Below are 57,671 nucleotides of genomic sequence, written 5' to 3' on the forward strand. Positions count from 1 at the left end.
TCGAAGCTCAGAATCTCGTTCGTGCCATCGGCGTGGGCGACGCGCACCGCCGCCCGGCCCGCGCCATCGGCGTGGCGCAGGATCGCCTCGTTCGCGATGTTGAAATGTTCGCGCGTTCCCGCGAACAGGTCCCACAACCGCGCGGATGTGGCGTGCTGCTGCGCGTCGGCAAAGCTGGTGAAGTCGCTCAACAAGGCCATGGCCATTCCTCTTCCGGGCGAGTCCCGCCCTGTCGTCTGCCCCCTTCTACGCAAGAACAGGCTTGCTGTTTCAAATATTGAATGCCATTCACTATATCGAATGAAAGATCGCTCTCTCGATACCGCTGTGAAGGACAGCAAGGCCCCGGCCATCGCCCGGGCAGCCGCAATCCTTCGCCTGCTCGGACGCAGCGATGTGCCGATGGGCCTGCAGCCGATCGCACGCGAACTCGGCCTCGTCCCCAGCACCTGCCTCTACGTGTTGCGCGCGCTGGTGGAGGAGGAACTGGTCAGCCTTGATCCGGCGACGAAGCGTTATTCGTTGGGGTCTGGTGTCCTCTCGCTCGCGCGCCACTGGCTGCACCGCGATCCCTTCGCCAGCCTCGCCCAGCCGATCCTCTTCGACCTTGCCACACGCTTCGCGGTGACCTGCATCGGGGTCGAGATTTCCGGGCTTGAGCGCATCACCGCCGTGGCCGTGGCCGAGGGCCCCGGCAACTTCCGCCTCTCGACCGAAGTCGGCAGCCGCTTTCCTGCACTGCTGAGCGCCACGGGCCGCTGCATCGCGGCCTTCGGCGACCACGCTCTGGAACGTCTGCGCCCCCGCTTCGAGAAGCTGCGCTGGGACAATCCGCCTGACTTTGCGCTGTGGAGCGAGCAAGTGCTAGAGACCCGCGCACAAGGCTACGCCGCTGATGTGGGGCACTACATCGCCGGGGTCACGGTGATGGCCGCGCCCGTCTATCGTGCGGCTGAAGGCCCCTCGCACGCTCTGGTCGCACTGGCGCTGTCGCGCACCCTCGATGAGGAAGCGCAGCGTCAGCTCGGCAAGGCTCTCGTCGAGGGTGCGCAGACAGTGACGCGGCAGTTGGGAAGTATGTGAAGACGATATCCAAGGGCCATCGCCCTCGGGCTTCCCAAACCGTCCACCTCACCTTGCGCACGCCACCCTGGCCGAGACAGGTGAGGTCACCCGGTCTGGGGTCAAGGGGCGATGGCCCCTTGAATCACCTTCTTCCTTCTGAAGTCAGCCTGAGCACACTTCCCTCCGCATCGCCCGACACGTAAACCGTGTTCGCATCGCGCGCGGCCAGACCGCAGAAGGGCACCATCGGACCGGACATGTCGCCCACGCCGCCCAGGAGCTTGGGGACCACACCCGGAGGTGCCTTGACCGGAAGGCCGCTCGCACGCGTTTCGCGCCGGCCCGTGGCAAGGTCGCACGCGACCACTTCCTTGCGTTCCACATCAACCACGAACAGCGTCTCGTCGACGACCCCGATGCCTTGGGGCTCACCTAGTCCATCGAGCACGGTTTCCTTGCGGCCACCCTCACAGCGCACCACCCGGCCACCGGCGCTTTCGCTGATCAGGACATCGCCCCCTGCGGTGAGGGCAACGCCCATGGGCCGCGCCAGGTCGCGCGCCAGTTCCTCGAGGCCTCCTGGCCCCGCAAGCAGCACGCGCCCTGCCCCGCCATCGGCGAAGACGACTGTTTCGCTATCGCGCATGGCTAGGCCGTAAAGGATCTCATGCCCCGTGCTGAGCGGGGTACTCGTGCCCTCGGCCATGTTCCAGCGCATGACCGCGCCCATCGAGTTGGTCGTGACCCAGATGCCCTCTCCGGCGGCCGCCACGCCGCGCACGAAGCCGGGGAAGCCGGGCGAAAACAGGCAACCGGCAAGTTGCAGCTCTCCGCCCGGTGCAAGGGTATAGGTAAAACCGCCATCGGCTACGAACAGGCTGCCGTCCGCGGCAAGGGCCAGCCCCATCGGCCATTGCAGCCCGCGCTCCACCAGTGGGCGGACGGAGCCATCGGCGCGGATTTCGGTCACCTCGCCAGGGATCGAGGAGACGAACAGCCGCTCGCCCACGAACGTGCAGTTGTCGAGCCCGGGCAGGAGTTGGGCCAGCACCTCGCGTACGCCCGTCTGCGGGTCGATGCGCAGCACTTGCCCGCTTGCCACCTGGGTCGAGATGATCCGGCCCTTGCTGTCAAACTTCACCGAGTCCGGGACGCCCAGGTCGCCCACCACGACTTCGGGCGCGCCGCCGGCCGGATCGACCCGCCAGATTTCGTTGGTCGCCATGATCGGCATGTAGAGAAGGCCATCGGGCCCAATGGAAAAGGCGTTGGGCATGGGCACATCGGCCAGGATCTGGCGATGTGATCCGCCGACAGGATCGAGTTCGAACACGCGCCCGCCCATGCGGCATTCGCCTGCAAAGAGACGGTCCTGATGAACCGTGATCGGGTTGGCCACCGGCATGTCGCCGTGGATCACGCGGTAGCTGCCGTCCGGCGCCAGCATCGAGACGCGTCCCAGCGTGATCTCGGTGGCATAAAGATTACCCGCGCTGTCAAAGGCAATATCGTCGGGCGCGGTGATCGGCCCGTCAATCGCGCTGACAGGGCTGGCCTCTCCGGTATCGGGATCGAGCGCGGTCACCGCGCTGCCTGCGACCTGAGCGACATAAATCCGCCCGTCTGCGCCGGTGCGCAGACCATTGGCGCCGAACAGGCGGCTGGACCGCGTGATCCGCTCCAGAGTCCAGTCCGGTGCGGCGCGCGCGCCGTCCGGCCCTGCATAACGACTGACGAGGGCCATCAGCCGTGCCCCAGGATCGACTTGGTCTCCAGATACTCGGCAAAGCCATGCGCGCCCCATTCGCGGCCATTTCCGCTGCGCTTGTAGCCGCCGAAGGGCGCGGCGAAGTCGAACCCGCCGTTGAGATAAATGGCGCCGGCTCGAATGCGCCGCGCAATGGCCCGGCAGGCCACGATGTCCTCGCCATCGACATAGGCGGCCAGGCCAAAATCGGTGTCGTTGGCAATAGCGATGGCGTCCTCGATCCCTTCATAGGGGATCATCACCAGGACCGGCCCGAAGATCTCCTCGCGCGCAATGACTGTTGAATTGTCGCTGACGAACACGGTCGGCTTCACGTAGAAGCCCGCGTTCAGTCCTTCGGGACGACCCGGCCCTCCGGCAATGAGCTCGGCTCCTTCCGCGATGCCTTGCGCAATATAGTTCTGAACGGTGTCGAACTGCTCCTGCGAGACCACCGGCCCCATCGCGACATTGCCCACAGGATCACCCACCGCGACCGCCTCGGCGGTCTTGGCGGCAAGCGCCTTCGCTTCCTCGAAACGGGCGGCGGGAACAAGGAGGCGCGAGCCCGCGCTGCAGGTCTGCCCGGAGTTCATCATCATCGAGGAGACCGCGCTCGCCACGCGCTCCATCGTCGAGGCATCGTCGAGCACGATGTACGGGCTCTTGCCGCCCAGTTCGAGGCACACGCGCTTGACCGTCTCGGCCGCATCCTTCTGGATCTGGACGCCCACGCTCTCGGACCCTGTAAAGCTGATCATGTCGACGTCGGGATGGGTCGAAAGCGCGGTGCCGATGACCGAGCCCTTGCCCTGCACCATGTTGAAGACACCCGCCGGGACGCCCGCCGCATCAAGGATCTCGGCCAGGATCTGTGCAGAGTAAGCGGCGAGCTGCGGGGGCTTCAGAACCACGGTGCAGCCTGTCGCAAGGGCGGGAAAGACCTTCACCGTGACCTGGTTGATCGGCCAGTTCCACGGCGTGATGAGGCCACACACGCCGATGGGCTCCTTCACCACCAGCGTATCGCCCAGCTTCTCCTCGAACTCGTAACCTTCCAGCGCAGCAATCGCGGCATCAAGATGCCCAAGGCCCAGAAACGTGTGGAATCCGCCGGCAAGGCTGGCGGGGGCACCCATCTCCTCGGTGATCGCGGCGGCGAGATCGCCCTGCCGCACTTCGAACTCGGCCTTTATCCGGCGCAGCAGTGCGAGGCGCTCCTCGCGCGTCGCAAGCGACCAGGTGGCAAAGGCGCGCCGTGCGGCGGCCATGGCCTTGTCGACATCGCCCACCGTGCCCAGCGCAATCCGGCCCGAGATCTCCTCACTCGCCGGATTGACGAGATCCTGCGTCTCGGTGCCTTCAGGTTCGACCCAGGCCCCATCAATATAGAACATGCGGTAGTCGCGCATCTGCCTCTCCCCGGCCTTGCCTTCTCGCGATCCTTACTGCGACCCTTCGGCGTACCAGGTTCGGAACTTCTCGTACTTGGGCATCTCTTCGGAGTTCGCCTTGGGGTCGATGCGGACGTGGATCACCGCGCACTTGCCGCTGGCGTAGGCGCGTTCGATGGCAGGCTGCAGATCGGCGATGTCCTCCACGAACTCGCCATGGCAACCGAACCCTTGCGCCATCTTGTCGAGCCGGACCTCGGTGCTCCAGTGCGTGCCGATCTCGCTCGTGCCCTGCCCGAAGGTGCGCTTGTAGACACCGACCTCGAGACCCCACTGGAAATCGACCCCGACGACGCAAACGAGCGGCAGCTTGCAGCGTACTGCCGTTTCCAATTCGGCGACATGGAACAAGAACGAGCTGTCCGAGGTCAGCAACATGCCCGGGCGGCTCTTGCCGGTCGCCGCGCGGTCAGCCAGCATCGCGCCGGTCGCATAAGGGAGCCCGGTGCCGATATGACCGTAGTTCTGGTTCCAGATCACGTCGTGGGGTTTGCACTGCGAATAGGTCCACTGGTAGATCACCGTGGCGCCGCCATCGCGGATCAGGATGCCGTCCTTGGGGAAGGCCTTGGTCGCTTCCACCACCATGCGCGAGGTGTGAATGCCGACCTCGCCGCCGCCAGATTTGCTTTCGGTTTCCCTGGCCAGCGCGTCGAGCTCGGCCTTGCCGTCCTTCATGAACGCCGCAAGCCCCGGGGCGGGATCACGCGGAGCGGCCTCAAGTTCGCGCACAAGCTGGGGCACGACACCGCGCAGGTCGCCCACAAGCGGCACGTCGATCGGACGGTTGACGCCGATCGCGGTCGGATCCTGCTCAACGTAGATCCATTTGCGCGTGGCGTTGTTCTTGGCCCACCAGCGCGTGGTGCCATAGTGCAGCGGTTCGCCGATTTCGGTGCCGAGCGCCAGGACGAGATCGCTCGCCTCGACCGCTTCGAGCGAGGCATCGGAGAAGACGTACTGGAAGGTGCGGTCTTCGAGCCCCTCGATATAGGACGTGCCGCCCGAGGTCTGGACGACCGGGCAGTTCATCAGCATCGCAAGGTCCTTCACCGCCGCGCCCATGCGGGTGGTGTGGACGGCATGGCCCAGGAGCAGGATCGGGTTCTTCGCCTCGCCGATGAGGCGCGCCGCCTCGCGCACCTTGTCGATGTCCGCGCCCTGGTTGACGAGCCGGTAGCTGGCGGGCGGCGCGACCTCGGGCAGGTCGAGCTCTTCCAGGATGACGTGGGCCGGATACTCGATGTAGGATGGGCCCGGGCGGCCCGAGAGCGCCTGGCGGATCGCCTCGCGCACGATCTCGTCGGTCTGGTCGGCGTACTCGATCGAGCCCGAATACTTCACCGAATCCTCGATCATCGGCTCCTGCCGGACGAACTGGATGCGCCCGCGCCGCACGCGCCGCTCGGTCACGCGCGCGCGCTGACCGCCCAGGAAGATGACGGGCGAGTTCTCCACCCGCGCGCACTGGACCGCAGGCATCATGTTCGCCATGCCCGGCCCCAGCGTGCCGATGCACAGGCCGGGCTTGCCGGTCATGCGGCTCGCCGCCTCGGCCATGAACCCGGCGGCGGCCTCATGGTGCGGGGCCACGACCGTCCAGCCGCGCTTCTCCGCTTCGAGGAAGAGATGCACGAAATTGGGGTCGGGGATGCCAAAGAGCGTGTTGACGCCCTCGGCCTCGAACAGGTCCAGAATGCGCTTGTAGACCGGCGTTCCCATTGTCGATTCCCTCTTTCCCGAATGTCTTTGCTCTTGCCCGAGTGGGCGAGAGCCCTTGCCTCGACAAGCAGCGGCGGGGCAAAACCGCAGCGACGATGATGCCCTCCGCGCGGGCGAATTGCGGCCTGCCACGGCGATCCCCTGCCCCTCAGTCCTCCAGGAGGCGCGGCGCTCCGCGCCCTATGAAGCTGGCCAGATTGCGGTGCAGGTTGATGACCTTCTGCTCCTGATGCGGGTTGGGCAGCGGCCCGCGGAAGCCGCTGGACTTCATCCCCTTGTGGACGAACTCCATGTTGGCGAAATCCTGCGCCAGGACCGCCCCCCAGTTCTCGCCGGTGGGCTCGGCATAGACCCACTCGGTCTCGGGTTCCTCGCCGTCGGGGAAGCGTTCGAGCGCGTAGCTCTCGAAGATGCACTTGTCCGGATCATCGCCATAGGGGCGCACCCGGTAGCACAGCGCGAAGGTCACCCCGTGGAGGATGTTCTGATTGGGAAAGAGCCCCCAAGCGAGGCCGGCCTCGGCCATGATCTCGCTGGGAATTTCGGGCCAGGTGACGCCGCGCGCGGCATCGTCGGCTTTGGCCGATTTCATCCAGTGCGCAATCACCTCCTGAGGGGTCGCGGTCTCGGGCAGTTCGTCCTTCAAACGGCTTGCCGCCTTGACCAGCGTCTCGGTCGAGGCCGAGTAGTTCACCGTTTCGTAGTTCTCGCGGATGAGCTCGTAGGTCGAGACACGCGGGTCCAGCCCCGCCTTGCCCGAACGCGTCGTGCCCGAGCTCTCGCTCATCCGGTAATCGGCCTCGCGCGTGTCGTAGCCCGAGACCGAGTGCAGCCCGAACTGCTTCGAATAGGCGTAATAGTCGCCGTAGCGCAGCAGCTGCGTATGGGTCCCCGCCACATGGTAGGGTTCGAGGAAGGCCTCGATCGCAACCTTCCAGTTGCAATCGTAGATCGCCCACTGGCGCCACTTGTAGCGCATCTTCGCAAGCTCGAAGTGGTCGAGGATCTCGCCCGCGCGGCCCATCCACTCCTTCAGGGGCACGCAGTCGGGGTCCATGTTGATGTAGATGTAGCCGCCCCAGGTGTCGACGCGGACCTCGGAAAGACAGGTCATCTCGGGTGTCAGTTCGTGATGCCAGTCCTGGGGATCGAGAATGAAGGTGTTGGCGCCATCGGTGTCGAAGCTCCAGCCGTGAAAGCCGCAGGTGAAGCTGCGCCGGTCCGATCCGCGCACATCGTGGACCTTGCCCGGCAACATGTCAGGCACCGAGACAAGCTGGCGGCCCCGGTGGGGACAGACGTTGTGGAAGGCCTTGAGTGACCCGTCACCCTTGCGCAGGACGATCACGGATTCGTCGGCGACATTGTAGGTGAGCCAGTCACCGGGGTTGGGCAAGTCGCTCTCACGCTCGACCATCTGCCAGACTTTGGGCCAGAGGTGCTTGTTCTCGTCCTCAAGATAGCTGCGCGAGAAGAACGCCTCGGTCGGGTAGGTCACCCGCCGCTCCGCGTCCATGTCCTCGCCCGTGATGTTGCCGGTCGCAAAGCGCTCGGCTGCGCTGTCCTGGCTCATGTCCCTGCCCTTCCGCCTTCCTATTGCGCCTCTTGCGAGATGCGCAGGTCCAGCCCCTCCATGTCGCCCGCCTCGCGCCAATCGCGAAGGAAGCGCAGGAAGTCGTCCCAGCCCGCGCCCCACGGACGGAACAGGCCCCACTTGTGCTCCTTGGCGCCTTCGTTGTTGAAGTAGCTGGGCGGGCAGGAATTGAGGAAATCGGACTGGTCGATGGTGGTCGCCTCGAAGTGGGCGACGTAGTCCTCCATGGCCTGCCTCGTCGGCTCGACCCGCTCGGCGCCGCGCCGCAGGGCCTCGCCGATGATCCAGGCGATGTGTTCGCCCTGGCGCCCGAACTGCTCGGTGACGGACGCGTTGAGACCGCCCTGAATGTAGCCGATGTAGAACTGGTTGGGGAAGCCGTGGGTCATCGTCCCGTGAAGCGTCAGCGGTCCCTCACGCCAGTGGTCATAAAGCGAGCGTCCTTCGGTGCCTTCGATCCTGTCGATGCCCCAGCGCCGTTCCAGGTCGCTGGTGACCTCGAAGCCGCTGGCAAAGATCACGCAGTCACAGGGATACTCCGTGCCGTTGGCGACGAAGCCGTTCTCGGTCAGCTTCTGGATACCGCGTGTTTCCGAGACATCGACCAGTTCCACGTTGGACCGGTTGAAGGCGGGATAATAGGTGTCGCTCGACAGTGGCCGCTTGCACATGAAGTAGTAGTAGGGCTTGAGCGCCTCGCCGATGGTGCCGTCCTCGACCAGCGCATCGACACGGCGGCGGAAGCGTTCCATGACGCGGTGGTCCATCTCCGCGCGGCGGGCGAGGTATTCCTCACTGCCGATCTCGGGCCACCCCTCCTCGGCGAGTTCGGCGGCGATATTGCGGCTGATCTCGGTCCAGAAATCGCTGACGAGGTCCTCGTCCCCGGGGCCGAAGCTTTCCATCGCGCCGCGCTGGAAATTGGCCTGGCGCGCGGCCTGCCAGCCGGGAGGCTGGCTCTCGAACCAGGTGCGGTCGGTGGGGGGATTGGGGCGCGCATCCACCGTCGCGGGCGTGCGCTGGATGACGTAGAGCTTCCTTGCGTACTGGGCGAGGATCGGCACGGCCTGGATCGCGGTGGCCCCGGTGCCAACGATGGCGACGGTCTTGTCGGCCAGGCGGTCCAGCTCGGGCCGGCCAGGCTCGCCTCCGGTGTAGCCATAGTCCCAGCGCGCGGTGTGGAAGAGCTTGCCCTTGAAGGCATCGATCCCCTCGAGCGCGGGCAGCTTGGGCATGTTGAGAACCCCGTTTGCCATGATCACGAAGCGGGCCTCGATCCGGTCACCCCGGTTGGTGCCCACCTGCCAGCGCGCGGCGCCCTCGTCCCAGACCAGCGAGGTCACCTGGGTCTGGAATACGGCCTTGTCGGCAAAGCCGAACTGCTCGGCGATCTGGCGGATATAGCCCTGGATCTCCCAGCCATCGGCGAATTTCTTGGACGGGACGAAGCCGGTCTCCTCCAGCAGAGGGAGGTAGCAATAGGCATCGTTGTCGCACTGGATGCCGGGGTAGCGGTTCCAGTACCACACGCCGCCGAAGTCTCCGGCGGTGTCGAGCATCAGGAAGTCGGACACGCCCTGCCGCGCCAGCTGCACTCCGGCCAGCGTGCCCCCGAACCCGCAGCCCAGCACCACGACATCGGTGCGCCCCGTGATCGGCGGGCGCGGGACGATCTCGACGTCGGGATCCTTCGCCACGTCGGGAAGCGCGCCCTTTGGCGGGACATAGTCCGCCTGACCACCCTTGCGCAGCCGCCTCTCGCGCTCCTTCGCGTAGCGCGCGTTCATCGCGGCGACATCGATGTCCGCAATCGGCGGTACGTTGCTCTTGGTCAGTGCCATACGGATTTCCCTTGGCGGCCCCAGGCGGCATGCCGTGAGTGCTTCGCGTCCTGTTGCCTTCTACCGCTCCTGCAGGCCCAAGTGGGCGATGCCTTGCTCTGCTGCGGCTTTATCGCTTGGGCGATAGGCGGCGCGTGCCCGCTCAGGCCTTGCGCACATAGGTTTCCTCATCCGGTCCCGGCGCGCCCGGAAAGGCGCCATAATCGGGCGTGTCGATGAGCGGGGCGGACAGGTCGATGGGGCCGCGGTACTTGAAGCTCCAGAACCGCTCGGCATAGCGCCAGGCGCCGTCTTCCTCGACGTAGCGGTCATGATACTGCCCGAAGGTGATGAACTGCGTGCCATCGGGCATCCAGGCAAACTCGGTCATCCCCAGACGCCCGCGCACGCCCGCGCCCTCCTCGATCAGGATCGGCTGCCCGGTGACGAGGTGGATGCGCGTGCAGCGCCCCAGCAGCTGGCCGCAGCCGGTCTGGATGGCCTCGCGCCCCTGCATGTCGAGCCCCGCGATCTTCCAGGTGCCCGCGCGGCTCCAACAGGCCGCGAAATTTTCCGCGTCCTGGCGCCAGACCGCATCGGCAAAGCGCGCGTGCAGCTGGCGAATGCCGAAATCGGCGGCGATCATGTCGAGAGCCATGGTGTCCCTTCCTCCCGCTCAGGCCGCAGGTTCGACGACGGCGGCCTGCGGCGCGCGAGCCGCGGTCGCGGTGTCCAGCCCCGCGGCATGGCGCGCGGCGATGAAGCCGAAGGTGAGCGAGGGACCAATGCTCGCGCCCGCGCCTGCATAGACATTGCCCATGACCGACGCGGTCGAGGTCCCCGTTGCATAGAGCCCTTCGATCACCGAACCATCAGCGCGCAGCACGCGGGCGTATTCATCGGTGACCGCGCCCCCGTAGGTGCTGACATCGCCCGGGACGACCGGCACCGCATAGAACGGCGCCTTGGCAATCGTCCCGCGCGAGGGTTCCTCGGAATAGGGATCGCCCACGAAGTGGCAGCCGTCGTAGGCCCTCTCGCCGCGTGCGAAATCCTCGTCCCGACCCTGCCGCACAAAACCGTTCCAGCGGTCGACCGTGGCCGAAAGCGCCCCGGCATAAACGCCGATGCTGGTGGCGAGCTCAGCAATGGTGTCGGCCTTATGGAGGTAGCCCGTCTCCAGCCAGCCCGGCGGAATCTTGCGGTCGATGAAGGTGTCGGCGACCTTGTACTTCGCCGTGAACTGGGCATCGAAGATGGCCCAGCTGGGCACCGCAGGGACCTCGCGATTGCGGCGCAGCATGGTCTCGCAGTAGAGCTCGTAGGAGCCCCCCTCGTTCATGTAACGCTGGCCGGTCTGGTCGACGAGGATAGCGTGGGGCTTGCCGGTCAGGCTCTGCGCACCGGGGAGGACATAGGCGTTCTCGGTGCCTGGCGGGATCGTCGCCTGGAAGCCGACCATCTGGTCCATCTGCGCCAGCTGCGCGCCCACCGCCTCCATCGCGCGGTGCAGGTCCCCGGTGTCGCCTTCAGGCACCAGGCTCCATTCCACGCGCGTGCCGGGCATGTAGCGCTCGCGCATCTCCTGGTTCTTGCCAAAGCCACCGGCGTTCACCAGCACGCCCAGGCGCGCGCCGATCCGCCGGGGCGCGGGATCACCGGCCACCTCGACGCCCGTGACCCGGCCTTCCTCGCAGAGCAGATCGGTCACCGCGCTGTCGAAACGGATTTCCACCCCCGCCTCCAGCCCGGCCTTGAACAGGCGCCCCTGCAAGGCTGCACCCGCCGTAGTGTAGGCGCGCCCCAGCAGCTTGTCGCGCACGGTGCGCAGCGCAATGCGCGCCAGCATCTTCTTCGCATCGGGGTTGGTGCGCGCGTGGCCGACCTTGGCGGCATCGGCAAGGAGCACGTTGAACTCGGCAAAGCCCTTGCGCAGACGCCTGCGCATCGGCCCCAGCTGCTTGGTATCGAAGGGTTCGGCGACCACGGTGCGGCTCGTCTTGCAGCCGCCGGGAAGTTCGTCGTAGTAGTCGGGCCAGAACTGCGCGCCGCGCCGCAGCCGTACGCCCTGACCCAGCAGGAAGTCGATGGCCCGGGGGCCATTTTCCAGATAGGCCCGGCGCTTCCCCGGCGAGGTTCCAGGCGCCACGCCGCCATCGAGGTTCTGGAGCGCGTCGAGATAGGTTTCGGCCTGCTCGATCGTGTCCGTCTCGCCCTCGGCCTGCATGAAGGGGTTGGCCGGGATCCACATGACCCCGCCCGACTTGGCCGTGGTTCCCCCGGCATAGGCGGTCTTTTCCAGGACCAGCACCGAGTGGCCCGCCGCGCGCATCACCAGCCCCGAGACGAACGCCCCCGCCCCGCTGCCCACGACGACCCAGTCATAGGTCTCGTCAAAATCAGGCGCGCTCATTGCGCGGGGCCGCCCGGTCTTGCGGGCAGCGCGATCTCGGCACTGCCGGTCGCCATGACCGTGCCGAGCTGGTTTTCCATGCGGTGCTTCACATGGACAAGGTGCGTGCCGTCTCCCGTGACCGACGTCTCGGTCACTTCGGCGGTCTGGATCGTGATGTCGCCGGTCAGCGCGGGGCCTCGGTAGTTGGCGATGGAGTGGACCACGCGGCCATGCTCGCCCGCCCAGCCCGAAAGGTAGTCGGTGATCCACGAGCCCATCGAGGCGCCGTAGCCATAGCCGCGCGGCATGCCGATCTTGCGCGCCCACTCGGGATTGAGGTGCCCGCGCGAAGGGCCGATATAGGCGCCGTCGGTCAGCTCGGGATTGACGAGGACCATGTCGGGATCGTTCTCATACCCCGCCATCTCGCGGGTGAAGCCCATCGCTTCCAGGTCCTGCTTGCGGAACTTGAAGGCGCCCCAGATCGACATGTAGAAGGCCCGCCATTCGGTCGCGAAGCTTGCCAGCGAATGCGGGCCGAAGACGCGCTCGGGCAGGACATCGCCCACTTTCACCTCGTCCCAGTACCTCGGCTTGTGACCCAGATCGTGGAGGCTCTGGATCCAGGTGAACTTGCGCTCTTCCAGCGCCTCCAGCTCGGCCGGGGTCCATTGCGGGTCCTGCGCATTGCCCGTATCCGTGCTCGCCCCGCCGGCGGCCGCGCTGTAGCGGATCGCCGTCGAGCGCTGCTTGGCGATCTCCTCGCCGTGCTGGTTGGTGTAGATGTTGTCGCCGCGCTGGAAGCAGGTCGGCCCGGCAAAGCCGGTCTCCTTGACGGTATAGTCATAAGGCACGCGCAGCACCGAGATGCGATCGCCCGGGCGGATCTGCACGTCGTTGAAGAACCATTCATCGCCCCCGAACAGGAGGTGCGATTCCGGGATACGCCCAACGCAGGCCGGGGCCGCGCCGTGACCATCGTCGCAGGCAATGGCAAAGCTCTGCGGCGCGATCAGACCGCCCCAGCGCCCCTCGCCCGCAAAGTCGGGATCATAATGCAGGCGATTGGGGTAGTGCATCGCATGCACCCAGCGGCGGATGTCGTTCGCCGCGATCGGCTCGCGCAGCTGCGAACTCTCGATCGGTTGCCCGAGGTACTGGTCGATATCGCTGGTGTCGAACGTCTGCGTAGCCAAGCGCCTGCTCCCATCTCTTTGGCCGGAATGGTCGCGATCGGAGGCGCAAGGGCAAGGGCGCCTTCCCCCTTATCGGTCCGGCGATACCGCAGCCCCGGCCAGAAGCGCGCGCACCGCGCCCCGGTCGGTCTTGAACGAGACCGTTCGCGGAAGTGCGGCTGCGAAATGCCAGCGCGCGGGCACATGCGTTGCCGGAAGATGCGCGCGCACGTGGGCTTCCAGCGCCCGGACTTCGGGAGGACAGCCCGGATCGCGCGGCACGACAAGCGCACCGGGCACTTCGTGCAGCCGCGCGTCGGGCACGCCAACAACGGCGACCTCGGCGACCTCGAGGTGGGCAAGAAGCACCTGTTCGACCCGCTCGGGCACGATCTTGAAGCCGCCACGCTGGATCGCCCCGTCGGCGCGTCCGAAAAGGGTGAGGAAGCCGTCCGCGTCGAGCGAACCCAGGTCCGATGTCACGATCCAGTCCGCTCCCATGCGCGGGGAAATCACTTCGACCCGGCCCACCTCGCCCGCAGCGGCGAGAGCGCCATCCTCCTCGCGCCGGATACGGATCTTCGCCCCACCGAAAGGGCGCCCGACGCTGGCCGCCTTGTCTGTGCCATAGGTGCGCAGGAGATCGAGCGAGAGCGCCGTCACTGGGCCGCCGAACTCGGTCGCGCCATAGGTCTGCAGCACCGGGATGCCGTAAGTCGCCTCGAAGCGTGCACGCACGTCGGGATCGACAGGCGCGGCGCCGGTCGAAAAGCTGGAAAGCGAGGCCAGATCCTCGCGCGGGATCTGCGCCTCCAGGATCATCGCCAGCGCGGCCGGAGGTCCACCACCTGCCGGGGGCCGGAACTCGACCACGTAATCGCGCCAGGCCGCGACCGAAAAGCGTTCGAGCAGGATCACGCGCTCGCCGCGCAGGAACGACATGGCGAGCGAATAGAGCCCCGAGATGTTGCTGAGCGGAAAGCACAGTAGCGGAGGCGCGGCCGGTCCGGTTCGTGCGCTGGCCAGCGCCTCGGCCTGGCGGACGTAGCCCAGCACGACATCGTAGCCGATGGGAAAGGGCTTGGGCGGTCCGGTCGTGCCACTGGTCAGGATTTCCAGTGCAGGCAGGCCGGGCGCGCACGGCAGAGCGGCCCGCGCCTCAGTCCTCGTTCCCACAGCCGCCGCCCCGCCCGGATCGAGCGCAATTCCCACGATACCCGCCGCCGCAAGCGCGCGCAGCACGGCCGGTGCAAAGTCGCCCCGCTCCATCACCAGCGCGGCCACCTCGCACGCGGCAATCCGCGCCGCCAAGGCCTCGGGCGATTGGAAAGGATAGAGCATGCGCACGCGCCGTTGCTGCGCCAGAAGCGGGAGGAACGCGGCCAGCGAACTTGGCGAATTGCGCGGTGCGAAGGCGACCGGAGCCTCGGGCGGCACATCTGCCGCGTCCAACGCAGCCTCCACACCCGAGGCGACGGCACGGATCTGCGCCCAATGGGTCCAGTGCCCTTCAAAGCGCACGGCCGGGCCGTCCTGTGCAAGCGTCTGGCGGCACAGCGCGGCGAGATCCTCGGCATTCGGGGCAGTGCGGGCCATGGTCATGGTGCAAGGATGAGCCCGGTACCCTGCTCTTGGAAAGTCGCAGGCCCCTCCCCGGCCCAAGCATCGCCACGGCGTTTCGCCTCCCGCCCTGCCGCCGTCAGGATCGCGCCCACACGACACGCGGGAGTCCACTGTACCCGCGGCGAACCGGGAGACGATCACGATGCCCCCCATGAAGGTGGTGCAATGGACCACGGGCAAGGTCGGCACCTGCGCCCTGCGCGCAATCCTCGACGATCCGCGCCTCGAACTCGTGGGGCTCTATGCGCATTCGCCCGGCAAGGTCGGCGAGGATGCCGGCGCGCTGTGCCAGCGCCCGCCTTGCGGGATCGCGGCGACAGGCGATGTCACAGCGCTCATTGCCCTTGCGCCCGATGCGGTCGTCTACACGCCCTTCCTGGCCGATCTTGACCACCTGGATCGCCTGCTGCGCGCCGGGATCAATGTCGTGAGCACCAACCTGCTTCTCAACTGCGGCGGACTGACCGGCGCGGTAATGGAGCGGCTGGAGGCCGCCTGCCGCGAGGGGGAAAGCTCGCTGCTCATCAGCGGGGTCAACCCAGGCTGGATCAACCAGGTCGCCGCCGGGCTCACCGCAGTGTGCCGCAAGGTGGACAGCGTCACCATCTCGGAATCGACCGATGTGTCGAACTACGCCTCGAAGGAGACCTGGGATGCGCTGGGCATCGGCCGCGCCGAGGCCGATGCCGCGGTTCTGCAGGCCGCGCGAGGGGCCATGGTGTCCTTTCGCGATGCGGCCACGCGTTTGGCAGGCGCGCTCGGCCTCAAACTCGATGCGCTGGAGTTCGAGATCGCGCACGCGCGCGCCGCGCGGGACGTGGACCTGGGCTTCATGCAGATCCCCAAGGGCACCTTTGGCGCGCTGCGTTCCGCCTGGAGCGGGCGGATCGGCGGCACGCAAGTCGCGCGCATCGAGGTCGCCTGGTATCTGACCGAAGAATTGGAAGAGGCCTGGACCTTCGATGCCGACCACTACCACGTCGCGGTGCGCGGGGAGCCCGATGTCGAGATGCGCGTGCGCTTCGTCGCGCCAGACTGGCAGGGGAGCGACTGGAGCGTGCTGACCGCGCTGCCCGCCGTCAACGCGCTGCCCCACCTTGTCGCCGCGCGCCCAGGCATTCTGGGCCTGGAGGATGTGGGCCTCGTCACTGCGCCGGTGGGGGCGTGGCGCCAGGGAACTGCGCCCGAATGACCTCGCCCGGGCACTTCTGGCCCGCCGGAGAGGTCGGGGAGGTACCTGAAGACGGCACGCGGCTCGTGCGGATTGGCGACCCGGCGCGCCCCGTCCTCTTGTGCCGTTCGGGCGGGCAGATCCACGCGATCTCGCCCTGGTGCAGCCACGCCGAACAGGAACTTGCCTGCGGCCTCGTGCGCGAAGGGTGGATCGCCTGCCCCGCCCATGGCGCGCGCTTCGATCTTGCCAGCGGTGAACCACTCAATCCCCCGGCCAGCGCGCCGCTTGCCACCTACCCGGTGCAGGTGGAGGAGGGCACGGTCTTCGTCGCGCTCTAGCTCCGGCTAGATGCGGATAAAGGGCTCGTCGCGGCGGTTAAGCGGTTCGCAGCCATCCTCAGTGATAAGCCAGAGGTCCTCGAGGTGGACATTGCCCGTCGCATCGAGGTGCAGCACCGGGCAATCGACGCTGAGCACCATGTTCGCCTCGATCAGGTGGTCGTCCTTGCGAAAGTGCAGGCTGTCGTCGGCATAGGCCTCGTCGGTGTGGAACAGGCCCACGCTGTGCGCGGCGCAGGGAATCGCGATCTCGTAGCCCGCGCGCGCGACCGCCTCCTGGCCGATCCGGCGCACGTCGGAATAGCGAAGGCCCGGCTTCAGCGCACCGGCAATGGCCTCGTTGGCGCACTGCGCGGCCTCGACCATGTGCATCACCACCGGGTCAGGCTCGCCCACGAAGACGGTGCGGCCATAATCGCCATGGTAGCCCGCATAGTGGCTGACCGCGTCGATCTGGAAGCTGCGCCCATCGCGCAGCACGCCGTCGCGCTTGCGCATGGTCATGCTGTCGGTCGAGATGAACAGCGGGATCCCGCCGCGCTTTCCGGTCTCGGCAAAGAAGGCCAGGCGCATGTCCTCATAGGTGCTGCCCGCCCCCATCTGCTGGATCGCCGCGCGCGCCGCATCGGCGTTGTTCTGCGCGGCGTGGCGCATGAGCTCGATCTCACGCGGGGACTTGATCATGCGGATGCGGCGCAGGAACGGTGCGGCCAGACGATATGCCAAGCGCTCGCCCAGGATCGCATCGATCATCGGGGAATCGGTGGCGATGGTTCCGCGCGTCCCGGCCAGCACATCGCGCAGCGCGCTGGCCGCGTCGGGATAGGGACGGTGGAGCTGCAAGGTCGCGCGCGTGGTCTCCTGGCTCAGCGCATCGAGCGTATCAGGGCTGCCTCCCGGAGGCGCGGAGAGGAAGATCGGCGGCGCGGCATCGCCCTCCAGCCCATCGGGTGCGGTAAACAGGCGGATGTCGAGCGCGCCTCCCTCCACCGGCGCCTCCACATCGTGGAGGTAGTGGATGAACTGGCTGGTGATGAGGGTAACGCAGGCCCCCTTGTCGGCAGGCACGATGGCAAAGGCCGCCCCCGCCTGCCCCATCGCCACGGTCTGGGGCCAGAAGCCGGTGGCCTGGTAGATGTTGGTCGGATCGCTCAGCACCAGTGCAGAGACCTCAGCGGCCTCCAGGCAGCCTTGCGCGACGTCGCGGTTGAGGAGGGGCTGTAGTGTCATGGCGGCGGCTTTTCCCGAAATGTCTGTTCTGGCGTTCGGCACGCACAGGAGCATGGCGCATAGCTTCTGCGCCAATCAGGAATCCTTAATGGCGATAAGGGCTTCTGATTTCAGCCGTTCCGGGCGCGGTGATACCAGTCGCGGCAACGGGTGGACACCAGGTGACGGCAACCCGCCACGAGGGAAGACAACAAGAACACGGAAACGGGCCGTCATCGCCAAATAACAGGGATCGTGCCGGAGCGGCCGCCCGCCCAAGAGGCAGGCGCCAACGAACCGGCACGACAAAATGGGGAATCAAGCATGACCAGCATTCTGGGGGCCCGCCGGGCACTCCTTCTGTCTTCTGTGCCTTTCGTCGCTCTCGCGCTCGCCTCGGGCACGGCCCAGGCCCAAAGCGTCGAGAGCGCAGCCAGCGCGCCGAGCGATGAAATCCTGGTGACCGCCCGCAAGCGCGGCGAGGACATCCTCAAGACCCCGATCTCGGTCACCGCGCTCACCTCCGAGGCAATCGAGGCGCGCGGCATCCAGTCGATCAACGACATCTCCGACTACACCCCCAGCCTCAAGATCGTGACCAGCTCGTCGGGCCGTAACGACCGCTCGTTCCAGCAGATCATCGTGCGCGGCTTCACGCCGTCCAGCTCGCTCATCCAGACCACCTCGATGTTCATCGACGGCGTGCCGATCTCCAGCTCGACGGGCCTGCAGACCATCGCCAGCCCCGAGCGCATCGAGGTCCTCAAAGGTCCGCAGAGCGCCTACTTCGGCCGCCAGACCTTTGCCGGCGCTGTCAACGTCGTCACCAAGACCGCGCCCGATTATCTCGAAGCCAGCGTCACCGGCATGATCGGCACGCGCGAGAACCACGAGCTCAAGGCCTCCATCGGCGGTCCGCTGATCGAGGGCCTCGTCGGCTTCCGCGCCAGCGTGCAGGAAACCGCGCGCGGCGGCTCGTGGGAGAACCAGGGCGTTCCGGGCCAGATGCTGGGCGACCAGCGCACCCGCGCAGGGACGCTTGCGGTCGAGTTCACGCCCGCCCCCAACTTCACCGCCAAGGTCTTCGGCCTCATCTCCGAGAACGACGATGGCCCCAACGCCACCGGCTTCCTCTCGGCCTACGAGCTGCGCGATCCCAGCGGCGCGGTCATCGTGCCCGACAGCTCGAACTGCTCCTTCGGCTCCAACCCGTACTTCTGCGGCACCCTGCCCGGCCTTCCGGCCGGCACGCCCTCGACCAACACCGTCGACACGCCCTACATCCAGGACTTCCTCGCCAACCCGCAGGGCCGCGTGATCGATCCCAAGAACGGCCCGGACGGCTACGGCCTCCTCGCGCGCTTCTACCACCTGCACATGGCGCTCGACTGGGACGTGGGCAGCGGCATCACGCTCTCCTCGCTGACGGGTTACAACAACGAGCGCCGCAGCCAGCTCTCCGACCTCGACCTCTACTACAACACGACCATCCCCAATTCCTCGAACGATCCGGGCGCGCGGGACTTCTACGACTACCCCTACCTCGTCGAGGCCGTGCTCAAGGACTTCTCGCAGGAAGTGCGCGCGAGCTACGACGACGGTGGGCCGTTCACCGCCACGGTCGGCGGCAGCTACCTCAACGCAACCTACCACGGCGCGGGCGGCGGCAGCCCGGGGGGGCTTGGCACCACGCGTTTCTCGATCGTGAGCGGCAAGACCCGCAACCGCACCTTCGGCGCCTTCTTCGGCCTGGGCTACGAGATCACGCCCGAACTCTCGATCAACTTCGACGGGCGCTACCAGATCGACACGATGTACGCCTACGCCCAGCCGACAGGGATCACCATTGCCTCCGACGCATTTGCCCCTGAAGGCTACTACGAGGGCGGTTCGCTGCTCGCCAAGGAGACCTACCGCAACTTCACCCCGCGCGTGATCGTCAACTACGACGTCACGCCCGAGATGATGGTCTATGCCTCCTACTCGCGCGGCGTGAACCCGGCGGCCTTCAACACCGTGTTCCTCTCGAACCTCAGCGCGCAGGCGCAGCAGCTTGCCGCCGATGCGGGCCTGCGCGTGGCGGTCGAGCCCGAAACCCTCGACAACTTCGAGATCGGCGCCAAGGGCCGCCTGTTCGGCAATCGCCTGCGCTATTCGCTCGCAGCCTGGTACGGCATCTGGGACAACCAGCTCAACGCCAACGTCATCAACCTGATCGACCCGGCTGACAATCAGGTCTACAACCTGCAGGCCCAGCTCAACACCGGCAAGGTCAACATGTACGGGCTTGAGGCCGAACTCTCGTTCGCCCTCGATGAGCATCTGACGCTGGGCGCCAACGGCTCGTACAACGACAGCGACATCCAGGAACTGAGCGCGCCGACGGTGACCGGCCTCACCGGCATCACCGACTTCAGCGGCAAACACAATCCGCTCGCATCGCGCTACTCGGCCTCGGCCTCGGTGGACTACCGCCGACCCGTGGGCGAGGACGTGGAAGCCTTCGCGCGCGCCGACTTCACCTACAAGTCGGGCATCTACACCAACGCCTCGAACCTGACCAAGACGCCCGACATGACCCAGGTCAACGTGCGTCTGGGCTTTGGCAACGACAGCTTCCGTCTCGAAGGCTTCGTGACCAACCTGTTCAACAACAAGGCCTATCCCAACGCGATCGACTTCTCGCTGCTCGACAGCACGTTCCAGTACCTGTCGGCCAACGCCGGGGTCGCGGTCGCGCTTCGCGAACTGCGTACCTTCGGCCTGCGCAGCACGGTCAACTTCTGACCCCTCACGTGGCGGGTGCTCCGATGGGAGGGCCCGCCACGGCTTTTTATCAGTTTCAAGCGGTTTGCCCCCGGCCGCGTGACCGTTCCCCGGATAACCGGACCGCGCCCGAAGGCCCCGCGACCCGCCCGCCTATACTCGCGCCCCAGGGGGAAATCGTCATGCACATGCCCGACCGGGAGGGACCTGCGCCCACCGGCCCGCTTCTGGCCTGGATCACCGTTGCCACGCTGTTCCTGGCCCAGGTCATCTCGACCATCGACCGCGGCATGCTCGCGCTTGTCGTCGACCCCATCCGCGCCGATCTCGGCATTTCCGAAATGCAGATCGCGCTGCTCCAGGGCTTTGCCTTTGCGATCTTCTACGTGACCGTGGGCCTGCCGCTCGGCGCCGTTGCCGACAGGGTCAACCGCCGCAAGCTGCTGATCGCCGGGATCGTGGTCTGGAGCCTCGCCACCATCGCCGGCGGCCTTGCCGAAGGCTTCGGCGCGATGTTCGCCTCGCGCCTGTTCATCGGCGTGGGCGAGGCGGTCCTGGGCCCTTGTGCGGTGACCATGATCAGCGATCTCTTCCCCCCTGAGCGCCGCGGGCGCCCGATGGCGCTCTACGTCTTTGGCAGCATGATCGCCTATGGCCTGGGCTCGCTCATCAGCGGGCTCATCCTTGATGCCGCGCCGCGCGGCGTCTTTGCAGGCCTGCCCTTCATCGGCGGGCTTGCCCCCTGGCGCCTCACCTTCATCCTCGTCGGGGCGAGCGGCGCTGTCATCCTGCTTCTGCTCCTCGCGCTGCGCGAGCCGCCCCGGCGCATCGACACGGCCGTGGGCCAGGAACAAGCGGGCGCGCTTTCCTTTGGTGAGGGTCTTCGCGCCATGGCGGCCCGCGCGCGCATTTTCGGGTGCTACTATGGCGCCCTCGCCCTCTTCGCGGTGGGCGGATCGGTGGCGACGATGTGGGGCGCGGTGTTCCTCACCCGCCAGTATGGCCTCGACATCGGCACGGCCGGACAGAGCCTTGGCACCGGACAGATCGTCTGGGCGGTCCTCGGCGCTGGGCTTGCGGGCATCGTGGTCGACAAAGTGGGCGCGCGTGGTGGAGCCGCGCTGCGCATGCGCCTTGCCGCAACGCTGACGCTCCTCGCCATTCCTTCCGCGCTTCCCGTCCTTGCCGGAAGCGCCGCTCTGGCCACGCTGCTGCTGGGCGCAATCATGGGCGTCATGGCTCTCTACGGGACGGCCATGCTCGCCATCCTCTCCGAGATCGCCCCGCCCTCGCTCCGCGGCTTCGCGGTCGCGCTCTATGCCTTCGTGATGACGTTGATCGGCGCCTCGCTCGGCCCCATTGCCGTGGCCGGACTGACCGAGAACGTCTTTGCCGATCCGGCCCAGGTCGGCTGGTCGATGGCCATTGTGGGCACCGTTGCTCTGGGCCTCTCGGCACTCCTTGCCTTCACGGCGGCCTCCGCCATTGCGCGCGAACAGGAGACCCTTGCATGAGTTCGATCACGCGCGGCTACGCGCCCGGCCCCTATGGCCAGCTGCACTACCGCATCGCGCCCTTCTCCGGCACTGCGGGCGAAGAAAGCGGTCCGCCGCTCCTGTGCCTGCACCAGACCCCCTCGCACTCGGCCGACTGGCTGCCGATCCTGGAGCCACTGGCAAAGGGTCGCACCGTCATCGCCCTCGACACGCCCGGCTACGGCATGAGCGACGGGCCCGATGCCCCCACCACGATCGAGGACTACGCGGCCACCGCCGATGCCTTCATGGCCCGGCTGGCCGAGGACGGCGTGCTGCCCGCCGATACGCAGACCTACGATGTCATGGGCTTCCACACCGGATCGCTCGTCGCCACCGAACTTGCCCAGAGCCGCCCCGAGCGTGTGCGCCGGGTCGTCGTCTTCGGCCTTGCGGCCTACCCTGAGGATGTGCGCCAGACCAAGCTCGCGAACCTGCGCGGCGCCTTTCCCGAGCCTGGGGCGGACCTTGCCCATGTCGAGAAGCTCTGGGCGATCATCGGCACCCTCTCGGACCCGCGCATTACCTGGGAAGAGCGCCACGTCAGCATGGCCGAATGCCTGCGTCTGGGCTCGCGCATGCCCTGGGGCTACATCGCGGTCTACCGCTACGACTTCCTGGGCGCGATGGCCAAGGTCACCCAGCCGGTCCTGGTGATGAATCCCGAGGACGACCTGTGGGAGGTCACCCGGCGCACGTCGCATCTCTTCGCGAACGGCCAGCGCGTTGATATGCCCGGCGTCGCCCACGGCGTGCTCAAGCTGGAAACCGCGCGCGTCGTGGAGACGATCACCGGCTTCCTCGATCCCTGATGCACACCTGACCGAAAGGGCCCCGAACGCGTGAACCTGATCCAGCTCAAGCGCATGATCGCGATCTACGAAAGCGGCAGCCTGCGCAAGGCGTCCAAGGAGATCGGGATCACGCAGCCCGCGCTCACCCTCTCGATCAAGCAGCTCGAGGAGGAGTTCAACACCACCCTCTTCGAGCGCGGCCCCTCGGGCGTGCGCCCCACCGAAATGTGCGAGAAGCTGGTGCGCCGCGCGCGCCTGATGCTGGCCGAGGAACGCCGCATCGTCGCCGAACTGACCGAGGCCGACCGCCACCCGCGCATTGCGATGGGCCTGCACCCGATCCTCGTTTCGGAATGGCTGACCCAGACGCTGCGCGCCTTCATCGAACAGAGCCTGCCGGTCGATCTGCGCGTGCGTGATGGCTACACCACGCAGCTCCTCGAACGCCTCTCGGCAGGCGATCTCGACTTTGCCTTCTGCGGCCTGCCCCCCGATTTCGAGGACAAGGCCTTCGACTTCGAACCGCTGTTTCGCCGCGACTACGCCATCGTCGCGCGCGCCGACCATCCCGTCTTCGACGAGGCCAGCGGCGTCGATCCGCGCAGCTTCGTGTGGTCGCAATTGAGCGCCTACGACACGCTCGACCCCTTCGAGACCAGCGAATTTGCCGAGGCCATGGCCCGCTTCGGCTACCACCCGGATTGCCGCACCGTGCGCGTCTCCTCCGCGGCGCTGCACCGCTCGCTGATCCTCGATGGCGGGATGCTGGGCATGATCGGCTGCGATGCAGTGGACGGCGAACTGGAAGACGGCACGCTGCGCCGCGTGGGCGGATCGGCCATCCCCGCCCCCGCCTTCGGCTTCGTGACCCTGAAAGACCGCTACGAGACCCGCATGGTCCGCCAGCTCAAAGCCGTCATCCGCCGGTCCTGCGAGGGTTAGACAACTAGAAGAGATATCCGAGGGCCATCGCCCTCGGGCTCCCCGAACTGGCGACCTCACCAGTCTCGGCCACGCTGGCGCGAGAGCCCTGAGGCTGCCCGTTTTTGGGGTCAAGGGGCGATGGCCCCTTGAAATATCCCTTCTTCTTACGGGAACCTGGACAGGAATGCTTCCAGTACCCGCGCCGTCCCTTCCGGGTTGTCCTGCATGACGAACGCCCCGGCCTGCTCGACCACCTCGGTCCGCCCGTCCTGCAGCGCGGCCTCGGCCGTGGCGCGAAACTTGATGTAGGCCTTGTCGAATTCGCCGTAGACCATGAGCGTTGGCACCGGGATACGCGGCATGGTGCCGACGATGTCGGTGATCGCAACGCCGCGTTCGCTCGGCTGGATCCAATGCCCGGCGGCCTTGCGGCTGAGGATGCCTTCCTGGTTGATGGGCCCGGTGTTCACGATCCCGAAGATCTGTTCCAGCAGCTCGGGCGGGGTCGGCACCGGGTCGCCGTTGGCATCGAAAAGGTCCTTCTGGCCTTCATCGACGATGGCGTGGATCTGCTCGAGCGAGCGCTTGGAGCCCAACGCACAGGAGACCAGCGAAAGCGAGCGCACCCGCTCGGGCCAGAACGCGGCGAGCGGGACGGCGAGGCACCCGCCCAGCGACGTGCCGATAAGGTCGACTTTGTCAAAACCCATCTCGTCGAACGCCCCGACAAGCAGCGCGGCGGTCTCACCCAGCGTCTGGATATAGGGCGGCGCGCCGTCCCAGCGCGAGCCGCCGTGGCCGGGAAGGTCGAAGGCGATGACCTGCCGCCCCTTGGCCAGAAGCGGCGCGACATGGCGCCAGTCCGACAGCCAGCCGCCCAGCTTGTGCAGCAGCACCACCGGCGGGACACCGGGCACGGCCTCGCCCACCACCGCGTAGTGCAGGACGCCGCCTGCCCGGCGCAAGGTGCCCGTGCGCGTCCACTCCCCCGGGAACGGCAGGTCCGATGTTGCACTGGCGGCGGCGCCCGTCGCGGCGGAGACGGCGCGCGTTCCGGCAAGCGCGGATGCGGCGGCCAGAAGGCCCGCGCCCCGGCCCAGGTTTCGACGGCTGATCATGGCTGCTTCACTCCCCTTTGAAATACATCGTGCAAAGGCCGCTCAGGCCCACATGCGCGGCTCGCGGCCCAGCGTCGGATCGGCCACGAAGGCGTTTTCCGGCACCGGCAGCCCCAGATTCTCGCGCAAGGTCCCGCCTTCGTACTCGGTGCGGAACAGCCCCCGGCGCTGGAGGATCGGGATGACCTCGTCGACGAAGTCCTCCAGCCCCCCCGGCAGGTAGTTGGGCGAAAGCGAAAAGCCGTCCGCCCCCCCCTTGCGGAACCAGTCCTCGCACAGGTCCGCCACCTGTTCGGGCGTCCCCGCGAACGAGAAGCTCGCGCGCGAGACCACCACGCGGCGTGCCAAAACACCGATCGGCAGGTCCTCCTCGCGGGCCATGTGCACGATCGATTCCTGCACCCACTTGCCCCCGTTTGTCTCCGGGATGTCGGGCAGGCGATCATCAGGCGAGAGATGCGAGAGGTCGACGCCCAGCTGGAGCGAGAGCGTGCGCAGCGCGAGCGCCTCGGGCACGAGGGCGAGCAGTTCGGCCTCGGCACGGCGCGCCTCTTCTTCGGTGGAGCGCACGAGGAACTGGACAGACGGGATCACCTTCATGTGATCGGGGTTGCGCCCGAAGAGGGCGGCCCGCCGTTTCATGTCGGTGTAGAATTCGCGCGCCACCTCCAGCGAACGGGCGGCGGTGAAGATGAGATCGGCGGTGCGCGCGGCAAGCGCACGGCCGGCTTCCGACCCGCCCGCCTGGACGATGATCGGGTGCCCCTGAGGCGGACGCGCGACGTTGAGCGGCCCGGCTACCTTGAAGAACTCGCCCTCGTGCGCGAGTTCGTGGACCTTGTCGGGATCGAAGTAGCGCGCGTTCTCCCGGTCACGCAGCAGCGCGCCGTCTTCCCAGCTGTCCCACAGGGTCTTCACGACATCGACGAATTCCTCCGCGCGCGCATAGCGCCCGGCATGGTCCATGTTCGCATCGCGCCCGAAGTTGCGCGCCTCGCCATCGCTCGCCGACGTGATCACGTTCCAGCCCGCACGTCCCTTCGAAAGATGGTCGAGCGAGGCGTAGCGGCGGGCGATGTTGTAGGGCTCGTTGTAGGTGGTCGAGGCCGTGGCGATGAGGCCGATGTTCTGCGTCACCGCCGCCAGCGCGCCCAGCAGCGTGGTCGGCTCAAGCTTGCCCGCATAGTCCGTCGCGGCAAAGGCCTCCTTGCCCGAGATCGAGGGAAAACCGACACTGTCGCCCGAGAAATAGCAGTGCATCTTGCCGCGCTCGGCGGTCTGGGCGAGGTGCGCATAATGCGCAAAGTCGTGCTGGTCGACCGCAGGCGCGCCCGGCCAGCGCCAGCCGCCCGGATGCGCACCGCTGTTGTGGATGAAGGTCGCCAGGATCATCTGGCGCTGTGTTTCGGACATGGACAGGATCTCCGGATCGGTCAGGCGTGGCTGGCGCGGATGACGCGCGCCAGTTCGCTGTCGGGTTCGGCCCGGGCGTAGGCACGCCAGGCAAGGAGGAAGCACAGGCTCGCCAATGCGAGTGCGGGCAGGACAACAATGACAAAGGAGGCCGCAATGCGCGCTTCATCGCCCAGGACCGTCTGCGAGACGAAGGCAATGAGGAACGGCCCGCCCGCCCCTGCCGGAAGCGCGGCAACGACACTGAGCAGCGCATAGGAAAAGCCGCGCATGTCGTTGGGCGCGATCTCCTGCACGGTCGCGTTCATCGCGACATTGAGCATGGGCGTCGCCAGGCTGATCGCGGCCAGGCACACGATGGCCGGAACAAGCCCCGGCGCCAGTCCGGCAAGCCCCGCCGGAAGCGCCAGCACGGGAAGTGCGGCCATGACCAGGATACGTCCGCCCCTGCCCGCGCCGAGACGCGAATCCGCGACCATCCCGCCCAGGAAATAGCCCCCCAGACCGGCGATGAGCAGGCCCAGCCCCAGGAGGTTGGCGATCTCGGGCAGGGTGAGCGCGAAGGTGCGCATGAGAAGCGGCGCCGTCCAGGCGCTCACGCCCACGAAGGCCACGTAGTAGAGGCAGAAGCCCGAGAAGAGCGGCACGACAACACGGCGTTGACGCCACAGGTAAGCGAGTTTCTCGGCGGCGCGCGACGGTTCGGCGCAGGCGGAGGCCTGGCCCCGGCGTGCCGGCTCACGCACGGCAAAGAAAAGCAGGCCCACCACCGGACCGACAAGGCCACACAGCAGGAAAGCCGTGCGCCAGGGCACCAGTTCGCCAAACCCCGGCACGGACAGGTGCAGATCGGCGGCAACGATGTAGCCGGGAATGACCGAGGAGAGCGCCGTGCCGATGGTCGCGCCGATGAGGTAGGCGCTGATCGCGCGCCCCCGCCGCGCTGGCGGAAACATGTCCGCGATGAGCGAAAGCGCGGCGGGCGCCACCGCCGCTTCGCCCAGGCCCACCAGCGCGCGCAGGACGAAGAAGACCTCGAAGTTGGGAGCAAGGCCGCCGAGCGCGGTGGAGACACTCCAGACGATGATCGCCCAGCCCAGCACGTTCTTGCGCACCCTGGCGTCGATCAGCGAGCCCAGCCACAACCCGCAGATCCCGCTCAGCAGCGAATAGGCCAGCCCCATGAGGAGGCCCATCTGGATATCGTCGATACCCAGATCCGCCTTGATCGGCTCGGCCAGCACACCGACGATGGCCTTGTCGATGCTGTAGAAGTTGGCGGCCAGAAACAGGAGCAGCATCGGGAAGAGGCTGCGCTGCAGCGGCGGATAGGCGCTCTCCTGCGCGGTGGGGAGCGCCTCAGTCGACACGCACGGTCCGTCCGTCGATGCAGGCCAGGAGGCGCCCGTCCGCATCGTTCAGGATCTCGACCCGCTCGCCATCGAGGTAGATGATGTCCTCGAAGTGGAACTTGCCGATGCCCGGCCCGATCCAGGGCAGATCGCAGCTCAGCACCATGTTGTCGACCAGTTCGAAGGCGTGCATGCCCCCGCCCGGGTGCGGGTGGTCAGTGTGCTCGAGCCCCACCGAATGGAGCCCGGCCGCCTTGAAGTCGGGATTGCCGTGGTCCTTGATGCATTCGACGACCGCCTTCTCGACGTCACTCGAAAGTGCGCCGGGGCGAAAGTGGGGAAGCGAGGCGCGCCAGCCCAGCCGCGTCGCGTTGTAGCGCTTGAGTTGCTCGGGATTGGGTTCACCAATCACCGCCGTGCGCCCGATATCGCTGGTGTAATGGTCGAACTCGGCGGTCGCATCGAAAGTCACCATGTCGCCCGGCAGCAAGGGCGCGTTCTTGGGCAGGCGCCCGAAGGCGGGGCGGTAGGGGGTGATGAGAAGGAACACCGGCCGCCCTCCGGCAAGCGCGGCGGCCGACCAGAACACCCGCTCGGCCTCCGCGCACGAAGCGCCCGCCGCCACGGCTTCGGCGGCGACTTCGAGCGCGAGTTCGGTCTTGCGGGCCGCGGCGCGCATGCGCGCCATCTCCGCCGGGGTCTTGACCATGCGCATGTCGCGCAGGAGATCGCGCGCCGGACAGATCTCGATCGTTCCGCCGAGCAGCGTCTGGACGTCGAGACCAAGGCCCCGGTCCTCGAAGGCAACCCTCGCCCGCTCGAGCCCCATCTCGCGCAAGTACTGCGCGACCGCCTCCTGGTGGTTCTGGGGCAGGCCTTCGGCGGTCAGCGCCCCCTGCACGCCGCCCGCGCCGATGCCGGGCTTGCGGGCATAGCCGCGCACCGCCATCCAGGTGCCCTGTCCCTGCTGGGGCTGGCCCATGTCGACCTCGACCGTGAGCACCGCGGCATCGCGGGCATGGTCGCGCGGCAGGATCGCCAGCGCCAGATCGCCAAAGCCCCAGCTGGCGTCGGTCGCCCAGCTCGAAAGATAGAAGGTATTGATGGGCGTGGAGGCGACGACCACATCGATCCCGTCACGGTCCATCAGCGTATCGGCGCGGGGGCGGTTTATCAGCATCGGCAGGTCGGGCTCCACAAGACGCGAAAATCGAGAGCCAAGGGGTACCAAGGCCCCGTCATTGATCGAAATCAAATAGGCTTATCGCCTCCATGGATTCCTGATTGGCATCGTTTGCGTGTTCGTGCTTGTTGGAATGCCGACGCAGGCCCTGCCGCCGGTTCGACCGGCCCTTTCGCGCAGTGCCCTTCACTTCCGGCCACTTTCGCGATTTGGGATTCTCGACGATGAAACTGCTCGCCTTCATGATGCAGACCGGCGGACATATCGCTGGCTGGCGCCATCCCCGTGCGGCCGAGCGAGCGCTGTGCGACATCGACTATTTCCGTGAGCTGGGACAGACCGCCGAGCGCGGCCTGTTCGACGGCGTCTTCCTCGCCGATTACGTGGGCTATCACCCGGTCAAGAGCGCGGAGATCTTCGCAGGGACAGAGAGCCCCAAGCTCGATCCGCTCGCCGTCCTCTCGACCATTGCGGCGGCGACGGACACGATCGGCCTCATCGGCACGGCCTCGACCACCTACAGCCAGCCCTACGACCTGGCCCGCCGTTTCGCCTCGCTCGACCACCTGTCCAAGGGGCGCGCGGGCTGGAACATCGTCACCTCCACCATGGAGAACGAGGCGCACAACTACGGCCGCGAGGCGCACATGGGCCATTCCGAACGCTATGCGCGCGCCGAGGAATTCGTCGCGGTGGCCCGCCGGCTGTGGGACAGTTGGGAGGAAGGCGCCTACCTTGCCGACAAGGATAGCGGGCGCTGCACCGACCCGGGCCGCATCTCGGCGGTGAACCACGCAGGCGAACACTTCCGCGTGGCAGGTCCACTGACCGTGCCGCGCAGCCCCCAAGGCCATCCCGTGCTGGTCCAGGCCGGCGCCTCGGCGACCGGACAGCGCTTTGCCGCCGGACATGCCGAAGTGATCTTCACCTCGCACCCCACCATCGCCACCGCCAAGGCTTTCCGCAGCGCCATGCACGCGCAGCTTGCCGAATTCGGACGCAGTCCCGAAAGCCTCAAGGTCATGCCCGCGATCACCCCGATCCTGGGCGCCAGCCGCGCCGAGGCGAAGGACCTCCAGCGCGAGCTCGACGCGCTGATCCCGACGCAGGTGGCGCTCTCCAAGCTGGAGGCGCTGCTCGGCAATATCGATCTGTCTGGCCACGATCCCGATGGCCCACTTCCCACCTTGCCCGAGGCCGCGCTTGCCGGGCAGAACTCCACCCGCGACCGGGTGCTCGAACTCGCCACGCGCGAGACGCTCTCCTTGCGCGAACTGGCCCGCCGCGTGGCCGGGGGGCGCACCAGCCACAGCGTCGTGGGCACCGCATCCGACATTGCCGAGACCCTGATTGCCTGGGAGCGCGAGGGCGCGGCCGATGGCTTCGTCATCTCCCCTCCGGTCCTTCCCGCAGGGCTCAGCGATTTCGTCGACGAGGTCGTGCCCATCCTCCAGGAGCGCGGGCACTTTCGCCAGGCCTACGAGGGGTCGAGCCTGCGCGCGAACCTGGGACTGGCGGTACCGGAGAACAGCTTCACCCACGATCCGCACAGCCGCATGGCGCCGGAGATCTTCTAGAAGGCGAAACTCCGCGCCTGCTGCGTGCAGTTAGCGCTAAAGAGAATGCAGATTATTCACCTGTCCAACAGGGAACTTTTCCGCCTCCAGCACGGCCCCTGATCCTGAGAGGGCGCCGCGACTCGCGCGCAGGCGTGGCCTGTGTCGCCAATGCCACACATAAGCCCGAAAATGCGGCGCGAACTTCACGACGAATCCGCGACGTTCCCGTGTCCATCTCATGACATCCATTCGCGCGCCGGTCACACAAGTGACCCGAAACGGTCATCACCCCTGCCTAGCTCACCGCTCCGACGCGACCTCCTGAAATAGCACGGAAAAGTTGATAATGCAGAGAATGACCTGTTTGCGCGCCACGCTCTCGCTGGGCACCCTGGCCGTAGCCCTGATCGCGGGCGCAGCCCCGGCCCTCGCCGAGACCGCCGAGGACGACGCTACCGGCAACGCAGCAGGCCTGACCGCCGCCGCGGCGGCTGCGGACGCCGCCGACGAGGCCGGTGGTAACGCGATCATCGTGACTGCCGCCAAGACCACGCGTTCGGCCACCGAACTGGACGGGGTCGAGGTCCAGAAGATCCTTCCCGGCGTCTCGCCCCTGCGCGCGGTCCAGGCCATGCCCGGCGTCATGTACCAGACCGCCGATCCGTGGGGTAACAACGAACAGAACATGTCGCTGTTCATCCACGGCTTTGCCATCAACCAGCTGGGCTACAGCCTCGACGGCATGCCGCTGGGCGATCTCAGCTACGGCAACATTGCCGGCATCACCCCCCAGCGCGCGATGGTGTCCGAAACGATGGGCAACGTGGTCGTATCGACCGGCGCGGGCGACCTCGCCATGCCCTCCAACATCAATCTGGGCGGCGGCATCGAGATGACGACCTCCGATCCCAAGGCCAAGGCTTCGGCCGAAGTGCGCCAGACGGTGGGCTCCTACGGCACCTCGCGCACCTTCGTGCGCCTCGACACGGGTGAATTCGACGCCGACGGCACCAACGCGGGCTACGTCTCGGTCGTGCGCCACCGCGCCCGGGCCTGGGACTTCGACGGCCGCCAGGGCGGCTGGCAGGCCAACGGCAAGTTCGTCCACGAGAACGACGCGGGCAAGCTGACCCTCTACGCCGCCTTCTCGGACAAGCAGGAGCCCAACGAGGACGGCACGACGACTTTCGTCAACCCGGCCAACGACGCGCAGGCCTACATGCCCTACGTGCGCCCGTTCATGTATCCCGACTTCCAGGCCGCGCTCGACTACGTCGATGAAAACGGCGACACCCCGCCCGAGGAGGGCAGCAACTACCTCAACTATTTCTCGGCCGCGCTGCGCACCGACTACATCGGCTACCTCAAGTACGACGCGAACCTGGGTTCCAACACCACCTGGACCAATCAGGTCTACTACCACCACAACGACGGCCAGGGCGTTGTCGCGGGCCCGCTCGGCCAGTCGATCTCGGTCGTTGCCGCCTACTATCCCGAGCTGGACCGCGCAGGCCAGGTCGAGGTCACCGGCGAGAGCGGCTACGTGACCCGCGTCACCGAGTACCGCATCGACCGCGCCGGCGCGCTCTCGACGCTGCGCATGAACCTTGGCAACCACAACCTCCAGGCCGGCGCCTGGTTCGAGCACAACTCGGGCACGACCTGGCGCAAGTGGTACGCCCTTGACGTGAACGCACCGACCGATCCCTACCACTGGCAGAAGGACGAGCTGTTCACGCAGTATTCGCTCGAATACCGTGTAAACACGCTGCAGCTGCACCTGCAGGACGAATGGAACGCGACCGATCGCCTGACGGTCCTGGGCGGCTTCAAGTCGAGCCTCGTCTTCTCCGAAGGCTGGTACCCGATCCAGCCGGTCGCCGGGTCCTACTCGGGCATGGACGGCGGCCTGCCCTCGGGCTCGATCAGCACCAAGCGCTGGTTCCTGCCCGCCATCGGCGCGCGGTATGACTTCAACGGCACCGAAGAGATCTACTTCAACATCCAGAAGAACATGCGCAACTACGGCACCGCGCCGTGGGGCCAGGGCAGCCAGGCCGCGTTCGACTACTTCAAGGATGTGGGCCGTCCCGAAACGTCCTGGACCTACGAGGCGGGCCTGCGCAGCCACCACGTGTTCCCCGGCTCGTTCCTCAGCTCGCTCGACGCCCAGATCAACTACTACCACGTCGACTTTTCCAACCGCCTGCTCTCGATCAGCACGACGGTGGGCGGCCTTGGCGGCGGTTCGATCACGGGCGGCACCAGCACGCTGTTCAACGTGGGCGGCGTGAAGACCGACGGTGTCGATGCCTCGATCACGCTGGGCCTGGGCTCGATCTTCTCGATCTACAACGCACTCTCGTTCAACAGCTCGCGCTATGGTAGCGACTACACCGACGGCACGACCGTCTTCGCAACCGACGGCAAGCAGGTCCCGGGCAGCCCGAAGTGGATGAACAAGACCATGATCTCGGCCAACTTCGGCCCGATCGACGCGCAGATCGAGGGCCAGTACATCGGCAAGCGCTACGCCACCTACACCAACGACGGCGTGGTCGACTCCTACTACATGGCCAACGCCCGGATCGCCTTCGACCTTGCCGGGTACATCCCGCTGGAAAAGGCCTCGGTCTCGCTCAACGTCACCAACCTGTTCGACGAGAAGGGTGCCTCCACCATCAGCACCGGCCGTCCGAGCGCGGTCTACGCCACCTTCCCGCTGGCCCCGCGCCAGTGGTTCCTGACCTTCACCGCAGGTATCTGAAAATGAACGACACCACACTGTCGCGCAGGACCCTCCTGCGCGCCGGTGCCGGCGCGGCCCTTGCAGGGGCCGCGCCTGGTGCGTTGGAGGCTCGGACGCAGACCAGCGTCCCGGCCCCGCGCACGGCCCCGGCCAAGCCCCTCCTCATCAGCCACCGCGGCGCCTCCGCGCTGCGCCCCGAGCACACTCTGGCCTCGTACGCCAAGGCGATCGAGGACGGCGCCGACTACGTCGAGCCCGACCTTGTCGCGACGAAGGACGGCGTGCTTGTCGCCCGCCACGAGAACAACATCGCCGACACCACCGACGTCGCCGCCCGGCCCGAGTTCGCAGGCCGCAAGGCCACGCGCACCATCGATGGCAAGGACGTCACCGGCTGGTTCACCGAGGATTTCACCCTCGCCGAGATCAAGTCGCTGCGCGCGGTGGAGCGCCTGCCGGTCGAAATGCGCGGGGAAAGCCACCGCTACGACGGCCAGTTCCAACTCGTCACGCTCGCCGAGATTGCCGACTTCGTGGGCGCCGAGGCCGCCGCGCGCGGACGCACTATCGGCCTCATTCCCGAGCTCAAGCACTCGACCCACTTTCGCGGCATCGGTCTGCCGCTGGAGGAGCGCTTCCTCGCGGCGGTGGAGGACAGCTCCATCCTCCAGAGCGCGCCCGTCATCGTGCAGAGCTTCGAGGTCACCAACCTCCAGTGGCTGCGCCCGCGCATCGCGGGACAGAGCAACATCGAACTGCTCCAGCTGACCGTGCCGATGAACGTGCACCCGGTGGACCTCGCCCAGAGCGGCCAGGGCATGACCTACGCGCAGATGCATAGCCCCGAGGGCCTGGCGCGCCTGCGCGAGTACGCCGATTGGGTCTCTCCCATCCTGCAGTCGATCATTCCCTTCGGAACGATGGACGGCAAGCCCGGCCCTCTCGGCACGCCGACCCTGCTCGTGCGCGACGCGCACGGTGCCGGGCTCAAGGTCTCGACCTGGACGTTCCGCCCGGAGAACGTCTTCCTGCCCACCGACTACCGCGGCGAAGGCGGCGAGGCTGCGCGCCACGACGAGGGTTCGGTGCGCATGATGCAGGCCTATATCGCAACCGGCATCGACAGCTTCTTCACCGACGATCCCGCGCTCGGCCGGCGCGCCATCGACACGATGCCCAAGGGATGAAGTGAGGATTCAAGGGGCCATCGCCCCTTGACCCCGGAATCGGCGACCTCACCTTTCTCAAGCCACATCGTGCTCGGAAGGTGAGGTCGACCGTTAGGGGAGACCGAGGGCGATGGCCCTCGGACCGGGTCTTTTATCTGGTACCATACCCTTCGGGCAGCGGCTGCACGACCGGCTCCGAGACATAGCGGATCGTCGGCTCCACGGGCGCTGCGATGGCCGCGGGCGCGGCAGGCTCGGGCGCCTCGGGGGTCTCGATCAACTCGGGGGTGTCCTGGGGCTCGCTGCCTGCCGTCGGCATCATGCGGCCATAGACCGGCACGACATCGGGCGTGATCCGCCCGTGCAACGCCTCGATCTCGGCCTCGCGCTGGCGCAGGTAAAGCTCGCGATAGGTTGCGTAGGGGTTGTCAGTGTCGCGGATGCGGTTGATCTCGTCGTCAAAGGCCGCGCGTTCGCCCAGCTGTGAGAGCGTGATCATCGGGATCGCCACCTCGGGCTTGGTGAAGGGCTTGCCCAGCATCGCGGGCGAGGCCAGCCGGTCGATCGAATCGCCGATGAGGTCGCGCACCGTCGTCGGGCCGATGATCGGCAGGTACATGTAGGGCCCCGGCCCCACGCCGTAGTAGCCCAGCACGTTGGCAACCCCATTGGGCCGGTAGGGCAGGTTGAAGGGCTCGCGCTTGGCCACGTCGATGATGCCCGCGAGACCCAGCGTCGAATTGATGAGGAAGCGCCCAGCCGTCTCCAGCGCCTTGCCTGGCTTCAGCTGGAGCATGTAGGCAGCGAAGACCACCGGCTCCTGGAGGTTGGAGAAGACATTGCGCAGGCCTTCGCGCACCGGATGCGGGATGCCCTTGTTGTAGGCCTTCGCCACCGGCTCGACGACCGCCTTGTCGACCGACTGCACGACCTCGAACGAGGTTTCGTTGATCGCCTCGAGCGGATCGCCCGGAGGCGCTCCGGGGCGGCGGGTCACGATGATTTCCGAACCCTGCAAGCCCGGATCGGCCGCCTCGACATCGTCTGGGGCCGTTTGGGCTTCTGCCGTTTCGGGCGTGGCGAGAGGTGCCTGTTCGGTTTGCGGCTGTCCCTCCTGCGCGGCCGGGACAAGGGTGTCCTCGGGACCCTGCGCGACCGCCTGGGGGATGGCGGAGCCGATCATCAACGCGGCGGCAGCGGCCGTCAGGCTCATGGGTATCGTCCTTGTCTGGCGGCACATGCCCGCGTTCGCACAGCGGTGGGCCGGATAGTCGGGCTACGGCTTCGGGGGTGAAGCGTAGCACACATGGGGGAAGTGCCTACCCGGCTATGCGCGAAGCCCCCGTTCGTCAATTGCCCGGGTCAAGTGAGACGGCGTTCCCGGCACGGCCTGTCGATTTCACGCAACACACGCCAAAGGCCCGGTGAGGTGCGCGCGGCAAGCCTGCAACGTGCGTCTGCCGTTCTGCCCCTCGCCGCGCGCAATCTTTTCAAGTCCACACGCAGTTAAGGGGCAGCATCGATTGCAGATTGATGCCATAAGACCAGTTCCTGATACGAAATACACCTATAGGAGAGCAGGTGCTTTCGGCCAGATATCTTGTCCGCTCCGGTCTTCGCCCGGACTTCGTTTTCCTTCACGCCCTGCGCACGGTTGGCCTTGCGGCCCTGCTTCTGCTCGCTGTCGTCGCGGCTCTTGGCACCCCGCCCGCCCGGGCCGCGGCACAAGACGAGGGCGAGGCCGCCGTCGCCGCGCTCATGGAGGATCTGGCCGGACACACCCGCGAGGCCCAGGCCCTTCTCCAACGCACACCCAACACCGATCAGACCGCGCAGTTGCGCGCCCTGCGCGCCGATCTTGCCTCCGACCGCGACCGGGCGGTGGCGCTCGCCAACGACGGATCGCTCGACCTGCGCATTCTCGAGGCGCAGATCGAGGGATTGGGTGAGCCGCCCGCCGAAGGCGAGAGCGAACCGGAAAGCGTGACCGAGGAACGCGCCCGGCTGGAAGCCGCCCTCAGCAAGCTGATGCGCCCCACGCTGCGCCTGCAGAGCGCACAGGCCCGCGCCGCCGTGCTGGTCTCCGAGATCGACGCCCGCCTCGCCTCGCTGACCAAGCAGCGCCTCTTCTCCCACGACGTGTCCCCGCTTGACCCGCGCCAGTGGATTCGTGCGGGCGGCGAACTCATGGAAGCCTTCGCCACCGCGCAGGCCCGAACCCGTGAGTTCCGCCGGGAACAGGGCGAAGTCTCCATCGCAGGGATGATCGCGGGGAGCCTCGTCGTGATCGTGGGCGTACCCATGCTCGGCCTGCTGGGCTGGAAGTGGCTATCGGCCCTTGTCGACCGGCGCCGGGCACGCGCCGCCTCGATTGCGAGCAAGCTTGCCTGGACTCTTGCCCTCGATGCCAGCGCCACCGTCGTCTTCGCCATCATTCTTGCTATCTGCGTCACCACCGCGCTCCTGATCCTCCTGCCGCTCATGCCCAAGGATATTGTCGTGGGCATCGTGCCCTCGCTTATCGGGGCGGGCGGCCTTATCGCGGTGGGACGCTGGCTGGGCCGGGGCGCGGTCCTCTCCCCCTTTCCCCAGCTGCGCCTGATCTCCCTGCCGGAAGAAGATGGTGAGAGCGCCAACCGCACGATCCAGCGCCTGACGATCCTGCTCGCGCTGATCTCGGTGCTCAGCAGCCTGGAAAACCACGGCGCGGTAGGAGCCAACGTCTCCCACGTCCTGTCCGCGATCCTCGCCGTGATCGGCGCGTGGCTGTTGTGGCACCTCTCCAGCGCCTTCCAGAAGGCGCGGATCGAGGCCGATGCGCAGAGCGTAGCGTCCCACGAGGCCATCGACTTCGCCACCCCCATCTCGCGCCTGATGCGCCTGTTCGGCGCGGCCTCGGTGCTCGCCGCGCTGGTGGGCTATGCCATGCTTGCGCGCTTCCTCTTCGCCTCGACGCTGATCAGCCTCGCGGTCATCGGCATCGCGATCTATTTCCACCGCTCGATCGCGCTGGTGACGGGCCTCCTCGCCACCGGAAAGCTGCACGCCTACCGCCGCGCGCTCCACTTCGTGCCGCTGGCCGCCGGTTTCCTCCTGACGCTGCTGGTGCTCCCGATCATCGCGATGATCTGGGGTTTCAGCGGCGCGGAGATTTCCGACGGCATCCTGCTCCTGCGCAATGGCGTGGACCTTGGCGAGGTGCGCCTCTCGATCGGGGATGTCGCGACTTTCGCGGCGGTCTTCTTCCTGGGCTTCTTCATCACCCGCTGGCTGCAGCGCTTCCTCAAGGTGACGGTGCTGCCCGAGTTCGCGATGGATGCGGGCGCCGAGGCCGCGCTCCTCACCTTCCTGGGGTACCTTGGCATCACGCTTGCCGCGCTGATCGCCATCGCGACGACCGGGCTCGATCTCTCCAACCTCGCCTTTGTGGCGGGCGCGCTTTCGGTGGGTCTGGGCTTTGGCCTGCAATCGGTGGTGGAGAACTTCACCAGCGGCATCCTCCTTCTCATCGAGCGTCCGGTGAAGGTCGGCGACTGGATCGAGGTGGGCGACAACTCGGGCATCGTGCGCAAGATCGCGGTGCGCTCGACCCATATCGAGACGTTCGACCGCCACCAGATCATCGTCCCCAACTCGCAGCTGATCGCGGGCGTGGTGAAGAACCGCAGCTTCTCGTCCGGCCCCTCGCGCGTGGTCGTGCCGATCGGGGTCGCCTACGGCACGGACCTTGAGCGCGTGCGCGAGATCCTCCTCGACATCGCCGCAAAGGACGAGGGCGTGCTGGCCTATCCCGAGCCGGTCGTGATCATGACCGGGTTTGGCGACAGCTCGCTTGACCTCAGGCTCCAGGCCTTCGCTTCCGATGCCATCGAGGCCTTCCTCGCCGGCTCGCGCATGAACTTCACGATTGCGCGCCGCTTTACAGACGAGAACATCGAGATCCCCTTCCCGCAGCGCGACCTGCACCTGCGTTCAATGCCCGAAAGCATGGCGCCACAGGGCGCGAGCCTCCCCGCTGGCTGACGCGTTCTAGAGCCAGAGCGCATGGTCGCGCATGCGCGCGATGAGATCGGTATTCTGCCGCTCCATCCGGCAGGTGTCGTCGAACACCATGGTCGCCGCATCCTGCGCCGAGGACAGCGGCGCCCAGGTCCCGATTCCTGCATGCGAGGGATTGCCACTACGGGCAAAGGCGATCCAGGCATCGGCCGCGTTCGCGGCCATGGCCTTCGCGCGTGGCCCCGTGCCCGCCGCCTCGGGCGCGATGTCGAGGCTGTCGAAGACCAGCGGCAGCTCGCTGCAGTGGTAGGCGCGCGGGGCGCCATCGAACTGCGGGGTGATCCAGTCGAAGCGGTAGAGGAAGGCGGGCGCCCCGCCTGCCGAGGTCTGCCCGCGCGCCTGTTCCAGCGCGTTGTGCCGGTTGAAGCTGTCGGCCGACATCATGGCTTGAAGGCCCACCGGCTTTTCCTCCGGATGGGCCGCGCGGTAGGCTGCAATCAGCGGATCGGGATCGCGGAACGCGGCCCCGATCCCCTCGCGCAGGTCCGCCCAGGTGCGCTTCTCCGCCTCCAGCGTGAACATCGTCAGGCAGAATTCGTGGCGCACGGTCCCCACCATGAGCGGGATGTCGGCGCTGAGCGCGCGGCCTTGCGCGCTATAGGGATCGGCGGGAATGATCGCGCCGTCGCGCACCGGGGCCCAGCCAACAAGATGCCAGATCTCGCCCGGCTTCGCCTTGGCGAACCACTGCCCTTGCGCGGCCTGCGCGGCGGCCTGCACTTGCGCGAGCGGAAGCGACTGGAGCTTTCGGAGATCGCTGGCAGGAACGTCCAGTCGGGAGAGGAGACCGCGCGCCAGCGGCTCGGTCATCTCGCGGCCGAATAGCTGGCTGATCGAACCGCTCTGCGCGATGGCCTTGTGGAACAGGCCTCTGGCCGCGGGCATGGCGCACAGCGTCGTCACCTTGAGCCCGCCGCCCGATTGGCCAAAGATCGTGACATTGCCCGGATCGCCGCCGAACTGCGCGATATTTTCCCGCACCCATTCAAGCGCGAGGACGAGATCGAGCATCCCCGCATTGCCCGAGGCGGCAAAGTCCGGGTCGGTGCCCAGCGCGCCCAGATCCAGATAACCCAGCGCGTTGAGACGGTGGTTGACCGAGACCACCACCACATCCCCGCGCCGGGCCAGCGCCTCGCCGTCGGTCGCGCGGATGGCAAGGCTCGATCCGGTCGAGTAGTTGCCCCCGTGGATCCACACCATGACCGGGCGCTTTCCCGTGCCCGTCTCCGGCGTCCAGACATTGAGGTTGAGGCAGTCCTCGCTCTCGATCGAAGGCGTGCCGGGATTGAGGAAGGCCATCGGGCTGGCCGAGGGGCCCTCGCCGGCCTGCGGGCAGATCGCGCCGGGCACCAGGCACAGGCGCGTGCCGGGCCAGGGATCGACCTTGCGCGGGGGCAGGAAGCGCCCCTCGCCCCCGGTGTCGGCCCCATAGGGAATGCCCTTGAAGGTCGCGATGCCACGGCTCTCGTAGCCTCGCACGCGCCCGCCCGTGGTCTCGACTACAAGGCCTGCGGGTGTCGTCAGCGTGGACGCGGCGCCCGTGCCGTTATGCGTGCGCGCAGACGCCGCCGCGGCCCCTGCGGACGGGGCCAGCGCCAGCCCTCCCGACAGGAGAAGACCGGCGCTAAGGGCATCGCGGCGAGAGGGCATGGGCAGGCTCCTGGAATGGCCGAAAGGGGCGCTCGCCCAAAGGCAAGGCGTTGTGACACATTCCTTTCTTCCGCCTCCCCCGGGTCAGGTCACGGGGCTGGGAGCGCCATGTTCATCCCTTGAACACGCCTCGAACTTGCAGTTCGGGTGAGGCCCATCCTCCCCTTACCCATGAGGCACGCGGCGCATCCGGCAACGGCAGGCTCCGCGCAAATGGGGTTTACAAGAAACAGGGGGTAGTGGGCATGGCCCGTCATCACATCGTGCGTACGAGCGCGCTTCTTTCGAGCATCTGCACCGCCGCGCTGCTGGCCAGCGCTCCGGGCACCGCGAGCGCACAGAGCGCCGAGAGCGCGCGGAGCGCACCGGCTTCGGGCGACATCATCGTCACCGCGCGCCGCACCGAGGAGCGCCTGCAGGACGTGCCGCTCTCGATCGCGGCGATCTCTTCCGAGGACATGGCCGAGAAGGGCGTGACCGACCTCCAGGACATCGCCAACTACACGCCGGGCCTGCGCTTCACCGACTTCCTGTCCAAGTTCAACGGCAACGCGGTCATCCGCGGCCTGTCGCAGACCAACGTGCAGAACGCGGTGGGCAACACCGGCGTGTTCATCGACGGGATCTACCTGCAGCGCGGCTACATGGTCGATTCGCAGCTGGGCGATGTCCAGCGCATCGAGGTCGTGAAGGGCCCGCAGAGCGCGCTCTACGGCCAGAACACCTTCTCGGGCGCGATCAACTACGTGCTCAATGAGCCGACCGACGAACTGCACGCCAGCGGCCGCGCCTCGGTCGGCAACGGGGGCTACACGGACGTGCGCGCCGCCGTCGGCGGGCCGATCGTGCCGGGCATCCTCTCGGGCCGGATCTACTACGCCACGGCCGATTTCGACGGCGTGTGGAAGAACAACTTTCCGGGCGCGGGCTCGAGCGGCATGGCCGACTTCGGCGGCTACCAGCGCCGCAACTTCTCCGCCTCGCTCAAGCTCACGCCGACCGACGGCATGGCGATCACCGGCACCTACTACCGCCTGACCCGCAACGAGAAGATCCGCGCCTTCTACACCATCGACGGCAACTTGCGCGAAGATCAGCTCAACTGCGGCGCGGTCGGCTCGAACGGCAGCCCCTACCTGTGGTGCGGCAACCTGCCGAGCAGCCCGGCGGGCAAGCGCTCGGGCGAGAACGCGGACCACTATCCCGACGGCCTCTTTGCCGCGCCCCAGCCGGGCATGCGCGCCAAGACCGAGATGTACCACGTCGCGGCCGAGTACGCCTTCTCGCCCGACTGGACCTTCAACTACGACTTCGGGCGCGTGCGCGGCGAGGGCATCGAGCAGTCGAGCTTTGCCAGCAACTCGTACTACCTCGATGAAAGCTCCTTCCGCCTGCCGGGCCAGTCGCCGACGTTCTCGATGCAGCGCGAGGCGGGGCTGATGAAGTACACCAGCCACGATGCGCGCCTTGCCTTCGACAACGGCGGTCCCTTCACCTTCGACTTCGGCTACTTCCGCTCCAAGACCTCCGACGCCTTCCTCTTCGGCCTGCGTCTGGGCATGCAGCCGGGCGGCCCGGTCCTCAGCGACAACTGGGACCCGCTCGACGATGGCGGCGTGATCCTCTTCAACAACCGGCGCACCAACTACAAAATCGACTCCGGGTATGGCCGCGTCGGCCTCAAGCTCCTCGACGACCAGCTCACGCTCGGCGCCGAGGCGCGCTACACCCACACCGAGCTTTCCACCATCGACATGCAGACCCCCGATCTGCCCGCGCTGGAGGCCGACTACAACAACCTCACCCCGCGCTTTTCGATCCGCTACGAGCCGAGCATGGACATGATGTTCTACGCCAGCGCGGCCAAGGGCGTGAAGGCGGGCGGTTTCAACGGCTACGTCACCGGCTCGGTCGAACTTCTGCCCGAGGAGCGCGCCTACGGCGAGGAAGTGAACTGGACCTACGAGGTCGGCACCAAGGGCTCGCTGTTCAACAACCGCTTCAACTACTCGCTCGCGGCCTTCTACATCGACTGGCAGAAGCGCCAGATCAGCGCGCCGCCCGCAAACTACGTGCCCCCTGTCGATTCGACGCAAGGCGGCGGCGCGGTGCCCGGCGCCTACATCAGCGGTGGCTCGGCCGAATCCTACGGTGTGGAGCTGACCGCCAACTACCGCGTCTCGACCCCGCTCACGCTCAACGGCTCGTTCGCCTGGCAGCACGCGACGGCCAAGGACGGCGCGGTCGCGCCCACCGCCAGCAGCACCTGCGATGACATCGTGTGCCGCACAGATGGCAATGTCGCGGGCAACTACCTCGGCAACGTACCCCAGTTCCAGGGCACCTTCGGCTTCGACTACCGCACGCCTGTCAACGATGACCTCGACTTCTTCATGGGCGCCGACGAAATCTACCGCGGCAAGATGTACGTGGACGAGACCAATACCGCCTCGACCGCGGCCTACTTCCTCACCAACGCGCGCGTCGGTGTCAGCGCGGATCGCTGGAAGGGCTTCTTCTGGGTGAAGAACCTGCTCGACGAGAAGTACGCCGAGGCCTCGTTCGTGGTGCCCTCGATCTTCCAGTACAACGTCAACCTGGGCGATCGCCGCACCTTCGGCGTGACCCTGACCTTCGACTACTGATCCCCCACGCAAGGGACCCGCGCCCGCTACCCCAGAAGGCCCCAAGCCTTCCCGGTGGCGGGCCGGGAGCCTTGCCTCTCCCCCACATCCCCACCCCGACACAGGAGAGCGCGTGAAACTCCGCCGCTTGACCCGACTGGCCCTGTCCGGCCTCCTTCTGGCCGGCCTTGCCGCACCGCACCTGGCCGCCGCCCAGCCCCCTTCCGATGCCGCCTGGCAGGCCGCCAAGGAGGCGATCTGGGAACGCGAACTGGCGATCTACAACGGCCGGGCAAAGGGCGATCTTTCGATCTACCTCTCCAGCACGGCGCACGGCTACAAGGCCTGGCCGCCCTATGCGTCCCTCCCCAAGGGCAACGTGGGGCTGGAGGAGACCGGCCAGCGCATGGCGGGCAAGACGCTCGAAGCGCTCGAGATGACCTTCCTCGACCTCGCTCTCCACGGCGATTTCGCGGTCATCTACTACCACACCCACCGCACCCGTCTGGCCGATGGCACGCCTGTCGACGAGCGCTTCGAGGTCACCCACAGCTGGGTGCGCGAGAAGGGCGAGTGGAAGGTGCTGGGCGGCATGGCCCGCGCCCGGCCCGAGCGGCCCGAACACTCATGAGACGTTCCCCCATCCCCTGCCCTGTGGAGGCTTGCCGATGACATTCCTGACCCGCCTTGACGATGGCTCCCTCAAGGAAGGTGCCGCCCCGACCTTTGCGCTCTCGCAGCGCGGACGCGCCGGGCTGGAGATCCTGGGCGCGATCCAGACCTTCTCCTCGGGCACGCTGCGCCCGATGGCCGCCGCCAACTTCGAGGAGAACCCGCAAGGGCGCATGCTGGGCGAGGACCACGCCTCTCCCACCCCCGCCTTTTCCGAGCGCGAGCGTATCGCCAAGGCCCGCATCGTGTGCGAGGGCGATGCGATCTATCGCCTCGAACGCTTCTTCCAGCGCTACGTCGCCGAGGAGAACTTCAACCGCGGCATTCCCGCCATCGAGGAACGGCGCGCCGAGTTCCTGGCCTATGATGCGGCGATGGCGCAAGGCTCGGATGAAACCTCGCAGGCAGGCTCGCTGACCCTCGCCGAAGACCTCGCCATCCCCGCCTGGTTCGCCCCCATCGAGTGGCACCTGGAGCCGGGTGGCTGGGATGGCTATGACCTTTACGGCGCGCTCTTCGCCTTTGGCGTGGGTCCTTACGTCTTCAGCAAGGGCGGCTACGCGGCGGTCGGCATCGGCGATGACATCGTCGGCCAGCGCCTCAAGACCATCCGCCAGTTCCCCAAGGACAGCTACGCGCGCATCTACGAGCCGGGCTGCGGCGGGGTCTCGACGCTCAAGGCCGTGCACAGCGTCTTTCCCGAGGCCGAACTGCACGGCGCCGACCTCTCGCCGCTGCTGCTGAAGAACGGCGCGCGCATGGCCGCCCGCTTCGGCTTTCCGGTCCACCTCAAGCAGGCCGACTGCGCGACCGATACCGGGGAGGCCGACGCCAGCTTCGATGGTGTCATCACCTATGCCCTGCACCATGAACTGCCACCCAAGGCCAACCGCGCGCTCTTTGCCGAGTTGTTCCGCATCATGAAGCCGGGCGCGGACATCGTCATTTCCGACCCGCCCCCCTTCCGCGCGGTCTCGATGTTCCACGCCGTCATCCTCGACTGGGACACGCTCCACCGCGAGGAGCCCTTCTTCTCGCCCGTCCTGCATGAGAGCCTCGATGCCATGCTGGAGGAGGCCGGTTTCGAGGCCGTGGAATCCTACGCCATCGGGCAGGACCAGTACCCCTGGATCACCCGCGCCCGCAAACCCGAGAGCACCGCTGTGGAGGCCCAGGCATGAACACCCCCAAGACGGACACCGGCCCCGATTACCTGGGCCCCGAAAGCGTCACCGACGTCGCGCGCATGGTCATGGCCCTAATGAACGAGGTGTGGATCCAGCGCGACCGCCAGATCGTGACCGAGTACCTGCTCGAGACGCAAGGCGCGGTCACGCGCCAGGAGATCGACGACTTTGTGCCCACAGGGGACCTTGCCGAGCGCATCGCCGCCGAGCGCCAGCGCTTTGCCAACCTCGTCGCCGGGGCGCCCATCGCGGCCACCCAGCGCAGTGTCTCCCAGATCCTCGAACGCGCCGGGATGGATGTGCCCACCGCCCGCGCGACCGGGACCTGAGGAGCGGGACGGCGGACCACCACTTGTGACCCCACGCGGTGGAGACGCCGCTCACACAGGTCCGCCGTCCTGAAGCCTTCGGCGCGCTTCGCCTTGCGCCGCCCTGGCCCCGTCCCCATAGGAAGGGCGATGACTGAGGCCAAGATCTCCCCCGGAACAGGGGCTTACCGCCGCTTGTGCGCGGCCATGCTGTTTGCCGGGCTCTCCACTTTCGCGCTGCTCTACTGCACCCAGCCGCTGCTCCCGCAGTTCAGCGCCGACTATGGCCTCAACGCCGAGGAGGCGAGCCTGGCCGTCTCGCTCGCGACGGGCCCGATGGCCTTCGTGCTGCTGGTCGCAGGGATGATCTCGGAGCGCATCGGACGACGCGGCATGATGATCGGCTCCCTGCTGGGCGCCGCCGTCCTGACGGCCCCGCTGGGGCTCCTGCCCGGATGGCACAGCCTCCTGGCGCTGCGCCTCGTGTGCGGGATTGCTCTGGCAGGCGTCCCTGCCGTCGCCATGGCCTATATCAGCGAGGAAGTGGAGGACGCCGCCGTCGGGCGCGCGATGGGGCTTTATATCGCCGGGTCTGCGGTCGGCGGGATGAGCGGGCGCCTGCTCGTCAGCGTGCTTGCCGAATGGTGGGGCTGGCGCACCGCGCTGGGCGCGACGGGCCTTGCCGCGCTTGCCCTCGCGCTCGTCTTCTGGCGCATCCTCCCCCACTCGCGCCAGTTCACGCCGCGCCGCCAGTCGCTGACGGGCTATGCCAAGGGCTTTGTCGGGCTCTTTGCCGACACCGCGCTGCCCTGGCTGTTTCTCGTCGCCTTCCTGCTCATGGGCGCCTTCATCTCGGTCTACAACTACGCGGGCTACCGCCTGCTGGCCGCACCCTATGCGCTCTCGCAGGGTGAGGTCGGCCTCATCTTCCTCCTCTACCTGCTCGGCTCGGCAAGTTCGGCACTGGCAGGCCACGTCTCGGGCAAGCTTGGCCCGCGCCGCGCGCTGTGGCCGCCGCTCGTCCTCTTCCTCATCGGGATCGCGCTGACGTGCGCCCAGGCTCTTCCCCTCGTAATCGCGGGCATCGGGGTCGTCACCGTGGCCTTCTTTGCTGCCCACGCGGTCGCCTCCTCGTGGGTCGGACGCCGTGCGCGCGAAGCCCGCGCGCAAGGGACGGCGAGCTATCTCTTCGGCTACTACATGGGATCGAGCGTCCTGGGCTCGGCGGGCGGTTACGCCTGGACCCACGCGAGCTGGGGCGGGGTGGCCCTGTTTGCCGCAAGCCTGATCACGCTCGCGCTCGCGATTTCCGTGAGACTCGCCTTCGTCCAGCCGCTCGCACCCACCGTCTCGGGCGTGCCCAAGCCGCCAATCAACGCGGAATGAAGCGCATCGCCGCCCCGTTCATGCAATAGCGCTTGCCGGTGGGCCGCGGCCCGTCGTTGAAGACATGGCCCAGATGCCCGCCGCAGCGCGCGCAGTGAACCTCGGTGCGCGGATAGCCGATCTTGTGGTCGGTGGAGGTGCCGATGGCGCCGGGCAGCGGGCGCCAGAAGCTGGGCCAGCCGGTGCGGCTGTCGTACTTGGCCGCCGAATCGAAGAGGTGATGGTCACACCCCGCGCAGGCGAAGATGCCGCGCCGCTTTTCCGTATCGAGCGGGGACGAGCCCGCCCGCTCGGTCGCCCCTTCGCGCAGGATGCGGTACTCAAGCGGGGTCAGCCGCGCCTTCCACTGCGCCTTGGTGAGCTGCACCGGGTAGGTCTTCGCATCGGCCTCCTGCGCCCCGCAGGCGGCCAGAATGCCGCTCGCCAGCGCGCTGCCCAGAAAGCCAAGCATGCGCCTGCGGCCAGGATCGAAGCCACCCGAAGGGCGCCTTTCGGAACGGATCTGCGCCATGGTCTCTCCCCAATCGCGCGGACGCGGCCACGCCGCTCCCGCCTGTGATTCGCGAGTGGGAAGACTACACCTTTGCGCCTGCCTTGCGCCTGAACAGCGAGCGACGCGGCTTCTTCACCCGCGCAGGGCCCGACTTCATCACCCGCTTGCGGAACAGCGCCGAGCCCAGCCGCACGAGCAACAGCACCCAGGCGCATTGCGCCAGCACCGCAGGGACATGGGGCAAGAGCGCCGGGTCCTGCGCGGCGCGGGCCAGCATCGCAAAGGGCGCGCTGAAGGGGAAGATGAGCGCGAAATACTCGATCGCCGTGCCCGGCTGCGTCATCGCGTAGCTGGCGAGGAAGAAGACCAGCAACTGCACCATCGTCACCGGCATCGAGAGCGTCTGCACCTCGCGCACGGTCGTCGCCAGCGAACCGACGGCCAGGAACACCGAGCCCAGCAGCAGGTAGGCCGTGGCGAAATAGACCACGCCCAAAGCCACCAGCATCGGCCAACCGACCGCCGGTGTGGTGAGCGTGGGCAGCACCGAACTGCCGGCCAACAGCACCGCGCCCACCGTCGCGCCCCAGGTCGCGATACCGACCAGCGAAACGCCGAGCATGGCGAACAGCTTGCCCATGAAGACCGCCTCCATGGGAATGGCGGCGGCCAGCACCTCGATGATCTTGTTGCCCTTTTCCTCGACGAGGTTGGAGAGGACCATGCCCGCCAGCATCATCGTCAGAAGGAACAGCAGCGTCTGTGCGCCTTGCGCGGTGGTGAGGCGACCGCGCCGCTCGGTCGCGCTGCTCGAGGTGGTGGTTTCCAGCCGAACCTCGGGCCAGGGCGCAAGTTCGCCTGCCTGCGCCTGCGCGGCGACCATCGCGACCGGGCCGCGCCAGCTCTCGATCCGCGTGCGCGGGCCGGTCAACTGCGGCGCCTCGGCGGTCCCCGAAAGGATCGCGGCAATATTGGCCGCGCGGCCTTCCAGCGCGCTGCGCGGTTCATAGTCCTCCCCCTCGGCCAAGGCGTGCACCAGGGTCATGCGCGGAACCGCATCACCCAGCCGCGCCGCCAGAACCTCGCGCGCGGCGAGGATGCGGCGCGCCTCGGTCTCGGCCATGACAAGGCCGATCTCGGGGCTCTGCGCGGTCTGCTGCACGCGCTGGCCGACCGAGCCTGCCAAGATGCCGACGAGGACCGGGAACAGCGGCCCCAGGAGGAAGAAGAAGAAGGCGCGGCTGAACAGGATCGCCACAAAATCGCGCCGGGCGATCACCCAGGCCGCCGACAGCGTGGACAGGCGGCCCGAGTGGCCTGGCTCTCGCGTGTCACTCACGAACCGGTCTCCTCCGGCCCATCCTGCCCCATCGCGCGCGCCGCCGCCTCGCCGGCGATGGCGACGAAGGCATCGTGCAGGCCCGCCCGCTCGATCGAGAGCGAGAGGATGCCCGCCTCGCCTTCGATCAGCGCGCGCAGCAAGGGTTCAATGCCGCTTTCGGGCAGCGGGAAATACCAGAAACGCCCCTCGCGCCGGGCATCTTCGGGAAGCGCGGCGCGCCAGGCGCCCTCGCGCGCCCGCGTCTCCAGACGGACCTGCGCCGGGATACGGTCGCGCGCGACGTCGACCGAGCCCGCAAAGGGCACCTTGCCCCCGGCAATGATCGCGACCTCGTCGCACAGACGCTCGGCATGGGCGATGACGTGGGTGGAAAAGATGACGGTCGTCCCCTGCGCGGCGAGATCGCGCATCATCGCCTCGAGCCGCCCCTGGTTGAGCGCGTCGAGACCGGAGAAGGGCTCATCGAAGATGACCAGGCGGGGGCGATGGACAAGCGTGCCCAGGATCTGAACCTGCTGCGCCATACCCTTGGAAAGCTGGCGGATCTGGCGGTCGGCCGCGTGGCCAAGGCCATGGCGTTCGAGCAGCTCGCGCCCGCGCCTGCGCCCCTCCTTGAGCGGCAAGCCGCGCAGCGCGCCCAGGAAGGCGATAGCCTCCACCGCCTTCATCGCGGGGTAGAGGCCGCGCTCCTCGGGCAGGTAGCCGATGGCGTGCGCCACCTCGTGCGGCCGGTCGTGCCCCAGGATCCGGCGCACGCCCGCATCGGGATCGATGATGCCCAGCACCATGCGCAAGGTCGTGGTCTTGCCCGCCCCGTTGGGCCCGAGAATGCCGTAGACCGCGCCTTCCGGCACGGAGAGATCAACCCCGTCGACCGCGCGCGTGCCATCGAAGCTCTTGATCAGCCCGCGCGCCTCGATCGCCAGAGGACGCGCAGGGTCCGGGGACACGCCCCCCTGAGCCGCACTCTCCCGCAATGGCGCATTGCCCGTCATGGGCCTATCTCCTAGTGCACACTCCATATCGACCCCGTTATCTTCGTGCGCGCGCTGCGGCGTGTGAACCCCGTCCATGGAGCCGTCTTGGTTAAGACCATCCTAAGTGCCCTTCGAGAAGACCTTGAAAAGGAAGCGCGTTCGCTGGGCTTCTGCGCCTTCGGCATTGCCGATGCCGAGGAAGACCCTGAACGCGCTGCGCGACTCGAAGCCTGGTTGGAGGCCGACATGCACGGCACGATGGGCTGGATGGCCGAGCGCGCCCATCACCGCCGCTCGCCACAAGGGCTCTGGAACGAGGCGCAGCGGGTCATTGCCCTTGGCATGAGCTATGCTCCCGCGCACGATCCGCTGGCGCTGGCCGACGATCCCGAGCGCGCGCGCATCTCGGTCTATGCGCAAGGCGCGGACTACCACGACACCGTCAAGAAGGCGCTCAAGCACCTGGCGCGCTGGCTCGTGGCCGAGGCGGACAAACGCGGCCTTGGCGAAGCGGGCGTCAAGGTCTTCACCGACACCGCGCCCGTCATGGAAAAGCCGCTGGGCGCGGCCGCCGGGCTGGGCTGGCAGGGCAAGCACACCAACCTCGTCAGCCGCGAGCACGGCTCCTGGCTGTTCCTGGGCGAAATCTACACCACGCTTGCCCTGCCGCTCTCGACGCCCGCGCGCGATGCCTGCGGCTCGTGCCGCGCCTGCCAGGACGCCTGCCCGACCGACGCATTCCCTGCGCCCTACCAGCTCGATGCGCGGCGCTGCATCAGTTACCTCACCATCGAGCACAAGGGCCCGGTGCCCAAGGATCTGCGCGAGGGGCTCGGCAACCGGATCTACGGCTGCGACGATTGCCTGGCGGTGTGCCCCTGGAACAAGTTTGCCCAGACAGCGCACACGATGAAGCCCTTCCTGCCGCGCGCGGAGCTGACCGCGCCCGATCTCGCCGATCTGCTCACGCTCGACGATGCGGGCTTCCGCAAGCTGTTCTCGGGCTCCCCGATCAAGCGCGTGGGGCGCAACCGGTTCGTGCGCAACTGCCTCTATGCGGCGGGCAACAGCGGGTGGAGTGCCCTCCTGCCGCAGGTCGAAGCGCTGCGCGCGGACGCCGATGAGGTGGTGGCCGAAGCCGCCGACTGGGCATTCGACCGCCTCACCACGTGACCCTTGCGCTCAGGCTTCGGGCGCGGCGACCTCGCCGCGATCACCGTCCCGGCTTTCGGCCGCGACGTACCAGCCGTCCCACTGTGAGAACTGGCGAAACACCCGCATGTAGCCCTGGGCCGCAAGCAGCGCGTCGATCGCCGCCTCGTTCTTCGGATTGGTCTCCACCGAGATCAACCGGAAACGGTGGCGAAAGCTGTAGGCGGAAAGGATATCGAGTTCGCTGCCCTCGGTGTCGACCGACATGTAGTCGATGACAGGCGGCGCCTCATAGGTCTCCAGCAGGTCGTCGAGAGAAAGCGTCTCCACTTCGATCTGCGCGGCCCTGCTGCGCCGATCCGCAAAGTGATCGCCATCGGAAAAGGCGGCGATACCGCTCAATTCGGGATCATCCTCGTCGGTGGTGAGGAACGCGACCCTCTCGCCCGAGCGCGAGGACACGCAGCGGTGCTCGATTCGGGCGGAGCGGTTGGCGGCAAGATCCCCGTGCCAGATGGGATTGGGCTCGGCGAGAATGCCCGACCAGCCCAGTTCGTGTTCCAGCAGCCAGGTATTCGAGTTCTTCAACCCGTTGGTCGCCCCGAACTCGACGAAGAAGCCCTCTCGCTTCTCGCCCAGTTCATAGCAGACCCAAAGGTCCTGCATGATCTGCGATTTCGAGCGTTCGCGCCGCGCCATGCAGTAGGCCAGGAACTGCAGGTCCGCACTCGCCACCAGGTCCCGCACTTCCGGGCGATGCAGGCGGATCGCGTTGAAGGCCATTCTCTGCAGCGCCTCGCGTGATCCCAGCGTACGGACCACCGACGCGGCTTTCGAAAGTATAATTCGCCTCACAACACCCTCCCCCTAAAAACACAGCATCCTCAGGGAAAGTATGTCTACTCAAATATTCACCATATGGAATAATAAAATCGCCAAAAATAAGAAACGATAAAATTAAAATATATCATTCAATATGTACACACTTCTAAACCGCAAAGTCTCTCTCCGTATAGCGCGAGAGGCTGAGCAGTCCGACCAGTGTGAGTACAGCCGCGCCGGATATGTAAAGGCCCACAAAGGCCAGTCCGCCCTGATCGACCAGCCCCTGCGCCACCGCCGGGGCAAAACCGCCGCCGAGGATCCCGCCGACATTGAAGGCGATCGAGGAGCCGGTGTAGCGCACCCGCGCCGGGAACAGCTGCGGCAGGAGCGCGGCCAGCGGGCCGTAGACGAGACCCATGGTGAACAGGCCCATCGCCAGGAACAGCGCGATCACGGCGAGCGAGCCCGCGCCGAGCATCGGCCCCATCACGATCCCCACGCCAATCGCGCAGAGCGAACCTGCCAGAAGGACAGAACGCGAGGACCAGCGGTCCGCAGCATAACCGGCGACCACGATGCCCAGCGCCATGAACAGGATCGCGAAGAGCTGGACGCCCAGGAAATCCTGCCGGTCATAGCCCAGCTCGCCCGTGCCATAGCCCAAGGCAAAGGCGGTGGTGAGGTAGTAGATGGCAAAGCAGGCGACGACCGCGAAGGTCCCCGCCACGGTCTGACGCAGGTGGCCCCTGAACAGCTCGAACAGGGGAATCGCCTTGGGCGGCGCGATGTGCCCGGTGGCGTCGAGCGCGTGACTGTCGGAGAGCTTGAAGCGAATCCACAGGCCCAGCCCGACAAGGACCGAGCTCAAGAGGAACGGCAAGCGCCAGCCCCAGGCCACGAACTGCGCTTCGCTCAGCAGCCCGGACAGGATCAGGAAGAGACCGTTCGCCGCGAGGAAGCCCAGCGGCGCGCCCAGCTGCGGGAACATGCCAAAGCGCGCGCGCCAGCCCGGCGGTGCGCTCTCCACTGCAAGCAGCGCAGCGCCGCCCCATTCGCCGCCCAGCCCCAGCCCCTGCCCGAAGCGCAGGACGCACAGGAGGAGCGGCGCGTACCAGCCGATGCTCTCGTAAGTGGGCAGGAAGCCGATCGCGACCGTCGCGCCGCCCATCAGCATGAGCGAGGCGACGAGTGTGGACTTGCGCCCCACGCGGTCGCCGAAATGGCCGAAGAAGGTAGCACCGATGGGCCGGGCGAGAAACGCGATGGCAAAGCTGGCATAGGCCGCCAGCTGCTGCGCGGAGGCCGAACTGGCGGGAAAGAACAGCGGCCCGAAGACGAGCGCGGTGGCCGTGGCGTAGATGTAGAAGTCGTAAAACTCGACCGCGGTGCCAACGAGGCTCGCACCCAGCACCCGCGCGTTGCGCCGATAGGGCTCGAGCCCACGCACCTGCCCAAATCCCGCGTCCATACCGCTTCACCCCTTGGCAAGGGTGCGCGCGCGTTGGCGCCCGCCCCTTCGAAAATTACGAAAGGGCGGGCCTTAACGACATTTTTGCACAGGTCCAGCCCGCAGGTGCGATACAGGACCTATCGCTTCACAGCAGCGACTTCAGAGGAACGTCGGGATCGGCAAGCTGGTCGACATCGACCTTCGCGCCCGCTTCGACCAGCTTGCGGCCCTGGACGTAATCCTTGACCATGTTGACGCTGTCGATCGCGGCGACGCGCCCACCGCGCAGGTACACCACCGAGAACTTGCGGGTGTCCGGGTCGCCGCGCACCACGGTGGTGTCGAAGTCCTTGTTGATGCCCGCGGTCTGCAGCTTCAGATCGTACTGGTTCGACCAGAACCACGGGAAGGCCTTGTAGGGCTGCTTGTCACCGCACAGCGCCTTGGCGACGCACGTTGCCATGTCGTTGGCGTTCTGCACCGATTCCACACGCATGACATCGCCGCCGGCAAAGCCGCAGGCAAAGGCCGCGCAATCGCCGATGGCATAGATGTCGGGGAGCGAGGTGCGGCAGTATTCATCCACATCGACGCCATTGGCACCGGCTGCGCCTGCTGCGATCAGCGGGCCGACGGCAGGCACGATGCCGATACCCACGATCACGGCCTCGGCGGGAAGGACCGAACCATCGGCCAGCTTCACCCCGGTGACCTTGCGGCCATCGCCTTCAAGGCATTCGACCGCAACGCCTGTGCGCAGGTCCACCCCGTGCTCGCGGTGCTCCTTTTCATAGAAGGCCGAGAGCTCCTCGCCCGCCACGCGCGCAAGGACGCGCGGCAATGCTTCGAGCAGCGTGACTTCCAGGCCCAGCTTGGCCAGCACGGCGGCCGCTTCCAGGCCGATGTAGCCCCCGCCGATCACCACCACCTTGCGGATGCCCGCATCGACTTCGGCCATCAGGGTGTCGCAATCGGCGCGCGTGCGTACCGCATGGACACCGGCCAGTTCCGCGCCCGAGCACGACAGGCGGCGCGGATCGCCGCCGGTTGCCCAGACCAGCTTGCCATATTCGAAGGTCTCACCATCCGAGAGCCTCAGGGTATGGGCCTTGGGATCGACCTTGATCACTTCGCAGCCGAGGCGGAAGGTCACGTCCTTTTCTGCCCAGAACGTAGGCGGGCGGATATAGAGCCGGTCGAAGGTCTTCTCGCGCGCGAAGTACTCCTTGGAGAGCGGCGGGCGCTCGTAGGGGTACTCCGGCTCGCGTCCGATCACCGTGATCGAGCCTTCAAAACCGTTCTGGCGCAGGGCCAGCGCACATTGGGCGCCGCCGTGTCCGGCCCCCACGATAACAACATCAGACTGGTTCATGTCCCCTCCTGGACGGGCATGTCTGGCCGCTTGCGGCGCGCCTTGCAATACCCCTGCGCGCACATGGTCTTGTACCGGCCCCGCCCTCGCGCCTCAGTCGAGCGCCCCGGCGATCAGTTCGAGCGAACGAATCTGCGCGGCGGGATCGAAGGTCGAGGCGCTCAGGATCAGCTCGTCGGCCTGCGTGCGCGCGACAAAGGCCTCCAGCCCCGCGCGCACCTGGTCGGGTGTGCCCACGGCGGCGACGCCGCGCATCTGCTCCAGCATCGCGCGCGCAGGCCCTGGCAGCCCTTCCCGATATTTGGGGAGTGGCGGCTGCAGTTTGCCGGGGCTACCCGTGCGCAGCGCGACGAAGCTCTGGTCGGTGGAGGAGGAAAGGTACCAGGCCTCCTCCTCGGTCTCGGCGGCCATCACGTTGATCGCGGCCATGAAATAGGGCTTGTCGCAAAATTCGGAGGGCTCGAAGCGCTCGCGGTAGATGCGCGCGGCCTCGTCCAGGTGGGTGGGCGCAAAGTGCGAGGCGAAGGCATAGGGAAGGCCCAGCATGGCGGCCAGCTGCGCGCCGAAGAGGCTGGAGCCCAGGATCCACATTTCCGCGTCCGCGCCGCTCGCCTGCGGGGATTCCACCCCGCCCACGGCTTGCCCGGCAAAGCGCGCGCGCAGTTCGACGACGTCCTGGGGAAAGCGTTCCGACGCGCTCACGATGTCCTTGCGCAAGGCGTTCGCCAGCCGTCCGTCCGCGCCCGCCGCACGGCCCAGCCCCAGGTCCACGCGGCCCGGAAACATCGCCGAAAGCGTGCCGAACTGCTCGGCGATGACATAGGGCGTGTGGTTGGGCAGCATGATCCCGCCCGCGCCGATACGGATCGAGCTGGTCGCATTGCCGATGTGCGCGAGCACGACCGAGGTTGCTCCGCCCGCGATGCCGGCCATGCCGTGGTGCTCGGCCACCCAGTAGCGCTTGAAGCCGTTGGCCTCGGCGGCCTTGGCGGTGTCGACGGTGATGTCGAGCGAACGGGCCACGCTGTCGCCTTCGCGAACGGTGACGAGGTCGAGAACCGAAAGGGGTACCATGGGCATCGTTATCCGTAGTCTGGTGTCTCAGGGGCGCTCCGGCCCGTCGTCGGGGGCCGTCTGCGCAAGATAGGTTTTCGCGGTCTGGGCTTCCGGGCTCTGCGGGGCAACGTCCAGTACCGACTGCCAGCTGCGGCGCGCGGCATCCGCATCGCCCGAAAGCATCGCGATCACGCCCGCCTCCAGGCCGACCGCCGGATCGCGCGGTGCCAGTTTGGCCGCCGTCTCGATCTGGCCCGAGGCGACGATCAGCTGGTCCTGGCGCCGCGCGAGCGTCGCTGAAAGAAGCCAAGCCTGGGCGTTCTCCGGATCGGCAACGCGCGCGGCTGCGAGGGCATCGGCCGCCTGCTCGGCCTGGTCGACGGCAACGAGCCCGCGCGCCCGGTCGATCTGGACTTCGGCGAGTACGCGGTCATCGCCGCTCGCCTTGGCCTCGGTGAGTGCGGGGCCCAGCAGCAGCAGCGCCTTGGCGCCATTGCCCTGCGCCAGTTCGGCGTTGGCCGCCATGTCGCCCAGACGCGCGCGGCTGACGTGGTCCTCGGCCTCGGTCGCATCGCGCGCGGTGACGAAAGCCTCGCGCGCTTCGTCGAAGCGTTCGAGCACGGTGAGCGCCGCGCCCAGGCACAGCCCGGCGCGCACGCGTTCGCGCCCCATCGCCTCATACAGGGCCTCCTGCGCCAGCTCGGCCGAGCGCTGCGGATCGGACTGGACAAGGTCCATGCAGCCCTTGCGGCTGACCGGCGCGGCCGGCCCGGCATAGGCCCGTTCCTGCGCCTGCTTGCGCGCCTCGTCGTTCTTCTTCTCGATGATCTCGAGCGGAAGCGAAGAGGCATAGGGCGAGCCGATGGTCCCCGCGGCCTGCGCGAGAAGGGGCATCAGAAGCAGCGAAATCGACATCGAGGGTTACGTCTCCGGTCGGCCGTGCGGACGATCAGCTTTCCGGGTCACGGGCCAGAAGCAGGTCGGCCACGGTGCGCATGAGAACCGCGATATCGGTCTCGCGCGAAAGGCGGTGGTCGCCGTCCTTGATGAAAGTCACCTGCACATCGTCTGAACGCAGCATTTCGCACAGGCGCAGCGAAAGGTCGAAAGGCACGTCCTCGTCGCGCTGGCCGTGGAGGAGACGCACCGGACCGTAGAACTCGATCGGTGCCTCCAGCTGCAGGTTCGCCTGCCCGTCGGCCCAGAAGGCCGGGTGAGTCGGCGTGGGCTCGGGGCCATAGGGGTTGTCTTCGTAGATGGTTTCGCCATCGGCGAGCAGGCCCTTGTCCATCTGCGCGATGCCCCAGTCGGTAAAATCGGGCGCGGCGGCAATGCCGATCATCGAGTGGACCTTGTCGGGCAGGGCATCGGCCACCATCAGCATGAGCCAGCCGCCCATCGAGGAGCCGATCAGGACCACCTTGTCGAGCGCGGCGGCCTCGATCACGGCCACCACCTCGTCGCGCCAGCGGCTGAGCGTACCGTCGGCGAAATCGCCGTCACTCGCCCCGCAGCCCGAATAGTCGACAAGCAGGCAGGCGCGGCCGGTGTGAACGGCCATTTCGAACAGCGCGGTCGCCTTGCTGCCCGACATGTCGGACATATAGCCCGGCAGGAAAACGAGCGTGGGGCCCTGGCCGGGCGCGAAGCGGTGGGCGATACGGCGGCCATCGGCCATTTCGTGGAAGCGGATCTCGGTCATGGCGCGCAAGGTGGGGGCTGGGACCGAGAAGGGCAAGGAGAGATCCGAGGGCCATTGCCCTCGGGCCCCCCGAACGGGCAACCTCGTGTATCTCAGCCCAAGTGGCGTGTGGAAGGTGAGGACGCCCATTTGGGGGTCAAGGGGTAATAACCCCTTGAATCCTATCTTCCTTCTTCACATCCTCTTGCCCGCCCTGCCCGCCGCATCTACGAAAATCCACCATGAGCGCCGAAATCATCCACTTCCCCACACAGCCCACGCGCGCCGCGCGGCGGCTGGAATGGTTCGCGCAGCAGCGCTCGGTCCTGCTCGCAATCGGGGCGCTCTATTTCGGGCTGCGGGTCGGGGCGCTGTTCTTCGATATAGCGGTCCCGCCCGAGGCGCAGTGGCATCACGAGACGGCCCTCGCGCTGGCCGTTGGCGGAGGCTATTTCGCCGCGCCCGGCGATCCGGCCATCTTCACGCCGATCGGTTGGCCCATGGTGCTCTCGCTGGCCTATGCCCGCTTCGGGGCGAGTGCGGTCACGCTGGGACTGTTCAACCTCGCCAATGCCCTTGCCATCGGCGGACTGACGCTGGCGCTGGGGCGGCGGCTGTTCGCAAACGAGGCCGCCGCGCGCAGCGGCCTTCTGCTGCTGGCGATCTCGCCGCTGGCCGTAACGTCGGTTCCGCTGGCGGGCCCCGGGCTCTTCCTCACCGCGCTGGTTCTGAGCGGGTGCTGGCTGGTGGTGGTGCGCACGAACCGCTGGCATCTGGTAAGCGCGGGCCTCGTCTTCGCGCTCGCTGCACTGACCGAGCCGGCGAGCCTTCTCGTGCCCGCGCTGGTCTTCGTCCTCGACGCGCTGCGCGCGCCCTTCACGTGGCGGCGCTTTGGCGGTGTACTGGGGGAAGGTGTCCTCGTGCTCGGCATCGCGCTGCTCGCCACGACGCCGTGGACCTGGCGCTATCTCGATCACCCGGAGGCCTTCCTCGCCCGCGTCCCCGCCGCTGTGAATCTGGGCGAGATTCTCACCCGATTGGGAACGGCCCAACTTGCCTGGAGTGCGCTGATCCTGGCCGCTTCGGCGAGCGCCCTGATGGTCGCACTCCTGCAACGCCGCGGCCCGGGCTGGTGGATACTGCCCTATGCCGTCCTCCTCGGCGCGGCGCTCGCCCCTGCGCCCAACCTGCTCGCGGCGGCCCTGACCCTGCTGTGCCTGCCCGCAGGCGGGTTCACCATATGGTGCTGGCAGCGGATCGCCGAACGACGCCCCAAGCGGCCTCAGTAGAGAATCGGGCTGACCACCTCGACGAGGATGTGGTTGCCCGTCTGCGTGATCGCGTAGATCGGCGCGCCCGTGATGTCCGATGCGACGCTTTCGGTGCCCAAACGCTCAAATGCGAGCACGCCCAGCCCTGCAAACAGGGCCAGCGAAGCGGCCAACATGAGCAGTCGTGTGCGAACGGGACGGGATGCGCGCGGCATCGTTACTCTCCTCTCAGGAATATCTCTTCTATCGCAAGTTCGAATACTTCGGCAATACGAAAGGCCAGCG

Annotated in this window: 46 protein-coding genes (2 of these 46 cut by a window edge); 18 read left to right on the top strand and 28 right to left on the bottom strand. The window is 67.2% G+C overall.

The genetic code is table 11. From position 1 onward, the window contains the following. A protein-coding gene (locus tag MTR65_RS13305) for an acetate--CoA ligase (RefSeq protein ID WP_243800973.1) crosses the window boundary here: on the bottom strand, nt 1-200 show its beginning. Its footprint begins 1,363 nt before the window's first position; only the first 200 of its 1,563 coding nucleotides appear in the window; the start codon lies at nt 198-200; its stop codon lies off the left edge, out of view. Nucleotides 201-300: 100 nt separating this feature from the next. Here MTR65_RS13305 and MTR65_RS13310 point away from each other — a divergent pair, with 100 nt between their 5' ends. Continuing rightward, entirely contained in the window at nt 301-1,083 is a 783-nt protein-coding gene (locus tag MTR65_RS13310; RefSeq protein ID WP_243800974.1) for an IclR family transcriptional regulator, read from the top strand. A gap of 124 nt (nt 1,084-1,207) precedes the next feature. Here MTR65_RS13310 and MTR65_RS13315 read toward each other — a convergent pair whose 3' ends face one another. The 9 genes from MTR65_RS13315 to MTR65_RS13355 all read right to left on the bottom strand — a co-directional run bounded on the left by MTR65_RS13315 (nt 1,208) and on the right by MTR65_RS13355 (nt 14,568). Then, on the bottom strand, nt 1,208-2,809 hold the full coding sequence (locus tag MTR65_RS13315; RefSeq protein ID WP_243800976.1) for an SMP-30/gluconolactonase/LRE family protein: 1,602 nt from the start codon (nt 2,807-2,809) through the stop codon (nt 1,208-1,210). Further along, nucleotides 2,809-4,224 (bottom strand): aldehyde dehydrogenase family protein, encoded by a 1,416-nt coding sequence (locus tag MTR65_RS13320; RefSeq protein WP_243800978.1) that lies wholly within the window; start codon nt 4,222-4,224, stop codon nt 2,809-2,811. The genes MTR65_RS13315 and MTR65_RS13320 overlap by 1 nt, the downstream gene beginning before the upstream one ends. Before the next feature lie 33 nt (nt 4,225-4,257). Continuing rightward, on the bottom strand, nt 4,258-5,988 hold the full coding sequence (locus tag MTR65_RS13325; protein WP_243800980.1) for a thiamine pyrophosphate-binding protein: 1,731 nt from the start codon (nt 5,986-5,988) through the stop codon (nt 4,258-4,260). 148 nt (nt 5,989-6,136) lie between these two features. Next, complete coding sequence (locus tag MTR65_RS13330) at nt 6,137-7,561, bottom strand: aromatic ring-hydroxylating oxygenase subunit alpha (protein ID WP_243800982.1); 1,425 nt, start codon at nt 7,559-7,561, stop codon at nt 6,137-6,139. 20 nt (nt 7,562-7,581) lie between these two features. Next, nucleotides 7,582-9,423 (bottom strand): flavin-containing monooxygenase, encoded by a 1,842-nt coding sequence (locus MTR65_RS13335; RefSeq protein ID WP_243800983.1) that lies wholly within the window; start codon nt 9,421-9,423, stop codon nt 7,582-7,584. A 142-nt stretch (nt 9,424-9,565) separates the two neighbouring features. Beyond that, nucleotides 9,566-10,060 carry a nuclear transport factor 2 family protein gene (locus MTR65_RS13340; protein WP_243800984.1) on the bottom strand — a complete coding sequence of 165 codons (495 nt, stop codon included), beginning with the start codon at nt 10,058-10,060 and terminating at the stop codon, nt 9,566-9,568. Nucleotides 10,061-10,078: 18 nt separating this feature from the next. After that, nucleotides 10,079-11,815 (bottom strand): FAD-binding protein, encoded by a 1,737-nt coding sequence (locus tag MTR65_RS13345; protein WP_243800985.1) that lies wholly within the window; start codon nt 11,813-11,815, stop codon nt 10,079-10,081. After that, on the bottom strand, nt 11,812-12,993 hold the full coding sequence (locus tag MTR65_RS13350; protein WP_243800988.1) for an FAS1-like dehydratase domain-containing protein: 1,182 nt from the start codon (nt 12,991-12,993) through the stop codon (nt 11,812-11,814). Before MTR65_RS13350 ends, MTR65_RS13345 begins: the two co-directional genes overlap by 4 nt. Before the next feature lie 69 nt (nt 12,994-13,062). Continuing rightward, complete coding sequence (locus tag MTR65_RS13355) at nt 13,063-14,568, bottom strand: class I adenylate-forming enzyme family protein (protein ID WP_243800990.1); 1,506 nt, start codon at nt 14,566-14,568, stop codon at nt 13,063-13,065. Between the two features lie 169 nt (nt 14,569-14,737). Here MTR65_RS13355 and MTR65_RS13360 point away from each other — a divergent pair, with 169 nt between their 5' ends. Next, nucleotides 14,738-15,787: an NAD(P)H-dependent amine dehydrogenase family protein gene (locus tag MTR65_RS13360; RefSeq protein ID WP_243800991.1), complete on the top strand. Its 1,050-nt coding sequence runs from the start codon at nt 14,738-14,740 to the stop codon at nt 15,785-15,787. Beyond that, nucleotides 15,784-16,107, top strand: a complete 324-nt coding sequence (locus MTR65_RS13365; protein WP_243800994.1) for a Rieske (2Fe-2S) protein — start codon at nt 15,784-15,786, stop codon at nt 16,105-16,107. The genes MTR65_RS13360 and MTR65_RS13365 overlap by 4 nt, the downstream gene beginning before the upstream one ends. Before the next feature lie 6 nt (nt 16,108-16,113). Here the strand turns inward: MTR65_RS13365 and MTR65_RS13370 are convergent, their stop codons facing one another. Further along, a complete protein-coding gene (locus MTR65_RS13370) occupies nt 16,114-17,337 on the bottom strand; it encodes a M24 family metallopeptidase (protein ID WP_243800996.1) in 1,224 nt (407 codons plus the stop codon). 303 nt (nt 17,338-17,640) lie between these two features. Between MTR65_RS13370 and MTR65_RS13375 the strand changes: the two genes are divergently transcribed. From MTR65_RS13375 to MTR65_RS13390, 4 genes are all read left to right on the top strand, one after another. Further along, a complete protein-coding gene (locus tag MTR65_RS13375; RefSeq protein WP_243800999.1) occupies nt 17,641-20,103 on the top strand; it encodes a TonB-dependent receptor in 2,463 nt (820 codons plus the stop codon). Between the two features lie 161 nt (nt 20,104-20,264). After that, nucleotides 20,265-21,596, top strand: coding sequence for an MFS transporter (locus MTR65_RS13380; protein WP_243801001.1), 1,332 nt, complete (start codon nt 20,265-20,267; stop codon nt 21,594-21,596). Then, nucleotides 21,593-22,429 carry an alpha/beta fold hydrolase gene (locus MTR65_RS13385; RefSeq protein ID WP_243801003.1) on the top strand — a complete coding sequence of 279 codons (837 nt, stop codon included), beginning with the start codon at nt 21,593-21,595 and terminating at the stop codon, nt 22,427-22,429. Before MTR65_RS13380 ends, MTR65_RS13385 begins: the two co-directional genes overlap by 4 nt. Nucleotides 22,430-22,459: 30 nt before the next feature. Continuing rightward, on the top strand, nt 22,460-23,353 hold the full coding sequence (locus MTR65_RS13390; RefSeq protein WP_243801006.1) for a LysR family transcriptional regulator: 894 nt from the start codon (nt 22,460-22,462) through the stop codon (nt 23,351-23,353). Between the two features lie 146 nt (nt 23,354-23,499). Here MTR65_RS13390 and MTR65_RS13395 read toward each other — a convergent pair whose 3' ends face one another. From MTR65_RS13395 to MTR65_RS13410, 4 genes are read right to left on the bottom strand one after another with little or no spacing between them, the layout of a single operon-like run. Continuing rightward, nucleotides 23,500-24,453 (bottom strand): alpha/beta fold hydrolase, encoded by a 954-nt coding sequence (locus MTR65_RS13395; protein WP_268739435.1) that lies wholly within the window; start codon nt 24,451-24,453, stop codon nt 23,500-23,502. A gap of 42 nt (nt 24,454-24,495) precedes the next feature. Further along, nucleotides 24,496-25,866, bottom strand: coding sequence for an LLM class flavin-dependent oxidoreductase (locus MTR65_RS13400; protein WP_243801007.1), 1,371 nt, complete (start codon nt 25,864-25,866; stop codon nt 24,496-24,498). Between the two features lie 20 nt (nt 25,867-25,886). Continuing rightward, nucleotides 25,887-27,236 carry an MFS transporter gene (locus tag MTR65_RS13405; RefSeq protein ID WP_243801008.1) on the bottom strand — a complete coding sequence of 450 codons (1,350 nt, stop codon included), beginning with the start codon at nt 27,234-27,236 and terminating at the stop codon, nt 25,887-25,889. Beyond that, the gene (locus tag MTR65_RS13410) at nt 27,226-28,398 is read right to left on the bottom strand and encodes a M24 family metallopeptidase (protein ID WP_243801013.1); all 1,173 of its coding nucleotides are present in this window, start codon (nt 28,396-28,398) and stop codon (nt 27,226-27,228) included. Before MTR65_RS13410 ends, MTR65_RS13405 begins: the two co-directional genes overlap by 11 nt. Before the next feature lie 227 nt (nt 28,399-28,625). Here MTR65_RS13410 and MTR65_RS13415 point away from each other — a divergent pair, with 227 nt between their 5' ends. The 3 genes from MTR65_RS13415 (at nt 28,626) to MTR65_RS13425 (ending at nt 33,896) form a co-directional block, all read left to right on the top strand. Further along, entirely contained in the window at nt 28,626-29,978 is a 1,353-nt protein-coding gene (locus MTR65_RS13415) for an LLM class flavin-dependent oxidoreductase (RefSeq protein WP_243801015.1), read from the top strand. A gap of 328 nt (nt 29,979-30,306) precedes the next feature. Beyond that, complete coding sequence (locus MTR65_RS13420) at nt 30,307-32,727, top strand: TonB-dependent receptor (RefSeq protein WP_243801017.1); 2,421 nt, start codon at nt 30,307-30,309, stop codon at nt 32,725-32,727. A gap of 2 nt (nt 32,728-32,729) precedes the next feature. Beyond that, the gene (locus MTR65_RS13425; RefSeq protein WP_243801020.1) at nt 32,730-33,896 is read left to right on the top strand and encodes a glycerophosphodiester phosphodiesterase family protein; all 1,167 of its coding nucleotides are present in this window, start codon (nt 32,730-32,732) and stop codon (nt 33,894-33,896) included. A 133-nt stretch (nt 33,897-34,029) separates the two neighbouring features. Here the strand turns inward: MTR65_RS13425 and MTR65_RS13430 are convergent, their stop codons facing one another. Next, a complete protein-coding gene (locus tag MTR65_RS13430; RefSeq protein WP_243801022.1) occupies nt 34,030-35,091 on the bottom strand; it encodes an MlaA family lipoprotein in 1,062 nt (353 codons plus the stop codon). A gap of 368 nt (nt 35,092-35,459) precedes the next feature. On the opposite strand from MTR65_RS13430, the gene MTR65_RS20265 reads away from it, so the two are divergent. Further along, on the top strand, nt 35,460-37,901 hold the full coding sequence (locus MTR65_RS20265; RefSeq protein ID WP_243801027.1) for a mechanosensitive ion channel family protein: 2,442 nt from the start codon (nt 35,460-35,462) through the stop codon (nt 37,899-37,901). A 6-nt stretch (nt 37,902-37,907) separates the two neighbouring features. Here MTR65_RS20265 and MTR65_RS13440 read toward each other — a convergent pair whose 3' ends face one another. After that, on the bottom strand, nt 37,908-39,590 hold the full coding sequence (locus MTR65_RS13440; RefSeq protein WP_243801029.1) for a carboxylesterase/lipase family protein: 1,683 nt from the start codon (nt 39,588-39,590) through the stop codon (nt 37,908-37,910). A gap of 245 nt (nt 39,591-39,835) precedes the next feature. On the opposite strand from MTR65_RS13440, the gene MTR65_RS13445 reads away from it, so the two are divergent. The 5 genes from MTR65_RS13445 to MTR65_RS13465 all read left to right on the top strand — a co-directional run bounded on the left by MTR65_RS13445 (nt 39,836) and on the right by MTR65_RS13465 (nt 45,767). Beyond that, a complete protein-coding gene (locus tag MTR65_RS13445) occupies nt 39,836-42,235 on the top strand; it encodes a TonB-dependent receptor (RefSeq protein WP_243801031.1) in 2,400 nt (799 codons plus the stop codon). 112 nt (nt 42,236-42,347) lie between these two features. Next, nucleotides 42,348-42,845 carry a nuclear transport factor 2 family protein gene (locus tag MTR65_RS13450; protein ID WP_243801033.1) on the top strand — a complete coding sequence of 166 codons (498 nt, stop codon included), beginning with the start codon at nt 42,348-42,350 and terminating at the stop codon, nt 42,843-42,845. A 37-nt stretch (nt 42,846-42,882) separates the two neighbouring features. Then, a complete protein-coding gene (locus MTR65_RS13455) occupies nt 42,883-44,067 on the top strand; it encodes a class I SAM-dependent methyltransferase (protein WP_243801035.1) in 1,185 nt (394 codons plus the stop codon). Further along, nucleotides 44,064-44,402, top strand: a complete 339-nt coding sequence (locus MTR65_RS13460) for a hypothetical protein (RefSeq protein WP_243801036.1) — start codon at nt 44,064-44,066, stop codon at nt 44,400-44,402. The genes MTR65_RS13455 and MTR65_RS13460 overlap by 4 nt, the downstream gene beginning before the upstream one ends. A 129-nt stretch (nt 44,403-44,531) precedes the next feature. After that, on the top strand, nt 44,532-45,767 hold the full coding sequence (locus MTR65_RS13465) for an MFS transporter (RefSeq protein WP_243801038.1): 1,236 nt from the start codon (nt 44,532-44,534) through the stop codon (nt 45,765-45,767). Here MTR65_RS13465 and msrB read toward each other — a convergent pair. From msrB to MTR65_RS13480, 3 genes are all read right to left on the bottom strand, one after another. Then, on the bottom strand, nt 45,754-46,278 hold the full coding sequence (gene msrB, locus MTR65_RS13470; protein ID WP_243801053.1) for a peptide-methionine (R)-S-oxide reductase MsrB: 525 nt from the start codon (nt 46,276-46,278) through the stop codon (nt 45,754-45,756). The genes MTR65_RS13465 and msrB overlap by 14 nt on opposite strands. A gap of 64 nt (nt 46,279-46,342) precedes the next feature. Continuing rightward, nucleotides 46,343-47,599, bottom strand: coding sequence for an ABC transporter permease (locus MTR65_RS13475; RefSeq protein ID WP_243801054.1), 1,257 nt, complete (start codon nt 47,597-47,599; stop codon nt 46,343-46,345). Continuing rightward, nucleotides 47,596-48,597 (bottom strand): ABC transporter ATP-binding protein, encoded by a 1,002-nt coding sequence (locus MTR65_RS13480; protein WP_243801055.1) that lies wholly within the window; start codon nt 48,595-48,597, stop codon nt 47,596-47,598. The genes MTR65_RS13475 and MTR65_RS13480 overlap by 4 nt, the downstream gene beginning before the upstream one ends. 87 nt (nt 48,598-48,684) lie before the next feature. Here MTR65_RS13480 and queG point away from each other — a divergent pair, with 87 nt between their 5' ends. Further along, a complete protein-coding gene (gene queG, locus MTR65_RS13485; protein ID WP_243801056.1) occupies nt 48,685-49,752 on the top strand; it encodes a tRNA epoxyqueuosine(34) reductase QueG in 1,068 nt (355 codons plus the stop codon). Nucleotides 49,753-49,761: 9 nt separating this feature from the next. On the opposite strand, the gene MTR65_RS13490 is transcribed toward queG, so the two are convergent. From MTR65_RS13490 to MTR65_RS13515, 6 genes are all read right to left on the bottom strand, one after another. Next, nucleotides 49,762-50,514, bottom strand: coding sequence for an FkbM family methyltransferase (locus tag MTR65_RS13490; RefSeq protein WP_243801057.1), 753 nt, complete (start codon nt 50,512-50,514; stop codon nt 49,762-49,764). A gap of 205 nt (nt 50,515-50,719) precedes the next feature. Next, nucleotides 50,720-52,024: an MFS transporter gene (locus tag MTR65_RS13495; RefSeq protein ID WP_243801058.1), complete on the bottom strand. Its 1,305-nt coding sequence runs from the start codon at nt 52,022-52,024 to the stop codon at nt 50,720-50,722. A gap of 127 nt (nt 52,025-52,151) precedes the next feature. Further along, on the bottom strand, nt 52,152-53,378 hold the full coding sequence (locus tag MTR65_RS13500) for an NAD(P)/FAD-dependent oxidoreductase (protein WP_243801059.1): 1,227 nt from the start codon (nt 53,376-53,378) through the stop codon (nt 52,152-52,154). Between the two features lie 93 nt (nt 53,379-53,471). Next, nucleotides 53,472-54,452: an LLM class flavin-dependent oxidoreductase gene (locus MTR65_RS13505; RefSeq protein ID WP_243801116.1), complete on the bottom strand. Its 981-nt coding sequence runs from the start codon at nt 54,450-54,452 to the stop codon at nt 53,472-53,474. A gap of 27 nt (nt 54,453-54,479) precedes the next feature. Further along, nucleotides 54,480-55,349, bottom strand: coding sequence for a tetratricopeptide repeat protein (locus MTR65_RS13510; protein ID WP_243801061.1), 870 nt, complete (start codon nt 55,347-55,349; stop codon nt 54,480-54,482). A 34-nt stretch (nt 55,350-55,383) separates the two neighbouring features. Next, nucleotides 55,384-56,136 carry an alpha/beta fold hydrolase gene (locus MTR65_RS13515; RefSeq protein WP_213504349.1) on the bottom strand — a complete coding sequence of 251 codons (753 nt, stop codon included), beginning with the start codon at nt 56,134-56,136 and terminating at the stop codon, nt 55,384-55,386. A gap of 221 nt (nt 56,137-56,357) precedes the next feature. Here MTR65_RS13515 and MTR65_RS13520 point away from each other — a divergent pair, with 221 nt between their 5' ends. Beyond that, a complete protein-coding gene (locus MTR65_RS13520) occupies nt 56,358-57,404 on the top strand; it encodes a hypothetical protein (protein WP_243801063.1) in 1,047 nt (348 codons plus the stop codon). On the opposite strand, the gene MTR65_RS13525 is transcribed toward MTR65_RS13520, so the two are convergent. Together MTR65_RS13525 and MTR65_RS13530 are read right to left on the bottom strand one after the other, a co-directional pair. After that, a complete protein-coding gene (locus MTR65_RS13525) occupies nt 57,398-57,601 on the bottom strand; it encodes a hypothetical protein (RefSeq protein WP_243801065.1) in 204 nt (67 codons plus the stop codon). The genes MTR65_RS13520 and MTR65_RS13525 overlap by 7 nt on opposite strands. A 2-nt stretch (nt 57,602-57,603) precedes the next feature. Continuing rightward, nucleotides 57,604-57,671, bottom strand: the final stretch of a protein-coding gene (locus MTR65_RS13530) for a helix-turn-helix transcriptional regulator (protein WP_039389637.1). The gene runs 127 nt beyond the window's last position; 68 of the gene's 195 nt are visible here — the last part of the coding sequence; its start codon lies off the right edge, out of view — the gene reads right to left on this strand; its stop codon occupies nt 57,604-57,606.

The sequence above is a fragment of the Novosphingobium mangrovi genome (assembly GCF_022818885.1).
GTDB classification, from domain to species: Bacteria; Pseudomonadota; Alphaproteobacteria; order Sphingomonadales; family Sphingomonadaceae; genus Novosphingobium; species Novosphingobium mangrovi.

What these genes read in the sequence shown, in the direction of transcription:
- MTR65_RS13310 (WP_243800974.1), top strand. Translation starts at nt 301, where the DNA reads ATGAAAGATCGCTCTCTCGATACCGCTGTGAAGGACAGCAAGGCCCCG.
- MTR65_RS13315 (WP_243800976.1), bottom strand. Translation starts at nt 2,809, where the DNA reads ATGGCCCTCGTCAGTCGTTATGCAGGGCCGGACGGCGCGCGCGCCGCA.
- MTR65_RS13320 (WP_243800978.1), bottom strand. Translation starts at nt 4,224, where the DNA reads ATGCGCGACTACCGCATGTTCTATATTGATGGGGCCTGGGTCGAACCT.
- MTR65_RS13325 (WP_243800980.1), bottom strand. Translation starts at nt 5,988, where the DNA reads ATGGGAACGCCGGTCTACAAGCGCATTCTGGACCTGTTCGAGGCCGAG.
- MTR65_RS13330 (WP_243800982.1), bottom strand. Translation starts at nt 7,561, where the DNA reads ATGAGCCAGGACAGCGCAGCCGAGCGCTTTGCGACCGGCAACATCACG.
- MTR65_RS13335 (WP_243800983.1), bottom strand. Translation starts at nt 9,423, where the DNA reads ATGGCACTGACCAAGAGCAACGTACCGCCGATTGCGGACATCGATGTC.
- MTR65_RS13340 (WP_243800984.1), bottom strand. Translation starts at nt 10,060, where the DNA reads ATGGCTCTCGACATGATCGCCGCCGATTTCGGCATTCGCCAGCTGCAC.
- MTR65_RS13345 (WP_243800985.1), bottom strand. Translation starts at nt 11,815, where the DNA reads ATGAGCGCGCCTGATTTTGACGAGACCTATGACTGGGTCGTCGTGGGC.
- MTR65_RS13355 (WP_243800990.1), bottom strand. Translation starts at nt 14,568, where the DNA reads ATGGCCCGCACTGCCCCGAATGCCGAGGATCTCGCCGCGCTGTGCCGC.
- MTR65_RS13360 (WP_243800991.1), top strand. Translation starts at nt 14,738, where the DNA reads ATGCCCCCCATGAAGGTGGTGCAATGGACCACGGGCAAGGTCGGCACC.
- MTR65_RS13365 (WP_243800994.1), top strand. Translation starts at nt 15,784, where the DNA reads ATGACCTCGCCCGGGCACTTCTGGCCCGCCGGAGAGGTCGGGGAGGTA.
- MTR65_RS13370 (WP_243800996.1), bottom strand. Translation starts at nt 17,337, where the DNA reads ATGACACTACAGCCCCTCCTCAACCGCGACGTCGCGCAAGGCTGCCTG.
- MTR65_RS13375 (WP_243800999.1), top strand. Translation starts at nt 17,641, where the DNA reads ATGACCAGCATTCTGGGGGCCCGCCGGGCACTCCTTCTGTCTTCTGTG.
- MTR65_RS13380 (WP_243801001.1), top strand. Translation starts at nt 20,265, where the DNA reads ATGCACATGCCCGACCGGGAGGGACCTGCGCCCACCGGCCCGCTTCTG.
- MTR65_RS13385 (WP_243801003.1), top strand. Translation starts at nt 21,593, where the DNA reads ATGAGTTCGATCACGCGCGGCTACGCGCCCGGCCCCTATGGCCAGCTG.
- MTR65_RS13395 (WP_268739435.1), bottom strand. Translation starts at nt 24,453, where the DNA reads ATGATCAGCCGTCGAAACCTGGGCCGGGGCGCGGGCCTTCTGGCCGCC.
- MTR65_RS13400 (WP_243801007.1), bottom strand. Translation starts at nt 25,866, where the DNA reads ATGTCCGAAACACAGCGCCAGATGATCCTGGCGACCTTCATCCACAAC.
- MTR65_RS13410 (WP_243801013.1), bottom strand. Translation starts at nt 28,398, where the DNA reads ATGCTGATAAACCGCCCCCGCGCCGATACGCTGATGGACCGTGACGGG.
- MTR65_RS13415 (WP_243801015.1), top strand. Translation starts at nt 28,626, where the DNA reads ATGAAACTGCTCGCCTTCATGATGCAGACCGGCGGACATATCGCTGGC.
- MTR65_RS13420 (WP_243801017.1), top strand. Translation starts at nt 30,307, where the DNA reads ATGCAGAGAATGACCTGTTTGCGCGCCACGCTCTCGCTGGGCACCCTG.
- MTR65_RS13425 (WP_243801020.1), top strand. Translation starts at nt 32,730, where the DNA reads ATGAACGACACCACACTGTCGCGCAGGACCCTCCTGCGCGCCGGTGCC.
- MTR65_RS13430 (WP_243801022.1), bottom strand. Translation starts at nt 35,091, where the DNA reads ATGAGCCTGACGGCCGCTGCCGCCGCGTTGATGATCGGCTCCGCCATC.
- MTR65_RS13440 (WP_243801029.1), bottom strand. Translation starts at nt 39,590, where the DNA reads ATGCCCTCTCGCCGCGATGCCCTTAGCGCCGGTCTTCTCCTGTCGGGA.
- MTR65_RS13445 (WP_243801031.1), top strand. Translation starts at nt 39,836, where the DNA reads ATGGCCCGTCATCACATCGTGCGTACGAGCGCGCTTCTTTCGAGCATC.
- MTR65_RS13455 (WP_243801035.1), top strand. Translation starts at nt 42,883, where the DNA reads ATGACATTCCTGACCCGCCTTGACGATGGCTCCCTCAAGGAAGGTGCC.
- MTR65_RS13460 (WP_243801036.1), top strand. Translation starts at nt 44,064, where the DNA reads ATGAACACCCCCAAGACGGACACCGGCCCCGATTACCTGGGCCCCGAA.
- MTR65_RS13465 (WP_243801038.1), top strand. Translation starts at nt 44,532, where the DNA reads ATGACTGAGGCCAAGATCTCCCCCGGAACAGGGGCTTACCGCCGCTTG.
- msrB (WP_243801053.1), bottom strand. Translation starts at nt 46,278, where the DNA reads ATGGCGCAGATCCGTTCCGAAAGGCGCCCTTCGGGTGGCTTCGATCCT.
- MTR65_RS13480 (WP_243801055.1), bottom strand. Translation starts at nt 48,597, where the DNA reads ATGACGGGCAATGCGCCATTGCGGGAGAGTGCGGCTCAGGGGGGCGTG.
- MTR65_RS13490 (WP_243801057.1), bottom strand. Translation starts at nt 50,514, where the DNA reads ATGGCCTTCAACGCGATCCGCCTGCATCGCCCGGAAGTGCGGGACCTG.
- MTR65_RS13495 (WP_243801058.1), bottom strand. Translation starts at nt 52,024, where the DNA reads ATGGACGCGGGATTTGGGCAGGTGCGTGGGCTCGAGCCCTATCGGCGC.
- MTR65_RS13500 (WP_243801059.1), bottom strand. Translation starts at nt 53,378, where the DNA reads ATGAACCAGTCTGATGTTGTTATCGTGGGGGCCGGACACGGCGGCGCC.
- MTR65_RS13505 (WP_243801116.1), bottom strand. Translation starts at nt 54,452, where the DNA reads ATGGTACCCCTTTCGGTTCTCGACCTCGTCACCGTTCGCGAAGGCGAC.
- MTR65_RS13510 (WP_243801061.1), bottom strand. Translation starts at nt 55,349, where the DNA reads ATGTCGATTTCGCTGCTTCTGATGCCCCTTCTCGCGCAGGCCGCGGGG.
- MTR65_RS13515 (WP_213504349.1), bottom strand. Translation starts at nt 56,136, where the DNA reads ATGACCGAGATCCGCTTCCACGAAATGGCCGATGGCCGCCGTATCGCC.
- MTR65_RS13520 (WP_243801063.1), top strand. Translation starts at nt 56,358, where the DNA reads ATGAGCGCCGAAATCATCCACTTCCCCACACAGCCCACGCGCGCCGCG.
- MTR65_RS13525 (WP_243801065.1), bottom strand. Translation starts at nt 57,601, where the DNA reads ATGCCGCGCGCATCCCGTCCCGTTCGCACACGACTGCTCATGTTGGCC.